Raw genomic sequence first — 42739 nt, 5'->3', positions numbered from 1 at the left:
CTTCCTGTACCTGCATCGCTCGCTCCCAGACGGACTCGGCATACCCCATCGCGCCTCCTTCGGCTACTCGGGGTATCGTCCGCCATCGAAGCGGTCAATTCACTTGCTCTCGCGTACGGTCAAATCATGTACTCGCTACACCGACGCCAACATGGTATTGCCTCCGGAGGCGGACTCCAATATCGTACTGAAGCCGGTGCCGTCTCGTTTTCCGCGTCGACGCGCACGCGTCCCGCATTTCGATGCCGCCCGGCGGTCTTTACGTGGATGTCCAGCCCAAACCGATTCGAGAACGCCAGGGCTGGAAAATAGACTGTGGTCGCGTTCACCAGGCATTCTGAAGGGACAAGGAAATGGTCAGGATTCTCCGATTTGCCATCATTGCGCTATTCATCTCCGTCGGCATGAGCCTGGCGCAGACGCAGGCGCCAACCGCCGCTGGTGCAACAGGCTGGAAGGGCAAGAGCCGGATGGGCGGGACGGTCGGCGACGAAGCCGGGAAGCCCGTCCCGGGTGTGACGATCAAGTTCGTGTTTCTGCCCACCAATGATGGTCCTCCCGACGTCGTGACCACCGCCAAGGGCGAGTGGAAGGTCGAGAACATCGCCGAAGGCATGTGGTCGCTCGAGTTCTGGAAAGACGGGCTGGACCCACGACAGATTCCGGTCCAGGTCGGCGGCAAGGTCAGGGAGCCCTTCATCACGGTGAAGATGACCAAAGAGGGCACCGACCCCACCTTCGCGATAAGGACGGGCGCCGCAAAGGCCCAGGCCTTCTTCGATCAGAAGAAGTTCTCCGAATCGCGGGCGGTCTTCCAGGGCTTGCTGGCCAAGTACCCGACCGTGTACCAGCTCCGCCAGTACATCGCGCGCGACTATCACATGGAGAAGAACTACGAGAAGGCCATCGGGGAGTTGCAAGCCTACCTGAAGGACGTGCCGGCCGACAGACAGGTCAAGATGATGCTGGCGACCGAACTGCTCGAGGCGGGCAAGGGCGACGAGGCCTGGGCCATGTTCTCGACTTTCGACACGACCGTGCTGACGGACGCGCTGGACCTGGAGACGCCAGGCTTCGCGCTACTGCGCGCCAAGAAGCCCGTCGAGGCACTCAAGTACTTCGAGCGCGTCGTCGTGCTCTACCCGGACGACCCGCAGGCGTACTACTACCGGGGCCTCACCTACTTTCAGATTGGCGTGACCACTGAAAAGCCCAACACCCCGGAAGCCAAGGCCAAGTTCGAGGCGGCCAAGGCCGACCTGACCAAGTTCCTTGCCATGGTCCCGGACGCGGAGAAGAACACCAGCGACCCCAACAACAAGAACGCGATCGGCGCCAAGCAGATGCTGGCGGAGATCAAGTAGCCGTTCTGGCGGCACGCCTGTTCGTGTCTGCTGCGACCCTGGCCGGCGGCTGCTGGCCAGGGTCGTTTCGTGGTCGGTCGCTTGACACGCGCTCGCGCTCCATGCTCGTATTGGGGCATGAGGCGGGTCTTACGGGTTGCCGCGATCGCATGTCTGACGGTGGCCATGCTCAACGCAACGACAGGCGTCTGCCTGTGCCGCGATAAGGGCCCCGACTCCCCCGCCGATCAAACCGGATCCCACAGTTGCTGCCATCGCCGTGCGCTGGTGGTCAGCGGAACCGAAACGTCATGCTGCCAGATTGAACACGTGCCGCACGCGGCGACATCTCCCGATGTCGTGGTCGTCGCGCAGCCCGTGTTCGTCTCGACACCGATCCTCCAACTCGACACTCGCATCGCTGCGCCGTCCGTGATGGCGCTAGCGTATAGTCCATCCCCACCCGGTCGGGTCTTGCGCGTCTGATTGTCACACCGGAGGTGTCGGTCCACCTTCGGCTTACCGTATTCTTCTTCAGTTCGTGTAATGGGTTTCATGCGCGGGCGTCTGCCTGGTACAGGTTTCGCTGAACCGTTCATGGCCGCCTGCGGTGAAACCAGGGCGTTGGCCAGTCGCGGCGTGGAGGATTCATGAACGCGGTCCCGATTCGGAAACTTGTCGCGGCGTCGGTGGTCACACTGCTGCTCGTGGTGCCGTGGGCCGCCGCGGGACAGGACGCCCGACCTCAACCGGGCGACGATCCGGTCCTGCAGGCGCTGATCGTCGAGGCCCTCGCGCGCAATCCCGATGTTGCTGCCGTACAGGCGGCCATCAAGGCGGCACACGCGCGTCCCGGCCAGGTCGCAGCGCTGCCTGATCCGATGGTGTCGATGATCTTTACAAACGACGGCTGGGTGCCGAGCCTCGGCAGCATGCCGATGACGACGCTCGGCGTGATGGTGAGCCAGGATCTACCCTACCCGGGCAAGCGGCAGCAGCGCATGGACGTGGCGATGAGCGAGGCCCGCCAGAGTGAGCCGCAACTGGTGCGCGCACGTCTCGGAATCGAGGCCGCCGTCACGCGCGCCTACTACGGGCTGCTCCTCACTCGCGAGCTGGCCGAGCTGACGAAGGAACAACGCGAACTCTGGCGACAAGTCGAAGTGGTGACCAGGGCGCGGTACGCGGTCGGCCAGGGCGCGCAGCAGGACGTGCTACGCGTGCAGGTCGAAGTGACCCGCATCGAGCAGCGCGCCATCGAGCAGGCGTCCGAGGCCGAGTTGCGGCGCGCCGAGCTGAATCGTCTGCTGGCGCGGCCGATCGATGCGCGCCTTGATACCTCAGCCAGGCTGGCACTCCGGCCGCTGACCACATCGCTGCCAGATGCGGTCGAACAGGCCCGCACAGTCAGCCCGGAGCTGGCTGCGGCCAGGCTGGTGGTCGCCACCGAGCGTTCGGTGCTCGCGCTGGCGAAGCTGGACTTCAAGCCTGATTTCTCTGTTCAAGCCAGCTACATGAACCGGGGCGGCCTCGCTCCGATGTGGCTCGCCGGGGTCGGCGTGAGCTGGCCGTTCAACAAGGCGAAGCGCGAAAGCGCGGTCGCCGAGTCGCAGCTGCGCTCAGAGCGCGACAACCGCGTGATTGACTCGATCGACCTGCAGTTGCGGTTGCGGACGCAGGAACGATACACGCGAGCCCGGACGGCGGAGAAGATCATTGACCTCTACGACCAGGGCATCGTCCCGCAGGACCGTATGACGGTCGAGGCCGCAATCGCGAACTACCAGTCGGGCCGCGTGCCGTTTGTGTCCGTGCTCGAGGCGATGACCTCGCTCTACGCCGACCGCTGGACGCGGGAGAGCCTGGTCACCGACCACGCGCGACTGCTCGCAAGCATCAAGGAAGCCAGCCTCGATGCGTCACCCGAGATGACGACGGTCGGGGCCATGACCGCGGCCCAGCCATCCGGTGTGGCGGGTGGCGGCATGGGTGGACGCCAGGAGTAATGACGATGACACGTATGACACGAAACGGAGCTGTCGCAGCGGTGCTGGTGATGCTCGTGGCTGGTGGCCTGACGTGGGCCGGCTGCCGCCAGGCGGCCCAGTCCGGAACGCCGGCCGCCAACGCGCCCGCCGCGAAGTATCACTGCCCGATGCATCCGACGGTGGTCTCCGACAAGCCCGGCGACTGCCCGATTTGCGGGATGAAGCTCGTGCCGATCGAGCCGGCGTCCCAACCGGCCCCGGCGACCCACGCGGCCCCGACGACCGGAGGCCGGCGGATCCTGTTCTACCGGTCGCCGATGGATCCGACGATCCACTCAGACAGGCCGGCCAAGGACAGCATGGGGATGGACTTCCTCCCGGTCTACGAGGACGAGACCGCGCCGTCGGCTGCTGCCGTTGCGGGGCGGGCGGTGGTGTCGCTCACGCCTGAGCGACGCAGCCTGCTTGGCGTGCGCAGTTCGGAGGTTCGCCAGATGCGCATCGAGAAGTCGCTGCGCACGGTGGGCCGTGTGACGCCGGACGAGCGACGCCTCGCGCACTTTCACACCAGGTTCGAGGGCACCGTCGAACATCTTTACGTCGACTACACCGGCATGTACGTGAAAAAAGGCGATCCCGTGCTCTCGATCTACAGCCCGGAACTGGTCGCGACCCAGCAGGAGTACCTGCTCGCACTGCGGGCGCAGAAGCAGCTCGGCTCAAGCGCCATCCCCTCGGTCGCGCAGGGGAGCGCGAACCTGCTGGAGGCGGCGCGACAGCGCCTGCTGCAGTGGGACATCCGCCCGCAGGACATCGCCGAGGTCGAACGCACCGGCACGGTCAAGCGCACATTCGACCTGTATGCCGATGTCAGCGGTTTTGTCGTGCAGAAGAACGTCGTGCAGGGCATGCGCGTGATGCCGATCGACACGCTCTTCGATCTCGTCGATCTCTCGCACGTCTGGGTCCTGGCTGACGTCTACGAGTCGGATCTCCAGACGGTGCGTCTCGGGATGCCTGCCGACGTGACGTTCTCGTACCTGCCGGGGAGGACCTGGCGCGGCGCGGTCACGAACATCGCACCGACGGTTGAGGAGAAGACCCGCACCGTCAAGGTCCGGATTGACGTGGACAACACCGGCGGCGCGCTCAAGCCCGACATGTACGCCGATGTCCAGCTGCGCACCGACATGGGGACGGGCCTCGTCGTACCCGACAGCGCGATCATCGACACGGGGGATCGCAAGCTCGTGTTTCTCGATCGCCCCGATGGCGCCATCGAGCCGCGTGAAGTCGAGATCGGGGTCAGAATCCCGGACGGCTACCAGGTGCTGCGGGGCCTGGTAAAAGGCGACCGCGTCGTGACGGCCGCCAACTTCCTGCTCGACTCGGAGTCGAGCCTCAAGGCGGCGCTGTCGGCCATCAGTGCCTCATCATCTGCGTCGCCGGCGCGCGTGAAACGCTGAAGGGGACCCATGATTCAGGCCATCATCCGGTTCAGCGCGCACAACCGTTTCCTGGTGCTGCTTGCCACGGCCGTCGTCGTGGCCTACGGCATCTACACGCTTCAGCACATCCCCGTCGACGCCATCCCGGACCTGTCGGACACGCAGGTCATCATCTACTCGCGTTGGGACCGCAGCCCGGACATCATCGAGGACCAGGTCACGTATCCGATCGTCTCGGCGATGCTCGGCACGCCGAACGTCAAGACGATCCGCGGCTTCTCGGATTTCGGCTTCAGCTACGTCTACGTCATCTTCCAGGACGGCACCGACATCTACTGGGCGCGCAGCCGAGTGCTTGAGTACTTGTCGAAGATTCAACCGCTGCTGCCGACAGGCGTGAAGACGGAGATCGGCCCGGACGCGACGGGTGTCGGCTGGGTGTTCCAGTACGCACTCGTCGACGATTCCGGCACGCAGTCGCTCGCCGATCTCCGAACGCTCCAGGACTGGAACCTGCGCTATCGTCTGCAGTCCGTGCCGGGTGTGGCCGAAGTTGCCTCGATCGGCGGGTTCGTCCAGCAGTACCAGGTCATCGTCGATCCCAACCGCCTGAAGGCGTACGACCTCGCGGTCATGGATGTCTCCAACGCTGTGCGGACCAGCAACAGTGAGGTGGGGGGGCGCCTGCTGGAGCTCGCCGGCAAGGAGTTCATGGTGCGCGGCCGGGGCTATGTGAAGTCGAAGGGCGATCTCGAACAAATCGTGCTCAAGACGGACGAGCGGGGCACGCCCGTGCTCCTGCGCGACGTCGCCACCGTGGCCATTGGTCCCGAGATGCGCCGAGGCGTCTCCGATCTCGACGGCACCGGCGAGGCGGTCGGCGGCATTGTGGTGATGCGCCACAACGAGAACGCCCGTGACGTCATCGCCCGGGTGAAAACCCGCCTGAAGGAACTGGAATCCTCGCTGCCCAAGGGGGTCCGGTTCATCACGACGTACGACCGGTCCGAGCTTATTGAGCGATCGATCGAGAACCTGCGCGGTGAACTGCTCGCCGAGATCGCGATTGTCAGCCTCGTCATCCTGATCTTCCTCTGGCACATCCCGTCGGCCATTGTCCCGATCATCACCATCCCGGTAGCGCTGTTACTCGCGTTCATCCCGATGCGGCTGATGGGCATTTCGTCCAACATCATGTCGCTCGCGGGCCTGGCTATCTCGATCGGCGTGCTGGTGGATGGCGCCATCGTGGAGGTCGAGAACGCGTACAAGAAACTCGAACTCTGGCAGGAGGGCGGACGCCAGGGCGACTACCACGCCGTGCGGCTGGAAGCACTGCTCGAGGTGGGCCCATCGGTGTTTTTCTCGCTCCTGGTGATCGCAGTGGCGTTCCTGCCGATCTTCACCCTGGTCGACCAGGAAGGCCGCCTGTTCACGCCGCTCGCGTGGACGAAGAATCTCGCCATGTTCATCGCGGCGGGCCTGGCCGTCACGCTCGATCCCGCGCTGCGGATGCTCTTTACGCGGATGGACTTCCCAACGTGGCGTCCGCGATTCCTGTCGTGGCTGGTCGGACAGGTGACGGTGGGTCGCTACTACGCGGAAGAGAAACACCCGGTCAGCCGGATTCTCTTCTGGCTCTATGAGCCGGCGTGCCGTGTGGTGCTGCGCTTTCCCAAAACGACCATCGCGACTGCTCTGCTGATTGTCGTCTCCACCGTCCCGATCTACCTGAAACTGGGCCACGAGTTCATGCCGGCGCTCAACGAAGGCACGATTCTGTACATGCCGACGACGCTGCCGGGCATCTCGGTGACCGAGGCGGGCCGACTGCTGCAAACGCAGGATCGGATCCTCAAATCGTTCCCGGAGGTCGTGTCGGTGTTCGGCAAAGCCGGACGCGCGGAGACCTCGACCGATCCCGCGCCGTTCTCGATGATGGAGACGACCGTCGTGCTGAGACCGCCCTCCGAATGGCGATCGAAGGCGCGCTGGTACTCCGGCAAGGCACCTGAGTGGCTCCAGACCCTCGTATTGCGCCACATCTGGTCGGATCGCATCTCGTGGGACGAACTCACGTCCGACATGGATGCCGCCTTGAAGATCCCCGGCACGAGCAACGCCTGGACGATGCCCATCAAGGCGCGGATCGACATGCTGACGACGGGCGTGCGGACGCCGGTGGGCATCAAGATTTTCGGCGCCGACCTGAAGCAAATTGAATCCATCGGCACGCGCCTCGAGGAGATCCTCCGCGCCGTACCCGGAACGCGGAGCGTGTTCGCGGAACGCGCGGCTGGCGGGTATTTCGTCGATTTTGATCTGAATCGCGAGGCGCTGGCCCGGTACGGTTTGTCGGTGGGCGCCGTTCAGGATGTCATCATGTCGGCCGTCGGCGGCGAGAATGTCACGACCACGATCGAAGGCCGCGCCAGGTTCCCGGTCAACGTCCGCTATCCGCGCGGACTGCGCGATGATCTCGACCGGCTCGGGCAGGTGCTCGTGATGACGCCGTCGGGCGCGCAGATCCCGTTGTCGCAGGTGGCCGCCATCCGCACCGTGGCCGGCCCGTCCATGATCCGCAACGAGAACGGGCTTCTCGCAGGCTACGTGTTCGTGGACATGACCGAGAGCGACGTGGGCGGCTACGTGGAGCGGGCCCGCGCCGCGGTCGCCGCGGAACTGACGCTGCCCAACGGCTATTCGCTCGAGTGGAGCGGCCAGTACGAGAACATGCTGCGGGTGCGCGAACGGCTCAAGCTGGTCGTTCCGATCACACTGTTCCTGATCTTCTTCCTGCTCTACATGAACACGAAGTCCGCCTTCAAGGCCTCCATCGTGATGCTGGCCGTGCCCTTCTCTGTGGTGGGCGCCGTGTGGCTCATGTACCTGCTGGGCTACAACGTGTCGATTGCGGCGTGGGTGGGCATGATTGCGCTCATGGGCCTCGACGCCGAAACCGGTGTCTTCATGCTGCTGTTCCTCGACCTCTCGTACGAGGAGGCACGAAAAGCGGGGCGGCTGGCCTCGCGGAAGGACCTGCATGCAGCCATCATTCACGGCGCCGTCAAGCGGGTTCGCCCGAAGATGATGACCGTCACAGCCGCCATGATGGGCCTGATGCCGATCATGTGGTCGATGGGCACCGGCGCCGACGTCATGAAGCGCGTGGCAGCGCCCATGGTCGGCGGACTAGTCACCTCCTTCGCGATGGAACTGCTCGTGTATCCCGCCATCTATCTGCTCTGGAAGCAGCGGTCACTGACGAAGGCGTAGATCCGGATGAGTGGGACACGTTACGGCGCGGAATACCACGCGTCAGCGTGCGATCCGGGCCTGCCGGTGGAAACTGAATTGCAGGACAGGTGCTCGATGCCGGGCTGGCCTTCAACATGCTCGGCCTGGGCCTCGATCCTCAGTAGACCCAGGTCCCCGCCGTTCCCACCAAGTCCATCATGTAGTCGTAGACGACGACGCGCACGTAGCGCGTGTCGACCGGCACTCGCATCCGCACCTGATACGGAATCCACTTCTTCTTCACGATGTCGAACGTGGGCTTGTCGTACTCGAGATGTGCCACCTGCTTCTTGTAGGTGCCACCGAGAATCGACCGCTCGCCGTCCATGGCCAGCACGGCGATGACGATCCGACCAAGACGAACGCTCTTCCGGATCGTGTAGTAGAGGTGTGATGGGTCGATCAGCGCGTCGACCATCACCGTCGGCTGCCCGTCGCTCACCGAGAACGACGCCTTGAGTTTGACGTGGATGTCCGTCACGTCCTTCGGGAACGCCGCTGCCCCTTCTATCCGGTGGCGCGTGATGTACTCCTGTCGATCGAAGCCGGCAACGGTCGTGAACGAGTGGTACCCGTCCCGTGAAAGGATCGTCACGTCGCGTCGATTGACCTTGACCTCGATCTTCCGGTAGGCAGCGTCCCACTTGGTGTTAGACGGGTAGTACCCGAGCACGTACGTGTTCCGCGTGACGCTGTCGAGCCGTTCGAAGGCGAGCGATCCTGCTTCGCAGATCGACGAGGTCCCCCCTGTGGCCTCCGCGATGGCCCTCAAGCCCTGCCGTGCGAACATCGCGTCCTCTGACGGGTCGAGCCCGCCCGTCTGGATGACGTCGATCGCAACGCGTCCGTCGCTGGCGACGACGGCGAGGTCCTGCTCGTCTTCGCGACGGCCGACGTGCATACCCTGCTCGGTGACGAAGATCAGATGCTTCTCGCCCTCGATCTCACGCATGTACGCAATCGCGGCGTACAGGTTTCCCATATCCCGGAGCGTCTGGGCGTTGGCGGCAACGAAGTTGTCGAACGTCGACCAGGACAGAGCAGCCTGCGGTCCAAGGGCGGAATCAGCCTGTGGCGTGAGTCGTCCCGACGCGACGACCGCGTCCAGCGCAGCCTCGCCGCGTTGCCGAGCATCCCGCCTGGTGCGGTCGCCGCTTGCGGCATTCTCCGCCCGGCCGACGGTCGCGTTCTTCAGCATGTCCGATCCGCCGAACACCTTGTCGACCCGTGCCTGCACGGAGTCCGGCAGTTCCTGGCTGCCGTAGACTGCCGCCAGCCCACTGAACTGTTGGTCAATCTCGGCGGTGATAGCGCCGTTGTCCTCCCGGAACCGTTCGATCACCTGCACCACCTGTTCATGGTTGGCCGTGAAGTCGGTCGCGCGATCGTAGGCGAACACGGCAACCTGGTCCTGAGGCAGCAGGCGATCGCGCACGAAGGACAGGAGGGCGTCGAGCCCCTTGGACGGCCCCTGCAGGCGGCCGTTGCCAAGTACGATGAGGAAGACGCGCCTGGTTTGGGGCGAGATAGCCGTAGCTTGTTCCCAGACCGCACGCTTGGCCGCTGCGTCCGGGATGACAAGCAGTGGGTACGACCGCGCCGGGTCAGGCATCAGCGGCTGATTCACGAAGTGCTTGACCTCCTGGCGGACTCCGTCTTCCAGCAGCGTGAAGTCCTCCTGCCTCAGGTCGGTGACCGGCTTGCCGGTCCTGTTGTCGATGACGCGCACATCGACGGGTACGAGCGCGACGACCGTGCGAAACGTCGGCTTTGGCTGGCCGCCCTGGCGAGCCGAGGGTGTTGCCGCCGTCCGTTCAGCAGCAAGGGCCGCGACGACAGGGAAGAGCCGAAGGTCATGCCGCATCATTTCCGGGCCGATGAACACCGTCACCACAATCGCCGTCAGGTAGGTCAGTCGAGAGGCGATCGTTGATGGTCGTACGCGTTGCATGACTACGCCCCCTTGAGAGCTCTTGGAGAGGCATCCCACCCGAGATTTCCGATCTGACCATCCAAGATCGGCAAGATTCTACACCTACCGAGACGGCGCTTGGATCGAATCTCCCTGTCGCCTCGGACGCGCAACATCACACCCGCAACGGCACCAGCACTCCGGCCAAAGGCACGACTCCTCGGCACCATCTCGGACGCCGCTTCTGTGGAAGCAACGGTCGCTGCCGAAGACATAGCCAGGAATCGGGGCCAGCAAATGGGTCGGGTCACGTTGTTGCACATATTGGGTCGGGTCACGTTTTCGACGGAAATGTGACCCGACCCAAAGGCCTCGGGATTCGGGGTTCGGGGAAAGACACGTAGGGGCGACCCCCTCTGGCCGCCCGGCGGGCACGATCCTGGGATCGCCGGGCTCTAGACCACGGCAGAGCCACGCTGGAGCGTGGCGATCCCAGGCAAGGCGGGCAACGCCCCGGCCCGATTCTCTCTCAAGCCGGCAACGAAGAGGCCGATTACTACTGCGATGCGCTCCGTACGGGAGGGGTGCTTCTCTGCGCGGAGCTCAGGTGGGGACGGGTTAGTCTTCAACAGGTACGCAGTTTTCGCCAGTCTGTGGAGAACTAATCCGTTCCCAATCTGCTGGAACCTGGAGGCCGGAATGCGATATCAGCGAGCGGTGACGATAGCGGTCGTGATGCTGCTGACGATCGGGAGCGTGCCTGTCCGATCCCAGCAGCCGTCTGCCAGCCCACTGGATCGGCTCAAGGCCGGCAACGAGCGGTTCGTCAAGGATGCCGCCGCGTCGATGCCCATCAACACCGAGAAGCGCCTGGCGCAGGTCAAGGGACAGTCGCCGTTTGCGATCGTGTTGTCGTGTGCGGATTCGCGCGTACCGCCGGAAGTGATCTTCAACGCCGGCCTCGGCGAACTGTTCGTGGTCCGCACGGCTGGCGAAGTGGCTGACAAGGCGGTGCTTGCAAGCGTTGAGTACGGCGCCGAGCATCTGAACGCGTCGCTGTTGGTGGTGATGGGCCACGAGGCGTGCGGGGCGGTGAAGGCAGCCATTGAGAGCAAGCCTGGCGCGGCCTCGATGGGACCCAATCTCGATGCGCTGGTCGCGGCGATTAAGCCCGGGTTCGGACGGATGGACGCTCCTGCCGACATCGAGCACATCCGAGAGGCGATCCTGGCCAATGTCGAACAGGTGATCAACGACATCCTCTCGAAGAGCGCCATCGTCAAGCATCTGGTTGGCTCGGGCAAGCTGCAGGCGGTTGGAGCGTTCTACGAGTTTTCGACCGGGCGCGTGCGCTTCAGCGAGCCCGTGAAAGCCGAGGACGAACCGCAACAGAGAGCGGCGGCCGCGCACAAGTAGGAGCAAGCGCATATGTGTGGCATGGTTCCCAAGACGGCAGTCGTCGCGATAGCCGTGCTGGCGGTCGTCATCGGCGGGTCCCGCCAGGCGGCGTCAGCCGCGTCGACCGGCGCACCGGTCACACAGGCGGGACATCAAGCCGCTTTGCCGGCTGCGGCTAGACAGTCGCCTGGCGCCGATGCGAAGGCCCTTGCCGCCAAACTCGGGCACGACGCCGCAACGCCGGCGTCAACGGCCAAGCCGACGCCTGCCGCCGACACGAAGGCACCCGCCGCGAAAGCACCAGAGGCGAAACCCACACACGACGCCGCGACGCCAGCGTCAACGGCCAAGCCGGCCCATGTGGCCGAGTCTCCCGCCAAGAAGGCGGCGGCGAGAGCCGACTCGCAAGCGGCCGTCACCGAAACCGTCTCGCGCATTCGGGCGATGATGGCCGTTGAACAAGCCGCGAAGTCCGCGAAAGCCACTCCCGGGAAGGCCGTGTCCGGCGGCACCACACAATCGAGAATCGTTTTCCCAGCGACTCCGGTCGCCGCCCGCACGTCGCCAGAATCTCGCCAGGCTCCCGGGCCAGGCGGCGTGAGGCTCTTGTGGGATATCCCGCCCGTGCCCGGTGGCATCAGGCTGTCGTGGGAGGGCGACCTCGCCCCGCGCACCGCGATCACAACGGCGGGCCCTGGCGTCCGCCTCCAGTGGCCACCGCGGTAACCTGACCCCAATTTCTGCTGTCTGGATTCCGGCGTTCGCCGGAATGACGGGTTTCTTGATCGTCACCGCCCGCCGGTAGTTCTTCTTGATGCGTCATGCCGGCGGAAGCCGGGGTCCCCAACGCGGCAGCCGCGTTGGGGTGGCATCCGGCATCCAGCCCGGCCACCGGCCAGAGAAGGGGCTCTTCGTACTCGCCGCAGACGGGCGTAGTGGCGCAGCGAAGGCAGGCCGAGGCAGCCTCTACCGGCTGAACCAGAAACTCACTTTGGCCATCACGACGTTGTCGGTTGGGGCATGCACGAGGCTGGAGACATCCGACCCGAAGGCAAACTGCCCGGGCCGCGCGTAGTCTTCGCGCTGCTGGGTCCACACCAGGTAGAAGGTCGAACCGGGCGTGAACTCCCACCTGAAGACGGCGTTGACGCGAAGCGACTTGAAGTTGAAGTCCGGGTCGCCGAACGAAAACGGGGTCCCGGTGGCGCCACCGGTGGGGTTGACGTTGTAGGTGCCCGAACTGGGATCGAAGCCGATCGTGCCCAGATCAACGCCGTAGCGCAGGAAGGTGAAGGTCCGCGGCGCCGCCGCCTGCTTGAAATTGCCGTACCGGCCCACCGACAGGAGCGGCTGCGCAAAGATCTGCAGCGACATCCGCGGGCTAATCATGAGGTTGACGCGGGTCGTCATCGACCATTCGGCCTGGTCGATCTCGCCGAACACGTAGCGAGCACCGAAGGTCGCGGTGGCGGCCGCATCCGACGTCGTGGTGACGTATTGCGCCACGCCATAGGCGCGCAACAGCGACGGGCCGAGCTCAATGGTCAAGGCGGGGATCGGCTTCGCCGTGATGGTCACCGAGCCCGACGAATCCCAGGAGCCCGACGCGCCGGTTGAGTAACTGCCATTCACGTTGAGCCCAATGGGCTTCCGGCCGTCGCTGCTGACCGACGCCATGTAACTTCTGCCACCCGGCACACGCATCATCGGCCCGCCCCGCGTGAGCCGGTCGTCGAAAGAGGCGGCCGTGCCGATGAACGTCAACGAGGCGGACCAGTAGTTTCGAAAGGTGGCTGAGCCGCCGACGTAGACACCGTCGCTGATCTTCTCGTGCGCGAAATTCCACGTGTACCACTTAGCAACGATCAGTTGGCGGGATCGGCTGAACCGATCGGGCGTCGGCTTGAGCCAGACCACGCCGGCGTGCATACCCATCCGATCGGCGGACGTCATGAACCCGACGTCATTGGTCTCATACCCGGGGCTGACGGCCCAGAACGATGCGCTCGGTCGCACGCCGCCCGTGTTCCGCGTAAAGTCCATCTGGAGGTTCCAGCCCGTCAGTGATTGCAGAGCGGGATCAAGATCGAGGTGCGTCGCGTCTGGACGCTGGTAGTACCGCGCCGGTGCCCCTTCGAGCCGCGAGATGGCCGCCGCGGACCCCGCGACGCGACTGGCCGAGATGGCCCCCGTCACAACGTAGTCGCGTCCGCTGTTCAGGAAGGCGTGGCCGTCCACACCGACGACATACGCCTCGCCCACGAGGCGATCTCGAAGTCCGTCAGTCTGCAGATCCCGGTTCACCAGTGTCGCCAGCATCCCGATGCCGGCACGCTGGCCAATGTCCCGGTAAGCGCGCGCGGCGAGGTAGTTGGTCAGTGGTTCGGTCTCGACACGGCTTCGTGTTGCGCCGTTGGCGACATCGGCTCGCTCAACTGATGTCACCGCATCAACCAGATTGAACGTCCATCCGCTCGGCGTCTTGCCCGTGATCTTCGCGGCCCCGAGAATCGTCGTCGACGCCGGTGCATCGACAAAGTCCCCGCCGGCCGAGCCCTGTGGAGTGCGGCCGATGCGGCGAGAGTAGAACAAGGTCGGGTTCGAGCGATCGAAACTCATGGAGCCGGACGCTCCGTTTCGGCCAAACCGGCTGAAGAGCTCGGATCCTTCAATGAAGAACGGACGTTTCTCGTCGTAGAACGTCTCGAACGCCGACAGATTGACGACCGCCGGGTCGACCTCGACCTGGCCGAAGTCCGGATTGACCGTGGCGTCCACGGTCACGTTGCTCGAGACGCCCCATTTCGCGTCGAGGCCGACGCTGCCCGCAACGGTGTGCCCACTGGTAAACGGATTGCCCGGCTCAACGGTGCTGTTCGCCTCACCCTTCGCGGTGGCGTACGGCAGCAGGTCGAGATGCCGGCGGCCGCGAACGCCGTCGAGATCAGTCAGGTGACCCGATCGCGAGACGACGGCGCTGTCCTTCTTGGGCGCGAGCGACCACCAGTCTTCCTCGTTGGTCCGCGTGATCGTGCGGACGAAGTTCAGGCCCCACGTTTGGTGATCCGAAGCGGAAAACCTGAGCTGCGAAAACGGGATCCGGACTTCCGCCGTCCATCCCTGGTCATCGTTCGAGACGGCGGCCTCCCACACGCCATCCCACGAATCATCCTCGCCCGAATCATTGAAAAGGACACCGTCGCGGAGACTTCCGGCCGCCGTGACAGCGAACAGCGCGCCCGTCAGATGATCGTGGTGGGGATCGATCCCGATGATGAGGGTGTCGGCAATGCCGCTCGAATCGGCATCCCGTCGGGTGAGCCGGCGGGCAATCTTCCCGGCCTCGCGGTCGAACATCCGCGCGCCGAAGTAGATCGCGTCCGCGTCATAGAGCACGCGAACCTCTGTCCGTTCGGTGGCGGGCTTGCCCTCGTCGGGATCGCGCTGGATGAAGTTGGTCGCAGGCTCGGCACGCTGCCAGTCGGCTTCGTCGAGGCGGCCATCGATGACGATGCGGCTGGCGGCCTTAACAGCCCGGACGCTCGGCACGGCCCCGGATGTGGCGACGGCCGCAGCCTGCTGCCCCGCAGACACGTTTGAAGAGAAGAGGATAAAGAGGAGGGCGCCGAAGACGCCGCCCACCGTGCGAATAGCCGATGTGCCTGCCACCGCCCCTCCTGACTGGTTACCTTGGACTGGGCCTTGGGAGTAGGACGGATGTGCGGGCGGAAAGGTTCTATCGCCCCGTGTAGCGGAAGCGCTCGGCGATCATCTTGAAGACCTCCTGGTACTTCTCGTAGATCGATCCGGGCGTGTAGTAGCTCATCAAGACGTAGTAGCCCGGATAGTCGAGGACGACCGTCGTGTGGCGGATCGGCACCGTGTTGCCACCACTTCCGCGAACCGCGTAGGTGCCGCGCACAAACCGCACCGGTGTGCCGTCGTTGGCCTGCTGGCGCTCGACGCCCTGGACCCGCGCCTGTGTCTTCCGCCCGAGCGTGCTCCGCACGCTCTCGGCCACATCGTCAATCGACAGCCCCGATCGCTTCGGCTCGAATCCCAGTTCCACCGACACTTCGTACGACTCGGTGCCTTTCGGGCCCTCGAACACGAGGGTCCCGGCTTCCGTCTTGCGGCCGCCCCAATCGGCGGGAATCTCACCGCCAAACGGCACCGCATCCATCGTGAATGGGCGCGTGGCACCGCCCTCCGGCGTCCGGCCAGTGGAGGTGGGCGGGGTTGGCGGGGTCGATGGCTGATCCAGCGCGGGCCTCAACAGACCAGTGGCGTCGGCCGGGGGCGGCAGGCTCGCCAGCCGTGTGCGCATCTGGTTAAACTCAGGCGACGAGACCCTGGTGTTCCGCTCGGGCAGCAGATCGATGTAGGCGTTGATCGTGTTGAGACGATCGATCGAGAACGGATGCGTCCGGCGCATCAGGTCCCAGTTATTCCGAGACGAGGGCGCCAGGGATTCGAGTTTCTGGAAGAATGACGCGAACCCGCGCGGATCGATGCCCGAGTCGAACGTGATGTGCACCGCCAACCGGTCGGCCTGATCCTCGGCCTCGCGGCTGAAGGTCAACTGGCCGTAGCCAGAGCCCGATTCCGACATCGATCCCAACCAGCGCAGGAACCGGTTGTTCGAGTTCTTGAGGTTCTCGGCCTGTTGCTTATCGAGCCCCTGCTTGGTGAGCTTCTTGGCCGAATGGTGCGCGACGGAGTGACCGATTTCGTGCGCGACCACGCCCGCCAGCTCGGCCTCGGTGTCCACCACCGACAGCAGCCCGCGGTTGATGAAGATGAACCCGGGAATGGTGAACGCATTCACATCGGCGGTGTCGAGGACGAAGACCTGGTAGTTGGTCGGGAAGTTCTTGGCGTGCGACACGAGAATCTGACAGAGGTTCTTGATGTAGCCGTTGACCGTCTCGTCTTTGAGTGAGGCGAGCCCTGTCTTGGACAGTTGGCTGACATAGTTCTGTCCGAGCTGCAGTTCCTGCTGTGGCGTGAGCGCATTCACGCTTCCACCGCCCGGGTTCTCGGCAATCTCGTAGTACTGCGCGAATTGATCCTGCGCAACGGCGAGCAGCGCGAGCCCTTCGTTCTTGTCGGTCGGCGACAGCCCCATCCGCGTGTAGCGCTGCCACATCCGCACGGCTTCGCGGAAGTTCTGGCGATCTTCGTACGCGGCGGCCAACCCGACCAGTGCGCGCGTCGTTCGTGGATCCGCTTTGTAGACCTTCTCGTAGCGCTTGATGGCGTCGTCAGGCTTGTGGAGCTTCAGGTACACGTAGCCGAGGGAGAACAGGTACTCGATGTTGTTGTCGTCTTTTCGTTCCGTCGTCCGGAACTCCTTCTCGGCTTCCGCCCAGGCGCCCTGCTGCACGAAAACGAGGCCGCGGTCATAGGCCGCTGTGCCGTCGATGCGGTCCTTCTCCTTGGTGGTTTTCGACGCGGCCGCCGTGGTTTCCGCGCCCCGGGGCGCCAGGATCCGGTCGATGACCTCAGCGCGCTGGGCAGGCGTCATCGGTCCGCCGGGCCTGGCCGCCTGGGTGGTGGAGGCTGGCTGGTTCTGCGCCTGGGGTCGCGAGGTCGCGCCCGTGGACCCCGGGGCCTGCGTCGGCGACATCGCCGTCATCTGGAAACCGGCTTTGATCCCGTCAAACACCGGCGTCAGCAGCGGCGCGTCCTGCTTCGGTGCAATCGCCATGATGGCGTAGAACACCTGGCTCTGCGCGCCGCCGTCGCGGGGAAACAACGTCATCTGGTAGCGGCTGGTGTCGTCGTCGAATTCCGCGACGAGCGCCATCCGCTTCTGGAACACGTTGAACGTCTGCGACACGGCCTTGCGTTTCGGATCCTCGAACATCTTCGCGAGCATCCGGGCCAGCGTGCTTTGGACGTCGACGGGCCCATCCTCCTGGCGCAGCAACACCATGAAGGCCACGTCATCGCGGCCCGTTGGTACGATGGAGGCGGCGATCTCGGGGTCGATGTGCTCCTGCCACCCTGCCGGAATCGCAATCGAGAAACCGGACGCCGGACGTTGCAGCACGGTGGGGCCAACCGCCTGCGCCATCGCGTATCCGGCCGAGGCCACCACGCATCCGGCGGCCATCGCCACGACGAATCGCCGACTCGCCAGAATGCCTAACCTGGATGTCCGTCTCACGACGCGCCTCCTGCGAGCCCTCAGCCCAGGGGGTTCGAGCCGTTTCGCTCACGAGAATTGTAGTCCGACCGGGTCACTCGCGCTGCAGGTTGGTGTGCTGTGTCCCCCGCAGTCCAGCGGCGCGGCTGGGCTCTACGAGCTTCCGGTGGTTCACGAACGCGACCTGTTCATTCATAATGATGCAGCAATGGGGCCTGGCCCTGGTTCTCATCTCAGTTTCATCATCAAGATCATACCCCTGTGAATATCACCCAGGATCGTCCACTCCGCGCCAGGTTCATCCTCGCCTTCTGGCTTCCGCTGGCGGCCACATGGCTCATGATGGCGATCGAGGGACCCTACATCGCCGCCATCATCGCGCGGATGCCCGATGCCGCGTACAACCTGGCGGCATACGGCGTCGCGTTCGCGCTGGGGTGGCTTGCCGAATCGCCGATCATGATGCTGCTGACGGCCTCGAATGCGCTCGTCGGCGGCCGCCAGTCGTTTCTCGCGCTTCGGCGATTCACGTACCTGTTGAACGCGGGCGTGACCGCGGTGCTGGTGGTCGGCGTCATCCCTCCTGTGTTTGCATTCCTGACCGGTCGACTGATCGGCCTGCCGCCCGAGGTTGCGCGCCTCGCGCACATCGCGACCGCACTGTTGATTCCCTGGCCCGCGGCGATTGGCTATCGCCGCTTCTACCAGGGCATTCTCGTGCGTCACCACATGACGCGGCGCGTGGCCTATGGCACGGTGATCCGGTTGACGTCCATGTCGATGACGGCCGCGGGTCTGGCGTTGACCACCGGGCTGCCGGGCGCGGCGATCGGTGCCATCGCGCTGTCGGCTGGCGTGATGGCGGAAGCGGCCGCGAGCCGATGGATGGCGCGGCACGTGGTGGCTCAACTCCTTGCGGCGGCCGAGGCGCCGTCGGGGTCAGCCCTGTCGCTGCGCGAGATTGGCCGGTTCTATTATCCCCTCGCGCTGACCTCCGTCATCTCGCTCATTACACTGCCGCTGGTCACGTTCTTCCTCGGCCACAGCCGCTCCCCCATCGAGTCGCTCGCGGTCTGGCCGGTCGTCAGCGCATTCGTGTTTCTCTTCAGAAGCGGCGGCATCGGGTACCAGGAAGTCGCCGTGGCATTGATCGGGACACGTCACGATCACGTCCCCGAGGTACGGCGCGTGGCCGGACTGCTGGCTGCTACTTCCACCCTTGCGCTCGGCGTCATCGTCTTCACGCCGATCGCCGACCTCTGGTTCCGGGTGGTGGCGGGATTGCAGCCCGATCTGCGTGCGTTCGCGATCGGGCCTGCGCGCGTCCTAGTGCTGCTGCCAGCGCTCGAGTACCTTCTCTCGTTCCAGCGCGCGCGTCTGATTGTCGCGCGGAAGACGCGCCTGGTGACGCTCGCCACCGCCATCGAAGCTGGCTGCCTGGCGACGGCGCTCTTCATGTGCGTGGGGACGTTTAACCTCGTCGGCGCCCTCGCCGCCGCCATTGCCGTCATGCTCGGCCGCCTGGCCGCCAACACGTTCCTGCTGATCCCGGCAAGTACGTCGGCTCGCGCCTGACTAGACTTCTTCTAGTGGCCACACCGTGCCGAATGAAACGAGTTTCCGTCTTGAGACTGGGATGAGAAAATGGGTCTGACCTTAATTTCCGGGGTGCGGCGGTGGAGCGGTTGGCGCTTGCTGCTGACGTGCGCGATCGGGCTCGTCATGAGCGTCCCGGGAGCACAGCAAACGGCTCACTCGTCGAGCGGACAGACGCGGCGCGGCTGCGTGGCCACGTCCGCCGCGCTCGATACGATCGTGCGCGACGTGCACGATCGGCAACGGAATGTGGGCCTGTCGGCCACCGTCCTGCTGCGGGGACAACTGGTCGCGACGTGGTCGCTCGGGTTCGCGGACGCTGAGGCGCGCCGGCCGGTCACGTCGCAGACGCGATTCGGCATCGCGAGCATCACGAAAGCCTTCACGGGCATCGCGCTTCTCAAGGCGGTCGAGCGGGGACGGATCGATCTCGATGCGCCGATCCAGCGCTACGTGCCGGGCTTTCCAGTGAAGAATGACGGTGCCATCACGCTGAGGCTCCTTGCCGCTCACCTCGCGGGCATCCGGCACTGGGGCGATGAGCGGAACGCCACGCTCTACGCCAGGCATTTCAACAATGTGGCCGAGATCCTGCCGCTTTTCCAGAACGACCCACTGCTCGCGCCGCCCGCATCGAAATACAGCTACTCGAGCTACGGGTATAACCTCATCGCTGCCGCCATTCAGGCCGCGCAGGGCATGCCATTCCAGCGATTCGTGCAGTCGGCAATCCTCGAGAGGCTCGACCTTCGCAACACGGGATTCGACGATGTCCGGCGGCCCAATCCGGGCATGGCGCGACGCTACTCCTTCTACGACCCCGAGAGCGGCGCGGAGTTGCCCACGCTGGCCCGAGTGCCCGATTGGGACTACAGCCACAACATCGCCGGCGGGAACATGTCTTCCACGGCTGAAGACCTCGTGCGCTTCGGCCGCGCCATCCTGACGCCGGGGCTGCTGTCCCGAGCCTCGGTCGAACTCCTCCAGCAGCGGCCAGTTGTCCAGGGTGTGGAATCCCCGATGAGTTTCGGGTGGTTCGTCAGCCCCTCAGGCACCAAGCCACGCGAACTGCACATCACGGGGTCGAATGCGGGTTTGCAGGCTGCGCTCTACGTGTTTCCGGACGATGATCTCGTCGTGGCGGTGCTCGCCAACACGTGGGGCATTGGATCGCGATCCGGCGAGATGGTCGAACTCCCGATCCGACTGGCACGCTTGTGCCTTTCTGGCGCGCCGCAGTGAGCAATGGGGCCTGGCCCCTTTTCTCATGTCAGTCTCATTTTCGCGAGCCGGTCTACTTCCCCTTGCGGGCCGTCACGGGCCCAGCCGGCGTCGGCAGCACGAGCACGGTCTCGCCACCGGCCGTCTTAAACGAGAAACGCTGCTCGGCACCGCCCATCTCGAGCGAGTAGGCGGCAAAGGTCCGGTCCGACACCGGCAGGTAGCGCAACGCGGGAAGTTGTGGCGTGCCGCGGATGGCCAGGAGTCGACGCGGGCCCCAGACGTAGATGTTGAAGACCGATGCCTTCTCGAACTCGAGCCGCACAATCGTCTGGACGGTGTCGCCCTCTCGTGGAACCGTCGCCAGCACACTCGACTTCACGAAGCGCCCGAGCCGTCCCTCACGATCACGCATCATCCCGGCTTCCTGCGTCTTGACTTCTTCGAGCGGCATGTCGCCGCCCATGGCCTCGTGCAGGCCCGTCACGTCTCCCTTGAAGGAACGTGACGAGATGTCGGCCGTCCGAACCGTCAGCTGGGCAAACCGTTCGGCCTGTCCCGCCGGCGGTGGGGCGAGCGCCGACATGGCTTCCAGATCACCCACGCGCACGGCAAGTGCGTTGCCATCGGCGGCAATAGTGATCGCGCCGCCTTTCGGCAACACCCAACGGCCGGTCAGCGGCGCGAGCCTCTCCGGCGCCATGTTGACGACCGCCGGGGGCATCGATACTGCTCCACCAAAAAGGATCCGCTCGAGGATCTGCACCACGGGGCTCGCCTTCATCTCCGCGTTGGTTGACGTCAGGAAGAGCATTGCGTCTTCCTCGGGGAATCTCATGAACTCCGTCACGTAGATCCCGTTGCCTCCGTTGTGCTGAACGACCGTGGTCCCGCGCGGCGTCTTACTCACGACCCAGCCGTAAGCATAGAACGAGCGTGCGGCGGGCCCCTCGGCGACGTACGGCTTGAAGTACTTGGCGCGCGCCTCCCTGGATAGCACGGCATCGCTGTCAAGCGCGCGGTGCCAGGCGAGCATGTCGGCCAGCGTCGTGTGCAACGCGCCATTGCCGCGCAACATCCAGTAGGGGGCGTCGGGTGCCTCGATGCGCTGGGCGATGGTCCCCCAATCTTGGCCGTCGCGGTACCCGTGCGCGATGCGCGACTTTGCCCACGCCGGAGCCTTGTAGCCGGTCTCGAGCATCCCCGCCGGTTTGAGCACGTGCTCGATGAGATAGGCCTCGTAGGATTGGCTGGACACCTTCTCCACGATCGCGGCGAGCAGGCTGTAGCCGGCGTTCGAGTACTCATAGCCATTGCCCGGTTTGAACAGGAGCTTCGACTGCAGCGCGCGCCGCACGTACTCCTCGCGCCCGACGGGCTCGTAGTCGGTCGGGCTGAAATCCGATTCGAGACCCGATGAATGCGTCAGCAGATGATGCAGGGTGATGGACGCCTTGTCGGCAGGCACGCCGTCCAGGTACTTGCTGGCCAGGTCGCTGACCGAGAGCTTCCCCTGCATCTCCAGTGTCAGGATGGCAGCGGCCGTGAACTGCTTGGTAATGGAGCCCAGGCTGTACACGCTGTCGGTGGCGAGCGGCGTCTTCTGCGCCCGGTCGGACAGGCCGTACGACTTCATCAGCAGCACGTCCTTGCCGCGCACGGCGAGCGCGCCACCGGAAAAGCCAAACTGCTCGATCCGGGTCAGGTACTCGTCGAGCCGCTTGCCGACATCGCCGTTGACGACGGGCCGATCGTCGGCACCCGCCACTGGCGTGCTCGACGCGATGGCGATGATGGTGAGGACAACGGCGATACGGGCGGCAACGCGCATGGGCCTCTCCCGGGTTCCAGTTCCAGCTACTATTGCACTTAAGACGCCGACGGACCTTCCAGAGTTCGGTGGGGGCAGTGACTGTATCGTCGGCCGTCGTGACAGACGGTTTCAGCACCCGCTCTGGCGACCGGAAGACGGGCCGCCCACGCAGGGTCTGAACCCGTCTCCATGAAAGGGAGGAAGTATGCGGAATCCGGGCCAGTGGCTCATCGCCCTGCTCGTGGGTGCCATCGGGATCACGGCTGGACCGTGGGCGATAACGGCCTCAGCCCAAGAGGCGGTGTTCGTCGTGCGACACGCCGAGCGGCTCGACAACTCCAACGATTCTCCGCTCTCGCCCGATGGCCACGCCCGGGCGGCCAAGCTGGCCGCGCAACTGGGCGACGCCCGCATCACCGCGATCTTCGTGACGCAGTTCGCGCGCACCGCTGAAACGGCCAAACCGCTGGCCGATCTCCTGGGCCTCCCGCTGCAGCCGATACCCGCGGCACGGACGCCAGATCTCGTCGCCAGACTGCGGGCGCTTGGCTCGCACGCCCGCGTGCTGGTCGTGGGCCACAGCGATACAGTCCCGAAGATCCTGAGGGCGCTGGGCTCGGCCGAACAGGTGACCATCGCGCCCGACGAATACGACAATCTCTTCATCGTGCTGCCACGCGCAAGGGTCGCGCCAATCGTGCTGCGGCTGCGCTACTGAGCTGTGGCCAACGATACGCGCGAAGCGTCGGCGGCGCCGGTGATCGCCGTCAGGGGTGCCAGCGAGCACAACCTGAAGCAGGTCGACGTCGACATCCCGCGGCATTGCCTCGCGGTGGTGACCGGCGTGTCCGGCTCCGGCAAGTCCTCGCTCGCCTTCGACACGATCTGCGCCGAGGGTCGGAGGCGCTACCTCGAGACCTTCTCGTCCTACGCCCGGCAGTTTCTGGGCAAGCTGTCACGGCCCTCGGTGCGACACATCGACGGGCTCTCGCCCGCCGTGGCGGTCGATCAGTCCACTGTGGTACGCAACCCGCGCTCCACGGTCGGCACGATGACCGAACTGTACGACCTGCTGAGACTTCTGTGGGCGAGGCTCGGCACATCTCCGCTGGGGGCCGGTGTCCCGAAGATTGAGCGGCAGTTGTTCTCGTTCAACTCCCCGTACGGCGCCTGCCCCGTGTGCAAGGGACTTGGCGTCGAAGATCGGCTCGACCCGGACCTGCTCGTCGCCGATCCCGCAAAGACCGTTCGTGGGGGCGCGCTGCGGATCACCACGCCGACCGGCTACTTGATCTACTCGCAGGTTACCATTGATGTCCTCGACCAGGTGTGCCGCGCGCACGGGTTCACCGTCGATCTGCCGTGGAACGCGCTCACACCCGGGCAACGCGACATCATCCTGAACGGCTCGGATCGGATCCGCATCCCGTACGGCAAGCACCCGCTCGCCTCGCGCATGAAGTGGACGGGGATCACCGCGAAGCCTCGCGAGGAAGGGATCTACAAGGGCATCCTGCCCGTGATGGAACAGATCCTCAGGCAGAAGCGCAATGACAACATTCTGCGTTTCGTGCGGTCGCTCCCCTGCCGGGCCTGCGGCGGCACGCGACTCCGCCCCGAGGCGCTCGCCGTGACGGTTCGCGGCATGACCATCGCGGGAGCCGCCGCGCTCTCCATCGACGGGGTTCGTACGTGGTTCGAGCAGGACGGTGGCATGGAACTTGGGGCCAGGCCCCAATTCGACGCGATCAAGAAACAGGTAGCGGACCGATGCGCGGTACTCCAGCGCCTGGGCCTCGGTTACCTCACAATTGATCGCGAATCGACCACGCTCTCGAGCGGCGAGGCGCACCGGATTCGGCTCGCCAGGGCCGCGGGCATCGGCCTGCGCGGCGTGCTCTATGTGCTTGACGAGCCGTCGGTGGGCCTCCACCACCGCGACACCGGGCGGGTGCTCGACCTGCTTCGGACCATTCGTGACGAAGGCAATACGGTGCTCGTCGTCGAACACGACGACCAGGTGGTGCGGCAGGCCGATTGGATCGTTGATGTCGGCCCTGGAGCCGGTGCGGAGGGAGGCGAGATCCTCTTCAGCGGCCCGCTCGATCGCTTCCTGGCAAGCGACGGCATGGGCGGCGCCCGCCTGCCGGACAGCCGCACGCGCGCCTTCCTCACGGGACATGAGCGTATTGCGATACCGGAGCGCAGGCGCACGGGCCGGGGCGAGCTGACCGTGCGCGGGCTGTCGAAGCACAACCTCGACCACGTCTCCGCCATCTTCCTGCTCGGCGCGTTCAACGTCGTCACCGGCGTCTCGGGAGCGGGCAAGTCTACGCTCATCGATGAAACGCGCCGACTGCTGTCCGGACAACGTGGCGGCGACGCCACCGTCGAGACGCCCGAACCCATCGACAAGATCATCGACATCGATCAGGCGCCGATCGGGCGCACGCCGCGATCGAACCCAGCCACCTACACGGGCCTGTTCGATCGCGTGCGCGACCTGTTCGCCTCGCAGCCGGCGGCCGTCGAACGCGGCTTCGAGAAGGGGCGGTTTTCGTTCAACGTGAAGGGGGGCCGCTGCGACACCTGCGAGGGCGCGGGCGTGACCGAGGTCGGGATGCAGTTTCTCGGGTCGGTGGCCGTCACGTGCGAGCGTTGCGGCGGACGGCGGTTCAACGATGAGACGCTCGACATCAGGTACCTGGGCAGGAACATCCACGACGTCCTCGAGATGCCGGTCGCGGAGGCGTGCGGATTCTTTGCGGACCAACCGCTGATCGCGCGTGCGCTCGACACGATGCGGATGCTCGGCCTCGGGTACTTGCCGATTGGCCACCCGGCCACGCAACTGTCCGGCGGCGAGGCCCAGCGCGTGAAACTTGCCTCGGAGCTTTCGCGCCCCGGCACGGGACGCACACTGTACGTACTCGATGAGCCGACCACCGGGTTGCATGCAGCCGACGTGGCGCTGCTGCTGAAGGCTATCGATGGCCTGGTCAGCAGAGGCAACACGGTGATTGCGATCGAGCACCATCTCGATGTGATCAAGGTGGCGGATCACGTGGTCGATCTCGGGCCGGAGAGCGGCTCGCACGGCGGGCGGGTGGTGGCGACGGGCACGCCGGAGCAGATTGCCGGGACGCCCGGGTCGTTTACGGGTGAGGCGCTCCGGGAGGCGCTTCGCGGCGGGACCCCGGGTCTGACCGCTGAGCCCGAGCGCGGTCGAAGCAATGATGGAGAGCGTCGCGGGTCGCCCGAGCCCATCCGCTTCGCCAACGTCTGCACGCACAACCTGCGTCATCTCGACGTCGAGATCCCCGCCAACCGGATCACCGTCATCACAGGCGTGTCGGGCAGCGGCAAGTCGTCGCTGGCCTTCGACACGATCTTTGCCGAGGGCCAGCAGCGCTTCGCTGACAGTTTCTCCACGTACGCGCGCCGGTTCGTGCAGCGCGCGAACGATGCGGACTTCGACAGCGTGTCCGGCCTGACGCCGACTATTGCCATCAGCCAGCAAGCGCCGTCCCGGAACCCACGTTCGACCGTCGGCACACTGACCGAGATTCACGATCACTACCGGTTGATCTATTCGCGGGCCGGAGTGCGGCACTGTCCGGGGTGCCATACCCGGTTGAACGGCGGAACATGCGGATCCTGCGGTTACACCGGCACGCAGACGCTGACATCCGCCATGTTCTCGCCCAACTCCGAAGCAGGCGCCTGTCCCGCATGTCACGGCCTCGGCCAGCGTATCGCAACCGACCCCGCCAGGCTCATCACGGACGAGACGCGGAGCCTTGCCGGCGGCGCCATGAGCGGCCACAAGCCGGGGCGCTTCTATGGCGATCCCCACGGTCAGCACATGGCCATCCTGGCCTCGGTTGGTGCCGCGCTTGGCATCGACTACTCCGCGCCCTGGGGCGCACTCGAGTCCCAGGGCCGCGAGGTGGCGCTTGGCGGCACCGGCGACCGCGAATTCGATGTCGAGTGGAAATACAAGCGTGGCGCGCGGGAAGGCTCGCATCACTTCCGCACCACCTGGCCAGGTCTGCTTGAGCTGGTGCGCCAGGAATACGAGCGTAAACACGGCGATCGGCGTGGCGAGGCGATCGAGCCGCTCATGATGCCAGCGCCGTGCACCGCGTGCCACGGAGGCCGGTTGAAGCCGGAAGCCCTCGCGGTGCGCTTTGCCGGCGTGAACATCCACGAATTGCTGATCAAGACCGTGGATGACACGCTCGCTTTCTTCCACGCCATCGATGCCGGCGCGGTAGAACTCGACAGCCGGACCCGACAACTCACTGCCGGTCTACGCGAGGACGTGCTGCAGCGTCTCGAGAGCCTGCGGGACGCGGGCCTGGGCTATCTTGCACTCAATCGCCCGGCCTCGACGCTCTCGGGTGGCGAAGCCCAGCGTGTCCGGCTCGCCGCCGAGTTGCGGTCCGGACTGACCGGCATCACCTATGTCCTCGATGAGCCCACGGTGGGCCTTCACCCCAGAGACACCAACCGGCTGCTCGCGCTGCTGCGCGCGCTCAGGGATGCGGGCAACACGGTCATCGTTGTCGAACACGATCTCGATGTCATCGCGGCAGCCGATCACGTCATCGAGATTGGGCCTGCCGCGGGCAAGGACGGCGGGACCATCGTCGCGCTGGGCACGCCGGCCGACATCACACGGCACCCGGCATCCCGAACGGGCGCGCACCTCCGGCGAACGGCGGCGGCGACGCGCGCCTCGACCTCGCCGTCCCGAGCGCTGCAGCCCGGCATCACGATTCGCGGAGCCCGTGCGCATAACCTGCGCGACCTCGACATCGAGATCCCGACCGGCGGTCTTGTCGCGATCACCGGCGTATCGGGCAGCGGCAAGTCGTCGCTGGTATTCGATGTGCTGGCGCCGTCGGTCGGCCGCGCGATCTCGGCGGGCCCGGACGACACGCCCGCTCCCGTGAACTGCGGGGCCCTCGTCATCCACTCCCCCGTCGCGCGAATGATCGATATTGAAAGCGCGAACGCCGTGTCGTCGCCGTGGAGTACGCCGGCGACCCATCTCGGAGTGTTCGATCCGATCCGCGCGGTGTTCGCGGACACCGACGAAGCCAGGACCCATGGACTTCGCAAAGCGGACTTCTCCACGTCGGGCAAGGGCGGACGTTGTGAGGCGTGCGAAGGCCTCGGCCAGGTACGCATCAGCATGGACTTTCTGCCAGACGTCTGGATGACGTGCGACGAGTGCAGCGGAAAGCGATACGGCGCACAGGTGCTCGCCTGCAGGATAGACGGCGTCTCGATCGCTGACGTCCTCGACATGACCATAGATGAGGCCCGCGTGTTTTTCTCCGGGCGCAGGACCATCGCGACACCGCTCGCTGCGCTTCACGACGTCGGCCTCGGCTACATCCGCCTGGGCCAGCCAACACGGACACTTTCCGGGGGTGAGGGTCAGCGTCTCGTGCTGGCCTCTGCGCTCATCGGACGGGCTGACCAGCCGACGCTCTATCTCTTCGATGAACCGACGAAGGGGTTACACGCCGATGATGTCGGACGCCTGCTTGAGGTTTTCGATGGTCTCGTCGCGGCTGGACACTCGCTCGTCGTCGTGGAGCACAATCTGGATGTGATCCGCCACGCCGACTGGGTGATCGACCTCGGCCCCGAAGGTGGCGCGGATGGCGGCCGCCTGGTGATCGCGGGCCCGCCCTTCGCCGTCGCGGCCTGTGCGTCGTCTCACACAGGACGGGCGTTGCGAACGGTGTCTTCGTGGGGTTGTCTACAGTAGTGGCACCTTCGAACCGAGACATGAAGAGTGCAGGGACCGGCGCGCTTCACACGGTGGATGAACGACCACCAACACAAAGACCGAAAGACCGGTCGCGTGTACCGCTACCACTCCAGAAGCGACGCCCATTCAATTGCGCTCTGCGACGAAATCCTCAAGGACCTGCTCGACAGCTCTCCAACCCTGCGCAAGCACGCGGCACTCGGAATCCTGTGCTACGAGATCAACTGCAGGTTCACGTGGCCGTCATCGGGCAAGACCAAGACGCTTGATCTTGCGATCGGGACCGCCAAAGATCCGCTTCCGCCGGCCGGTGGGGCGTTGATTCGTCAAGGGGCCATCGCGGATGTCTTGATTGCGTGTGAGGCCAAAACCGTGATGACAGAGCACGGCAAATCCAAGCCTCGTGTGTACGACGAGCTAAGCTCATCTCACGAAATCGTTCATCAGGGTCGCCCCGATGCCATCGCTGCTGGAATCACCGTGGTCAATATCGCCGGGACCTTCGTTTCTCCATTGCGCCAACAAGTAGGTCAGGGAATATTCGTCTCTGATCACAAGCAGCCTGAAGCTGCCGCTGGGATGCTCTTACACCTGAGGGGATTGCCGATCCGAGATGAGGTCGGCAAGGTCGGATTCGATGCCTACGCTTCCGTCGTGATCGAGTGCGATAACGTCACGACAGTCAAGCTCTGGACCGACCCGCCTGCGCCACAACCCGGCGACAAAGATCACTACGCCACATTCATCGCTCGGATATGCCGCTTCTACGACGAACGCTTCTCGACACTGCCGGCGCGCCGGTACTAGGGCGCGGCCCTGCAGGTCTCGCCGTCTCTTTCTGTTTCCTGCTTTGACCGGGATCATTTCTGGCGGACTCAGAGGCACTCGCTGGATGAAAACTGAAGCATGCGCGCGAGAAAAAGTTGCTCTGCGCTTCTGCGAGTCGGCTCTTCAGGAGCTTGAAATACTCCGTGTCCAACTCAACTGAAACGCTGTTTCGTCCAAATCTTGATGCCGCCAGCGTTGTCGAACCTGTGCCTCCAAATGGATCCAGGACCGTATCCCCGACGAAACTGAACATCCGAATGAGGCGTTCTGCGAGCTCGACTGGATAGGGGGCCGGGTGGTCCTTGGTTGACGCGCCTGTGAGTCCGGACCAGATCTGCTGGAACCACACGCGATGGTCTTCTGCCGAGATCACGCTCAGGATCCGTGCGGCGAGTGATGGCGTTCTGTATCCACCAGCCTTGCGTTGCATCAAGATGAATTCGATGTCGTTCTTGATGACGGCATTCGGCTCGTAGGGCTTGCCGAGGAACCCTCCCCCACCCTCGACTTCATAAGCTGCATTCGAGATCTTGTGCCAGATAATCGGCGCCAGATTGTCAAAACCAATCGCCCTACACTGTTCCTGGATGGAAGCGTGCAAGGGGACGACCATGTGGCGTCCGCCATTATTCTTGCGGGAGAGACAGACATCGCCAACGACGACGATGAGACGCCCACCAGGCACGAGTACTCGGAAACAGTGTCGCCAGACCTTGCCTAGTTCTACGAGAAACTCCTCGTAGTCTTCGACGTGGCCGAGTTGACCCTCGCTATCGCGGTATTCCTTGAGGGTCCAGTATGGTGGTGACGTGACGACGAGATGAACGCTCTCATCGGGCAAGAAGTCCAAGAACCGCGAATCGTGACAGTACAAAGCGTGGTGAGTGGGAATATCACGCAACCTAGCGTGGATCAGCCTGGTGAGTTTGGGATCTCGGGCTATCCTGGGAATACCGGTCTTGTCGTTCTCCAGCCGGCCGATCTCCGTCGGAAGAAACGCCTCGAGATCCTGGGCGATGTGAGACGACACGTCTTTGGGCGTCATGTTTGGCTCTGCCAATCCTAACATCGTCCGCAGGTGTGCGCACGGCACTCGATTCGCCTTAGAACACGCTCGCCACGTCATCCCGGCTTCCGCCGGAATCCAGACCGCGGCGGCGTCACCTGTGATAGCCTCTCTCGAACACTGGGGCTTCTGGTGTGCCAGGGCAAGTCCCCCCGCTTGCCGCGCCCCGGTTCTGCCTGCAGCACCCCGCTCTCTCATGCTCTGACGGCGCAGGGTTCTGCCCCCGATCTGAAGGAATCACATCAGGAGGACGCAGTGCGGATCACAGCAGGACGTGTCGGTCGAGCCTTAGTGCCCCGGTTCCGAAATACGGCGACGATAGTCCGGAGCGCGGCGCCCGGATCGCAAGGCGCGACGACCGAGAATATCGGGAATATTCGAGGAAGGAGCAACGCAGCGAGGCCGGGGCCCCCAACGCGGCACCCGCGTTGGGGTGGCAGGCGGGATGCCCCGCCCGGAATCCGTCGGCGGACTTCGGAATCGGGGCACTTAGCTCGCGCGGCAGCGCTGGCGGCCATCATCGGATGGCTGGCCGTGGCCCCGACCGGAGCGGCCGACACCACGAAGTACCACACCTATGCGGAACTCTCGGCGGCGCTGAAGGCGGCGGTCACGGCGCATCCGAATCTGGCCACGCTCGTGTCGATTGGCAAGTCGGCCGAAGGACGCGACATCTGGGCGATCGAGATCGCCAACGCGTCGGGCACGCCCGTCGACCAACGACCGGGGCTGCTCATCGCGGCCAACTTCGAAGGCGATCACGTGATCGGCAGCGAGCTGGCCGTCTACCTGGCCGACTACCTGCTCACGTCGTACGCCAGTGATGCCGCGGTCAAACAGCGACTCGACAACCACGTCTTCTACATCGTGCCGCGCGTCAATCCCGATGGCGCCGAGTTGATGTTCGCGCCGGTCAAGACCGGCCGCCGAACCAACGGCACGAAGTTCGACGCTGACAATGATGGCCGCATCGACGAGGACGGTCCTGAGGATCTCAACAAGGATGGTTTCATCACCGTGATGCGCGTGAAGGACCCGAAGGGTCCCTACATGATTCATCCCGACGATGCGCGGCTGATGAAACGCGCGGATCCGGCCAAGGGGGAAACCGGCGGGTACGCGATCTACTGGGAAGGCACCGACAAGGACCGTGACGGCTTCATTGCCGAAGACGGCCCTGGCGGCACCGACATCAATCGTAACTTCATGCACCAGTACCCGTACTTTCAGACCGACGCGGGCCGGTACATGGTGAGCGAATCCGAAACGCGCGCGATGCTCGACTACGTAATCAAGCACCGCAACATTGCGGCGATGCTCACCTTTGGCGAGAACGACAATCTGATCTCCACGCGCGCCGGGGCGGCCAACCCGATCAATCTGCTCGACTTCGCCGAGCGCAGCGTGGCGGATTCGCGTCGAGTCGGCATCTTCCCGGAGATCTCGGGCGGATTCGGGCGCGGCGGGCGCGGTGGCGGCGGCGGCATGTCCGCGGGCGGCGACGAGGGCGGGCCCGGCGGCCGTGGCGGACAACAGGCCGCAGCAGCGGGTCGAGGCGGCGGGCGCGGCGGCGCGGTGGCGGCCACGACGGTGAATCCTGCCGATGCCGAGTACATCAATGCCATCGTCAGCAAGTACCGCGAGTTCACCGGTCTGCGCAGTACGGGCTACACGCGCGCACCGGCCGGCGCCTTCTACGAATACGGCTACTACCAGTACGGCGTCCCGTCGTTTTCGACGCCGGGATGGGGATTGCCGGGAGCGGGTCGGCCGGCTGGCGCGGGAGCGCCGGGCGGTGACACGGGACGCGGGGGCACTCCGCCGGCTGGCATGACGGCCGGAGCGGGAGCAGGTGCCGGCCGCGGCCGCGGTGGTGCTGGCGGAGGCGGAGCGATGTCCGGCGGCGGCGGCAGCGAAGCCGACTTTGCCGAAGGGATCGACCTGCGTCTGCTCCAGTGGATGGACGGCGAGAAGATCGACGGGTTCGTCAAATGGACGCCCTTCAAACACCCGACGCTTGGTGAAGTGGAAATCGGAGGCTTCAAGCCGTACGCCACCACCAACCCGCCGGTCGCGAAGATCGCGGATCTTGGGGCGAGCCACGCGAAGTTCGTCCTCTATCTCACGTCGATCTTTCCGAAGGTGAAGATTGCGAAGGCCGAAGCCACCGCGCTTGGTGGCGGGATCTACCGTATCCGGGCCGACGTGGAGAACACGGGCTATCTGCCGACGGCGATGGCGCAGGGCGTCGTGGCCCGATCGGTCAAGCCCATCATGGTCCAGCTTGGCGTCCCCCCCGAATCGATCATCACGGGCAATGAGAAGACGAACCACCTCAACGCCCTGGCGGGATCGGGCACCCGCCAGTCCTACGAATGGGTCATCAAGGGCAAGCCGGCACAAGCCGTCACATTGAAAGTCGTGTCGCAGAAAAGCGGTACCGACACCGCCACCATCACCCTCCAGTAGACACCAGCCACTCTCAGGAGAAGAGACGTGAATACGCATGTGAAGCTCATCGCGACCGCTGGTCTGCTGGTAGCAGTGGCGGTCTGCACCTCATCAGGCGTCTCGGGTCAGGCCAAGCCGGCCCAGACGCCCAAACCCACGGCGGCCACCCAGGCGCCCAGGACGTGGGCGGACAACCCGACCTCCGAGCGCGCCTACAAGGTGAAGCTCGACTTCAACCGCTGGCATGACGTCGCGGAACTCCAGGCCGACCTGCAAACGCTTGAAAAGGCGTATCCAAAGTTTCTGAAGTACATCACGCTCGGCAAAAGCTACGACGGACGCGATCTGGCCGCCATGATCGTCAACAATCCCGACACCGGTCCGGACACGTCGAAGCCGGCGATGTACATCGAGGCCAACATCCACGGGAACGAGATCCAGGGCGGAGAGATCTGCATCTACACGATCTGGTACCTGATGGAGAACTACGGCAAGATCGACAAGATCACCAAGCTCGTCAATGAGCGGGTGTTCTACATCGTGCCGACCGTCAACCCGGACGGCCGCGACTACTTCATGCACGGCCCCGGCGGCAACGCGCGCTCAGGCCACAGGCCGGTCGACGATGACAACGATTATCAGTTCGATGAGGACGGCCCCGAGGATCTGAACGGGAACGGCGTCATCGAGCAGATCCGCAAGTACGTTCCTGGTGAGGGCACGCATAGGAAGAGCGCCACCGATCCGCGGATGATGGAGCCGGTGGGCCCGGGCGAAAAGGGCGACTACATCCTGCTCGGCCAGGAAGGCATCGACCACGACGGTGACGGCCGCGTGGGCGAAGATGGCCCCGGCAGCTACGATCCGAATCGCAATTTCCCGGCCGACTGGCAGCCGAACTACATTCAGAGCGGCGCGATGGACTACCCGTTCGAGCTGCCCGAAGCGAAAGCCGTGAACGATTTCCTGCTGGCCCATCCGAACGTGGCCGGGCTGCAGACCTACCATAACAACGGCGGCATGATTCTGCGCAGCCCCGGCGCCGAACAGACCGGTGAGTATCCGGCGTCGGATGTCCGCGCTTATGACGACATCGGGCGGATGGGTGAGCGTATGCTGCCCTTCTACCGCTACCTCGTGATCTGGAGCGGTCTCTACACCGTGCACGGCGGCACGACCGACTGGAGCAACGACACGCTGGGCATCCTCTCCTTCTCGAACGAGCTCTGGAACAACGGCCAGTACTTCACCAGCCCGGACCTGAAGGAACAGCAGAAGGATCCCAACAGCCCGATTGCCCCGCGCGTCGCCAACAATTTCTTCAACGACTATCTCGAGTTTGGCGACGAACTAATGGACTGGAAGGAGTTCAACCACCCACAGTTCGGCAAGGTCGAGATCGGCGGCGTCATGAAGAAGACGTTCGGCCGCGTGCCACCGCGATTCATGAACGAAGAGTTGTGCCACCGCAACATGGCGTTCACGCTCTACCAGGCGGAGGAATTGCCCCAGATGAAGATGGGCGACGCCAAGGTGGAGAAGCTCGCCGATGGCGTGTTCAAGGTGTGGCTCGATATTCAGAATGACGGCACTGCCCCGACCATCATGGCGAAGGCGGCGGCCAACAACGTGGTGCGCCCGGACCTGCTCACCGTTGATGGGAAAGGCGTCGAGGTTGTCTCCGCGAGCTGGCTACCGACGAAATGGCGGCCTGCGGTCGCGCAGATGATCGATCAGAAGGATCTGAAGCGGATTATCGTCCGCAGCGGCCACCCGGGCCGGACGACGAAGACCATCCAGTATTTCGTCAAGGGTACGGGCAGCCTCTCGGTGAAGTACGACAGCGTCAAGGGCGGCACGGTGCAGAAGACCATCGTGTTGCAGTAGGCGCCGAGGCAGTGCGGAATCGGGGCGGCGCGCCACGCGCGGCGCCGCCCTCGCCCATGGCTACGGCGTGCCAAGGTCGCAAGAACGGGTTAGGAAATCGGTCGTCGCGAGAGGAGTGGAGAAATGCGGTTTGTCTTGCGGGTACCAATCGCGGCGCTGGCCATTCTGGCAGCGAACGCGTGCGGGGGTGGTTCGTCCACACCAGCATCATTACCTGCCGGCGCACCGACTGCGTCTGCGGCGGCGCCCGCTGCATCTCAGGCCACGGCAGCAACGGGCGGACCGACCTCGCCAATGCTGCGATTGCTGCCTGAGAAGGCCGGCGAATGGACCAGAACCGCTGCGCCGCAGCGGTACGGACCAGACGACCTCTGGGAGTACATCGACGGTGGTGCGGACCAGTACTTGTCGTACGGCTTCCAGGAAGTCGTCGCGGCGAAGTACTCGAACGCGGCGGGCGCGACAGCAACGGTCGACATCTACCGGATGGATGAACCGGTTGGCGCGTTTGGGATCTACGCCCAGGAGATCAATCCAAAAGCCACGCCCGTTCGGGTTGGTGTGGAAGGACAGGCGGGCACCGATTCAATGCGGTTCTGGGTGGCCAATTACTACGTGAAGCTGGTCTCCACCCCACCGAACAAATCGTCGAAAGACGCGTCAGTGGCGCTCGGCGCGACGATCGCGGGCGGGCTTGGCGGCCCCGGCGCGTCACCGCCGCAACTCACGCTCTTTCCAACCCAAGGCCTCGTCGCCGGTTCCATTCGCTACGTCCCGACCAACATTCTTGGCCAGGCCGGATTCAGTAACGGCTTCGAGGCGAAGTATCAGGCTGGCGCGGAGCCGTCGACATTGGTCATCGTGCCGTTCAAGGATGCGGAGGGTGCGCGCGCCGCGCTCGGCAAGTACCAGGCGTTCCTTGGGCAAAGCGGCAAGCCGGTCACCTCAGCACAGACACCATGTGATGGCAGCTTGCTCGCCCGCGACCGGTTCTACGGCCTCATCATCGCCGCCCGGTCCGGAGCGTGGCTCGCCATCTCGCTTGGAAGTCAGGACGAGCGTGCGGCCCGTGTGCTATTGACGGACATCTGCGGCGGCCTCGCGCGATTCCCCCCCGTTCAGCCCCGAAAGGCAGGCTTGTGATGAGGCGTTTGAGCAGGCGCGATTTCTTCCGCGCGTCCACGGCGGTGGCCGCGGCCGCCGCTCTCCCGGTTGGCCACGAGGCAGCAGAGGCCCAACAGGTGAAGGGTCCCGCCGTTCGCCGATTCAGGACATTGGGCAAAACGGGATGGAAAGTCGGCGACATCTCCGCCGGGTCGGGCCAGCAGGATCCGGGCGTGATCAATCACGCCTTTGAGTGCGGCATCAATCTCATCGATACCGGAGCCCAGTATGGCGGACACGAGGAGATTGTCGGCAAGGCACTCCCGAAATGGCGCGACAAGGTCTTTGTCCTCGACAAGTGGGATCCGCCGCTGGTGACGGCGACGGTCACGAAAGGGGAACTGCTCGACGCCCTCGATGTCTCGCTCAAGAAGCTGAACACCACGTACATCGATTGCATGATGATCCACTCGATCGGCCATCCCCGCTATGGCGGCCTCGAGCGGATCCAGAATCCGGCGATCTACGAGGCGTGGGACGAGGCCAAACGGTTGAAGAAGATCAGGTTCACCGGGGCGTCCAGCCACGGTGTCCGCATGGTCGAGGAGATCGGATGGGGGCTCGACAACAACCGGTTCGACGTCATCCTGATCGGGGCCAACTTCCTGACGAAAGGGATTGAGCCGCTGCTCAAGAAGGCGCGTGCCAAGGGCGTCGGCACCATCGCGATGAAGACGATGACCGTCATTCAGTCGGGCCTGAACATTCGTGCGCTGCAGAATCAGCAGACCAACGCCCGCCAGGCCTGTCTCAAGTGGGTGCTGGCGTCGGATCTGTTCGATACGCTGGTGGTGCGGATGCCCACCTACGACCAGGTCACCGAGTACCTGGCGGTCTCCGGCACGACGTCGCTCCGTGCCCAGGACCAGAAGTACCTGGACATCGTCTCGGCGGCAGTCGGTTCGCGCTACTGCCGTCCCGGATGTGGGGCCTGCCACGACGCGTGTCCCCGGAGCGTCCCGGTGGCCGACATCCTCCGCTACAAGATGTACTTCGAGAACTACGGCGATCAGAAGTTCGCGATGCAGCGCTACGGCATGGTGCCGGCGGCGGCGCGGCCGTCCGCCTGCGCGGGGTGTTCGGCGCCCTGTGAGAAGGCTTGTCCGTACGGTCTTCGCGTACGTGATCGGCTGGCCGAGGCGGATCGCCAGTTGCGGTTTGCGTAGACATCTTCGAACGCCGAGATCGGCGGCGACCACCAGTCCGGGAGTTGTTATCCTTGGGAGCCAGTCATGATGAAACGGACGATCGTAACCTTGGCCGCGATGTTCGTGGCGACTGGCTTGGCAGCCCGCGGTGTAAGCCCGACAGCCTTAGCCGTTGCCCCGCAGACGACGCCAGGCGCTGCGGACATTCTTGCGAAGTCGGTGGCGGCGCACGGCGGCGACAAGCTCGTCAAGTGGCAGACGCTCACCATCAAGGGGACAGTGCGGATGCAGGACGGCATCACGTACAACGCCGCGTTTCTGCTGCGGGCCCAGGCACCGGGCCGAATCCGCGTCGACCAGGACATGACCGCCGATCGCGGGCGCCTGTTCTACGAGTACTTCCTGCACGACGGCGTGGCCTGGGTTCGGCGCAATCTCGTCGTGGCCGACTACGACGTCGCGCGGATGCAGCGCTGGATGGAACACTGTTCCGGCATCGCGTTCTACGCTCACCAGCCTGGGACGCCAGAGGTGAAGCCCGATGCCGACGTCACGTGGACGCCGGCAGGTGAGGCGGGTTCCACACCCGCTCCGGTGACACGGCGAGCGTTTGTCGTGGCCGTCACCATCGGCAAAGAGGTTCACGAACTCTACATCGACAAAGAGACGTCGCACTTCTTGAAAGAGACGACGCCTGCCGGCTCGCGCGTGTTCTCAGACTTCAAGACGTTTGGCGGTGTGGTGTGGCCCACGCGGATCCTGGAAATCACGAAAACCCGCCAGGGCGAGACCCAGACGCCGTTTGTCTACACGAGCGTCACCTACAACATGCCCATTGAAGCGTGGGTGTTCACCGAGGACAAACCAGCGGTCGCGAAACACTGAAATTTCCAGTTGCGGCGCTTCGGCCCGACGCCCGGCGGCCGCCGTGAGGTGTAGCCGCGTGGTGGGCCGCCGTGCTTCGACGTAAGTAAGTAGCACTATTATGCTACATTAGCTTCATGACCAAGGCCGTCACACTGCGTCAGGTCGGGGGCTCGGTCAGTGCCACCCTGCCGAAGGACATGGCCGACCGGCTGCATCTGGAGCCTGGCGATTCCGTCCTGGCAATCGAGACCGACCGAGGCGTGTTGCTCACGCCGTACGACCCAGCCACCGAACGGGCTCTCGAGGCCGCGGCCCGAGTCGCAAAGAAGTACCGCAACGTTCTCCGGCAGTTGGCCAAGTAGACCATGGTATCGCGCCCGACCGAGCCCACGTGGCTGACGCGCGTGGTCGTCGATGCTATCCATACCGACCAGATGCGCGAACACGGCGGTCTTCTCGGACTTCGCGACGAAAACGGTCTTGAGTCGGCTCTGGCTCGCCCTCACCACAAGTGGCTCTACAAGCCAACGACCGATCTGGCGGCGCTCGGTGCCGCCTACGCATTCGGCCTCGCCCGAAACCACCCGTACAACGACGGGAACAAACGCGTCGCGCTCGTGGCCATGCTGACGTTCTTGGTGATCAACGGTCAAGACATTGACGCCGACGAGGATGATGTTCTGACCACCATGCTCGATCTTGCTGCCGGCCGACTCACGGAGCCGGAGGTTGCCGCCTGGCTTCGCCCCCGAATAGTCCCGATGAAGTAGCAGCCTTCGAGCGGACAGCCGAACGTTGCGCGTCACCCGCAGGCCACGGAGCACCTCGGCGCACCGAGTTGGGCACAGCACCGAATGCGGAGCGGACCGTCGGGTGCACGTGCGGGTTCGGCGTCAGACCCCGCCTCATTGAAATACGTGATCTGCGGGCGTCGGGAAGAATATGTTCTGGACGACAACGCCCACAATGAACAGTACCGCTGCTGCCCCAATGACCACCCCAACGCGCCTCCACGGGCGCCCGGCAACCAGAACCCAAGACATAACGCCGCCCGCAATGGTCGATTCCAGTAGGATCGATGCCGGCCACACCACCAGAGCGGAAGGCGGCATGTGAAAGGCCGAGTAGGTCCCCAGTACAGAACCGAGCCCGGACACAAGCCCGGCGATCGCGCCGAATCGCAGACCGCGCGACAGATTCAGGCGGTCGCCATAGAGTCGTCTCAGCAACCACGCCAACACGGCGCAGTAGATCGCAAACGACGCGTACCCAAATGGGATCCGGCGAAACAGCTCAGAGGGTGGTAACCAGTAGCTCTCCGTCGCCCGCCACCACTGAGCCAAGAACACCGCGTGTACCAGGAAATCAAACACCAAGTACGCGGACCATCCCGCTACTGAAGCGGGTAGCAACCTCGCTCGCGCCCCTCCCCACGCATCTTGGCTGTTCATACAAGCACTGCCTTCATTGCCGCCCAACGGCCTGGCGCTCAGCCGCGGCGTCCGCTCACGGCGAATCTACCTACCCTCTCCGAGCCCCGCGGCCACCGTCGGGTGCAGCCGCTTGTTGGGCCGCTCTTTTCGGTTGCTACCCCAGCGCCAGAATCGTCGCCTCGTCCTGTGCGCCAAAGGCCTCGATATCCGTTCGATGCTCGCGAAACAGACGCGCAACGTCTTCCGTTGTGCAGTTGCCAAGGCGTAACCACACCACCAGAGGTGGAGCCCCGCGAAGCACGCTGAGACGATGGAAGTCGTCGTCCTTCGTGACCAGGACGCATCCCTGCTCGCGCGCGAGTTCCCAGACCACAGTGTCCGACGCGCCCCCGGCACCCAATTGTCTGACGTGCACCGATTCGGGAAAGATGTCCTGCAGCTGGCGGCAGAGTTGCTCGGAGAGTTGTTCGTCGAACAGCAGGTGCATGACGTCAGGCCGCAGGAATCCCGAGGGTTCGACGTTCCCGCTCGGCCGCGTAGGCCAAGCACGCCCGAATGTCTTCCTGCGTTAACTGCGGGAACTCGGATAGGAGTTGGTCCTCCGTCATACCCCCGGCCAGGTACCCGAGAACGTCACCCACCGTGATCCGGGTCCCTCGCACGCAGGGCTTCCCGAACCTGACGGCGGGATTCACGCTGATGCGATCAAGGAGGTTCATGGCTAGAGTCTACGGCACCCCGAGCGGCTGAGGAAGATGAATTCTGGACGGCCCAACGTTCGCGCTGAGCCGCGAGCGGCTCATGATTCCACCGGCCGTCGTCGGCTGCAAGCCGTGTTAGCTGGTCCGTTGATTCAGAGCAACTTTTTGAACTGTTCGATTGTCAGGCCGGCGTCTCGAACAATGCCGCCCATCGTGTATTCGTTGACTGGATTATTGCGAGGTATCGTGATGATTCGAGTGCCGTCAGTCATCACGATGTGTTTGCCCTGAGTGGCAATCGTGAAACCGCTTTTCTCGAAAGCTCGAACCGCTCGAAGATGATTGACACCGGGTAGCTTTGGCACGACCGTCTACACCGCTACTTCCACTTCCCGAATCTTGGAGTGTCTTGATATTATTACGACCGCTTCAAGGTACTCCCGAATGGCGGATTGGATGTTCTCGAGTGCCTCTCGCTCGGTCTTGCCCTGCGACCAGCAACCCGGAAGGCCGGGACACGAAACGCTGTAGCCTTCCTTTGATTTCCTCAGTGCGACTTTGTATTTCATGGCGCCACCATTCTGACTCAGCCTTCGCCGTTACGCCAGTCCAGCTAACGCCCCAGATCAGCGGAGAGGCCACGGCGCCATTCTGCTACAGCAGGGCCTCGTCCGCTGCATCTGGTTGTTCGGCGACACCGGGCCTCGTTCCATGGGGCAGTGGTGCCTAGATCCACTCCACCTCGCGCGTCCGCTCGCCACCAGTCGTGCCAGTATTCACCGTCGACTTCGGCTCAAGCAGAAGGACGTGTACCTCGTCGTCTGCAACAGGACGATGATCCGTCTGGTGGGGGACGATGATGAACTCCCCAGGCTCGACGAGAACCTCTCGGTCTCGGAACTGCATGCGCAGTGTGCCGCTGAGAGTCAGGAATAGCTCGTCCTCCACCTCGTGCGAGTGCCAGACGAACTCGCCCTTGAGCTTGACCAGCTTGACCTGGAAGTTGTTGACCACTCCGACGGCCTTGGGACTCCAGAAGTCGCCGAACAGGCTCAGCTTCTCCGCCAGGTTCACCTTGTCCATCGCACAGCCACCGCTCCAGATCGCCCCTTCATGTTCGCCGAACGGCCGCGCTTCAGCGGCGGCGCCTCATGATCATGCCTGGCGCCGTCCGCTGCAAGCGCTTGTTCGGCGGTTCTTTGGACCGAGAGGTTCACGGGAGCAGTGCCAGAGCCCGAGTGAACCGTGGGCCGATTCGGATCGCGCCGAAATCGCGCCGATCCGTCGTCAACACCCGATAGATCTGCCGCCGCTCAGCAACAGCCGCCACGGTGCCGTCAACCAGCCCCATGCGGAGGTCCTTGAACTTCGCATCGAACTCAAGCGCTCGAACGATGTCGGACGCCAGGGGGAGTTCGTACTCGTAACGCGTCCGCCCGTCGAATACCTCCGCGACCAGCTTCCGCATGGCGGCCCGGTCCTCTCGCAGAAAGTAATCCACTTCCGCCAGGACGAGCCCCGGGACGATGACGAGGCTCGCGGAGGTCAACACGGTTTCGTAGTCTGGGAAGCTCGGACCGCCCTCGCTGTTGCGGGCCAGCGCCCGAAGCAGCCCGCCGGTGTCAGTGATGATGGGCGCCGTCAATCTTCCAAACCTCGGAACAACTCGGACTCATCCCCCAGCTTCGTGTCCGTGCATTCAAACAGACGCGTCGACGGAGGACGCCGGCCTGGGTAGTAGCGCGCAGCCACCACGCGGAGGCCCTTCCGGACGAGCTCAGATGCAGAGAGCCCTGCGGCCCGCGCACGCTTCAAGGCGCGTACATCCTCCTCGCCAAGACGAATCGTTGTCGATGTCAATTGTGCCATACACTCACCATACAACAGTCAAGTCGGGAAGGCAACGGCGCGCGGACGGCATCGCTGTGCCAGGTTGGTACCAAAGGATCGGGTCCCAGTCGGAGTCGTGTCCGCCGAACGCCAGTTTTCAGCCGCGGCGGCCCATGATCGCACTGGCCGCCGTCGGCTGCAGCCGCGTGTTGGGCAGCTCGATCCAGGCCCGAGGCAGCCAGATTCTGCACCGAACTGCATGACGCCATTGAGCCCTTGCGCAGCGATTCGGAAGGGCCCGAACTTCACGTGCGCGTGAGAACCGAGCCGACGACCGCCACGATCGAAATCAACACGAAAGCAAGGACGAGGTAGTGTTTCTCGCGGGATCGCGTTGGCGGCAAGAAGTTACTGGCGATCCCCGCACAACCGGCAATGAAAATGAGCCAGGTGGGCAACGAGATTCTCACGCCCAGTGAGGCTGCGATGATTGCTCCTATCACGCAACCAGCGTGGCACGCGACAGGCCACATGGGGAGACTGGGCGTCTAGCGAGCGGTCGACGTGGACGGCGTCGTCATCAGTTCCCCGTTCTTGTTGCTGTGACCCTAGCGTTCTGCCACTCGCGTATGCGGTGATGCCGACCGAGGCACCGCCGCAACTACCCCGCACGCAAGCGCGGAGCCGAACGCGGTGAGAAACCCGAACGCCAAGAGGCCAATCGTCGGGTTGCTGAAGCGAATTACCCCGAGTACAGCGACCGCCCCTCCGAATACTAGGCCGGCGGCCGCTCCAACCGTCAGTCCCGCCCGCAAGGAAGCCGACCTCCGCTGCGCCTGCCGGCGACTTAGGTCGAAGCGAACCGCCACGCTGAGCAGGACGACCAGCACGACAAGAGTCAGCGCATCGGGGAAGGTCGACACCACGTTTGCCGACTGATTACCTCGCCAACACATCAGCGCGACGACGATGCCAACCACCGACCCGAGCCCGATCTGTTGCCCCATATGTTCCTCGATTCCGTCTGCCCAACGTTTCGCGCTCACCCGCGGCCGCACAGCGGCAGGAGCGGCGGCCGACGGGCGCAGCGCGTTGTTCGGCGGCTTCCTCCGCATTCAGACCCAGTTCGCCGTCTTGAGCCCCGCGACTCGCTGGAAGTGCTTGGCGTTGTTGGTGACTAAGGTCAGGCCGAGCGACAACGCATGGGCCGCGATGAGCGTGTCAAACGTGCCGATAGGCTCACCGCGCCTCGCCAGGGCATTGGCGACCGGTCCGAACCGGTCAGCGGCCGCCCGATCGAACGGCAGCACCGCGACCGACAGCACGAACGTGTCGATGAGGCCGTGCAGTTTGCGCGACCCTTTCGCGTCCGCACCGAAGCGCAACTCCGCCAACGTGATCGAACTGAT

At 64.4% G+C, this 42739-nt stretch carries 32 protein-coding genes; 18 read left to right on the top strand and 14 right to left on the bottom strand.

What is annotated here, in order from left to right; translation table 11 throughout:
- Window positions 1-353: 353 nt before the first annotated feature.
- From NT151_03825 to NT151_03810, 4 genes are all read left to right on the top strand, one after another.
- Window positions 354-1364, top strand: a complete 1011-nt coding sequence (locus NT151_03825) for a tetratricopeptide repeat protein (protein ID MCX6538052.1) — start codon at window positions 354-356, stop codon at window positions 1362-1364.
- A 629-nt stretch (window positions 1365-1993) separates the two neighbouring features.
- Window positions 1994-3349, top strand: coding sequence for a TolC family protein (locus NT151_03820; protein ID MCX6538051.1), 1356 nt, complete (start codon window positions 1994-1996; stop codon window positions 3347-3349).
- 5 nt (window positions 3350-3354) lie between these two features.
- Window positions 3355-4797 carry an efflux RND transporter periplasmic adaptor subunit gene (locus tag NT151_03815; protein MCX6538050.1) on the top strand — a complete coding sequence of 481 codons (1443 nt, stop codon included), beginning with the start codon at window positions 3355-3357 and terminating at the stop codon, window positions 4795-4797.
- Between the two features lie 9 nt (window positions 4798-4806).
- The gene (locus NT151_03810) at window positions 4807-8055 is read left to right on the top strand and encodes a CusA/CzcA family heavy metal efflux RND transporter (protein MCX6538049.1); all 3249 of its coding nucleotides are present in this window, start codon (window positions 4807-4809) and stop codon (window positions 8053-8055) included.
- A 139-nt stretch (window positions 8056-8194) separates the two neighbouring features.
- On the opposite strand, the gene NT151_03805 is transcribed toward NT151_03810, so the two are convergent.
- Entirely contained in the window at window positions 8195-10027 is a 1833-nt protein-coding gene (locus tag NT151_03805) for a VWA domain-containing protein (GenBank protein ID MCX6538048.1), read from the bottom strand.
- 660 nt (window positions 10028-10687) lie between these two features.
- On the opposite strand from NT151_03805, the gene NT151_03800 reads away from it, so the two are divergent.
- Window positions 10688-11404: a carbonic anhydrase gene (locus tag NT151_03800; protein ID MCX6538047.1), complete on the top strand. Its 717-nt coding sequence runs from the start codon at window positions 10688-10690 to the stop codon at window positions 11402-11404.
- A gap of 12 nt (window positions 11405-11416) precedes the next feature.
- The gene (locus NT151_03795; protein ID MCX6538046.1) at window positions 11417-12112 is read left to right on the top strand and encodes a hypothetical protein; all 696 of its coding nucleotides are present in this window, start codon (window positions 11417-11419) and stop codon (window positions 12110-12112) included.
- 240 nt (window positions 12113-12352) lie between these two features.
- Here NT151_03795 and NT151_03790 read toward each other — a convergent pair whose 3' ends face one another.
- Together NT151_03790 and NT151_03785 are read right to left on the bottom strand one after the other, a co-directional pair.
- Window positions 12353-15055 (bottom strand): DUF5916 domain-containing protein, encoded by a 2703-nt coding sequence (locus NT151_03790; protein MCX6538045.1) that lies wholly within the window; start codon window positions 15053-15055, stop codon window positions 12353-12355.
- Window positions 15056-15122: 67 nt separating this feature from the next.
- Entirely contained in the window at window positions 15123-17558 is a 2436-nt protein-coding gene (locus tag NT151_03785) for a M48 family metalloprotease (protein MCX6538044.1), read from the bottom strand.
- A 240-nt stretch (window positions 17559-17798) separates the two neighbouring features.
- On the opposite strand from NT151_03785, the gene NT151_03780 reads away from it, so the two are divergent.
- Both NT151_03780 and NT151_03775 read left to right on the top strand, forming a co-directional pair.
- A complete protein-coding gene (locus NT151_03780; protein MCX6538043.1) occupies window positions 17799-19112 on the top strand; it encodes a hypothetical protein in 1314 nt (437 codons plus the stop codon).
- 69 nt (window positions 19113-19181) lie between these two features.
- Window positions 19182-20375 (top strand): serine hydrolase, encoded by a 1194-nt coding sequence (locus NT151_03775; GenBank protein MCX6538042.1) that lies wholly within the window; start codon window positions 19182-19184, stop codon window positions 20373-20375.
- 52 nt (window positions 20376-20427) lie between these two features.
- On the opposite strand, the gene NT151_03770 is transcribed toward NT151_03775, so the two are convergent.
- Window positions 20428-22185, bottom strand: coding sequence for a serine hydrolase (locus NT151_03770; protein ID MCX6538041.1), 1758 nt, complete (start codon window positions 22183-22185; stop codon window positions 20428-20430).
- Window positions 22186-22372: 187 nt separating this feature from the next.
- On the opposite strand from NT151_03770, the gene NT151_03765 reads away from it, so the two are divergent.
- The 3 genes from NT151_03765 (at window position 22373) to NT151_03755 (ending at window position 28762) form a co-directional block, all read left to right on the top strand.
- The gene (locus tag NT151_03765; GenBank protein MCX6538040.1) at window positions 22373-22885 is read left to right on the top strand and encodes a phosphoglycerate mutase family protein; all 513 of its coding nucleotides are present in this window, start codon (window positions 22373-22375) and stop codon (window positions 22883-22885) included.
- Between the two features lie 3 nt (window positions 22886-22888).
- A complete protein-coding gene (uvrA, locus tag NT151_03760; GenBank protein ID MCX6538039.1) occupies window positions 22889-27952 on the top strand; it encodes an excinuclease ABC subunit UvrA in 5064 nt (1687 codons plus the stop codon).
- A gap of 96 nt (window positions 27953-28048) precedes the next feature.
- Window positions 28049-28762, top strand: a complete 714-nt coding sequence (locus NT151_03755) for a hypothetical protein (GenBank protein MCX6538038.1) — start codon at window positions 28049-28051, stop codon at window positions 28760-28762.
- Here NT151_03755 and NT151_03750 read toward each other — a convergent pair.
- Window positions 28698-29828 (bottom strand): DNA methyltransferase, encoded by a 1131-nt coding sequence (locus NT151_03750; GenBank protein ID MCX6538037.1) that lies wholly within the window; start codon window positions 29826-29828, stop codon window positions 28698-28700. The genes NT151_03755 and NT151_03750 overlap by 65 nt on opposite strands.
- Window positions 29829-30383: 555 nt before the next feature.
- On the opposite strand from NT151_03750, the gene NT151_03745 reads away from it, so the two are divergent.
- The 7 genes from NT151_03745 to NT151_03715 all read left to right on the top strand — a co-directional run bounded on the left by NT151_03745 (window position 30384) and on the right by NT151_03715 (window position 38136).
- The gene (locus NT151_03745) at window positions 30384-32318 is read left to right on the top strand and encodes a M14 family metallopeptidase (GenBank protein MCX6538036.1); all 1935 of its coding nucleotides are present in this window, start codon (window positions 30384-30386) and stop codon (window positions 32316-32318) included.
- A gap of 27 nt (window positions 32319-32345) precedes the next feature.
- Window positions 32346-34187 carry a M14 family metallopeptidase gene (locus NT151_03740; GenBank protein MCX6538035.1) on the top strand — a complete coding sequence of 614 codons (1842 nt, stop codon included), beginning with the start codon at window positions 32346-32348 and terminating at the stop codon, window positions 34185-34187.
- Window positions 34188-34481: 294 nt separating this feature from the next.
- Window positions 34482-35330, top strand: coding sequence for a hypothetical protein (locus NT151_03735; protein MCX6538034.1), 849 nt, complete (start codon window positions 34482-34484; stop codon window positions 35328-35330).
- Between the two features lie 8 nt (window positions 35331-35338).
- Window positions 35339-36517 (top strand): aldo/keto reductase, encoded by a 1179-nt coding sequence (locus tag NT151_03730; GenBank protein MCX6538033.1) that lies wholly within the window; start codon window positions 35339-35341, stop codon window positions 36515-36517.
- A 66-nt stretch (window positions 36518-36583) separates the two neighbouring features.
- Window positions 36584-37384, top strand: a complete 801-nt coding sequence (locus NT151_03725) for a hypothetical protein (GenBank protein ID MCX6538032.1) — start codon at window positions 36584-36586, stop codon at window positions 37382-37384.
- Window positions 37385-37500: 116 nt separating this feature from the next.
- On the top strand, window positions 37501-37728 hold the full coding sequence (locus tag NT151_03720; protein MCX6538031.1) for an AbrB/MazE/SpoVT family DNA-binding domain-containing protein: 228 nt from the start codon (window positions 37501-37503) through the stop codon (window positions 37726-37728).
- Window positions 37729-37731: 3 nt separating this feature from the next.
- Window positions 37732-38136 carry a type II toxin-antitoxin system death-on-curing family toxin gene (locus NT151_03715; protein MCX6538030.1) on the top strand — a complete coding sequence of 135 codons (405 nt, stop codon included), beginning with the start codon at window positions 37732-37734 and terminating at the stop codon, window positions 38134-38136.
- Window positions 38137-38271: 135 nt separating this feature from the next.
- On the opposite strand, the gene NT151_03710 is transcribed toward NT151_03715, so the two are convergent.
- The 9 genes from NT151_03710 to NT151_03670 all read right to left on the bottom strand — a co-directional run.
- Window positions 38272-38739 (bottom strand): hypothetical protein, encoded by a 468-nt coding sequence (locus NT151_03710; GenBank protein ID MCX6538029.1) that lies wholly within the window; start codon window positions 38737-38739, stop codon window positions 38272-38274.
- 214 nt (window positions 38740-38953) lie between these two features.
- Window positions 38954-39286 (bottom strand): DUF5615 family PIN-like protein, encoded by a 333-nt coding sequence (locus NT151_03705; GenBank protein MCX6538028.1) that lies wholly within the window; start codon window positions 39284-39286, stop codon window positions 38954-38956.
- 4 nt (window positions 39287-39290) lie between these two features.
- Window positions 39291-39518 (bottom strand): DUF433 domain-containing protein, encoded by a 228-nt coding sequence (locus tag NT151_03700; protein MCX6538027.1) that lies wholly within the window; start codon window positions 39516-39518, stop codon window positions 39291-39293.
- 134 nt (window positions 39519-39652) lie between these two features.
- Window positions 39653-39865 (bottom strand): type II toxin-antitoxin system HicA family toxin, encoded by a 213-nt coding sequence (locus tag NT151_03695; protein ID MCX6538026.1) that lies wholly within the window; start codon window positions 39863-39865, stop codon window positions 39653-39655.
- A gap of 6 nt (window positions 39866-39871) precedes the next feature.
- A complete protein-coding gene (locus NT151_03690; GenBank protein MCX6538025.1) occupies window positions 39872-40069 on the bottom strand; it encodes a type II toxin-antitoxin system HicB family antitoxin in 198 nt (65 codons plus the stop codon).
- 157 nt (window positions 40070-40226) lie between these two features.
- Window positions 40227-40583, bottom strand: a complete 357-nt coding sequence (locus tag NT151_03685) for a cupin domain-containing protein (GenBank protein ID MCX6538024.1) — start codon at window positions 40581-40583, stop codon at window positions 40227-40229.
- 130 nt (window positions 40584-40713) lie between these two features.
- Entirely contained in the window at window positions 40714-41145 is a 432-nt protein-coding gene (locus NT151_03680; protein ID MCX6538023.1) for a hypothetical protein, read from the bottom strand.
- 793 nt (window positions 41146-41938) lie between these two features.
- The gene (locus NT151_03675) at window positions 41939-42337 is read right to left on the bottom strand and encodes a hypothetical protein (GenBank protein ID MCX6538022.1); all 399 of its coding nucleotides are present in this window, start codon (window positions 42335-42337) and stop codon (window positions 41939-41941) included.
- Window positions 42338-42445: 108 nt separating this feature from the next.
- Window positions 42446-42739 (bottom strand): type II toxin-antitoxin system VapC family toxin (locus NT151_03670; protein MCX6538021.1); only part of this gene is annotated, 294 nt, incomplete at its 5' end.

Source organism: Acidobacteriota bacterium, from assembly GCA_026393675.1.
Taxonomy (GTDB): Bacteria; Acidobacteriota; Vicinamibacteria; order Vicinamibacterales; family JAKQTR01; genus JBAXOX01.
This window is presented reverse-complemented; position numbering and strand designations above follow the sequence as displayed.

What these genes read in the sequence shown, in the direction of transcription:
- NT151_03825 (MCX6538052.1), top strand. Translation starts at nt 354, where the DNA reads ATGGTCAGGATTCTCCGATTTGCCATCATTGCGCTATTCATCTCCGTC.
- NT151_03820 (MCX6538051.1), top strand. Translation starts at nt 1,994, where the DNA reads ATGAACGCGGTCCCGATTCGGAAACTTGTCGCGGCGTCGGTGGTCACA.
- NT151_03815 (MCX6538050.1), top strand. Translation starts at nt 3,355, where the DNA reads ATGACACGTATGACACGAAACGGAGCTGTCGCAGCGGTGCTGGTGATG.
- NT151_03810 (MCX6538049.1), top strand. Translation starts at nt 4,807, where the DNA reads ATGATTCAGGCCATCATCCGGTTCAGCGCGCACAACCGTTTCCTGGTG.
- NT151_03805 (MCX6538048.1), bottom strand. Translation starts at nt 10,027, where the DNA reads ATGCAACGCGTACGACCATCAACGATCGCCTCTCGACTGACCTACCTG.
- NT151_03800 (MCX6538047.1), top strand. Translation starts at nt 10,688, where the DNA reads ATGCGATATCAGCGAGCGGTGACGATAGCGGTCGTGATGCTGCTGACG.
- NT151_03795 (MCX6538046.1), top strand. Translation starts at nt 11,417, where the DNA reads ATGTGTGGCATGGTTCCCAAGACGGCAGTCGTCGCGATAGCCGTGCTG.
- NT151_03775 (MCX6538042.1), top strand. Translation starts at nt 19,182, where the DNA reads ATGGGTCTGACCTTAATTTCCGGGGTGCGGCGGTGGAGCGGTTGGCGC.
- NT151_03770 (MCX6538041.1), bottom strand. Translation starts at nt 22,185, where the DNA reads ATGCGCGTTGCCGCCCGTATCGCCGTTGTCCTCACCATCATCGCCATC.
- NT151_03765 (MCX6538040.1), top strand. Translation starts at nt 22,373, where the DNA reads ATGCGGAATCCGGGCCAGTGGCTCATCGCCCTGCTCGTGGGTGCCATC.
- NT151_03750 (MCX6538037.1), bottom strand. Translation starts at nt 29,828, where the DNA reads ATGACGCCCAAAGACGTGTCGTCTCACATCGCCCAGGATCTCGAGGCG.
- NT151_03735 (MCX6538034.1), top strand. Translation starts at nt 34,482, where the DNA reads ATGCTGCGATTGCTGCCTGAGAAGGCCGGCGAATGGACCAGAACCGCT.
- NT151_03725 (MCX6538032.1), top strand. Translation starts at nt 36,584, where the DNA reads ATGATGAAACGGACGATCGTAACCTTGGCCGCGATGTTCGTGGCGACT.
- NT151_03720 (MCX6538031.1), top strand. Translation starts at nt 37,501, where the DNA reads ATGACCAAGGCCGTCACACTGCGTCAGGTCGGGGGCTCGGTCAGTGCC.
- NT151_03715 (MCX6538030.1), top strand. Translation starts at nt 37,732, where the DNA reads ATGGTATCGCGCCCGACCGAGCCCACGTGGCTGACGCGCGTGGTCGTC.
- NT151_03705 (MCX6538028.1), bottom strand. Translation starts at nt 39,286, where the DNA reads ATGCACCTGCTGTTCGACGAACAACTCTCCGAGCAACTCTGCCGCCAG.
- NT151_03700 (MCX6538027.1), bottom strand. Translation starts at nt 39,518, where the DNA reads ATGAACCTCCTTGATCGCATCAGCGTGAATCCCGCCGTCAGGTTCGGG.
- NT151_03690 (MCX6538025.1), bottom strand. Translation starts at nt 40,069, where the DNA reads ATGAAATACAAAGTCGCACTGAGGAAATCAAAGGAAGGCTACAGCGTT.
- NT151_03685 (MCX6538024.1), bottom strand. Translation starts at nt 40,583, where the DNA reads ATGGACAAGGTGAACCTGGCGGAGAAGCTGAGCCTGTTCGGCGACTTC.
- NT151_03675 (MCX6538022.1), bottom strand. Translation starts at nt 42,337, where the DNA reads ATGGGGCAACAGATCGGGCTCGGGTCGGTGGTTGGCATCGTCGTCGCG.